Annotated in this window: 50 protein-coding genes (2 of these 50 cut by a window edge); 21 read left to right on the forward strand and 29 right to left on the reverse strand. The window is 72.0% G+C overall.

Annotation, left to right across the window (positions count from 1 at the left end):
• The 12 genes from ACFYYB_RS11070 to ACFYYB_RS11125 form a co-directional block, all read right to left on the reverse strand.
• On the reverse strand, positions 1 to 277 hold the start of the coding sequence (locus ACFYYB_RS11070) for an ATP-grasp domain-containing protein (RefSeq protein WP_389434637.1). The gene continues 2342 nt to the left of window position 1, outside the view; the window shows 277 of its 2619 coding nt (coding positions 1-277); it begins with the start codon at positions 275 to 277; the stop codon falls past the left edge of the window.
• A gap of 76 nt (positions 278 to 353) precedes the next feature.
• The gene (locus tag ACFYYB_RS11075) at positions 354 to 1628 is read right to left on the reverse strand and encodes an acetyl-CoA carboxylase biotin carboxylase subunit family protein (RefSeq protein ID WP_389434639.1); all 1275 of its coding nucleotides are present in this window, start codon (positions 1626 to 1628) and stop codon (positions 354 to 356) included.
• Positions 1625 to 2950: an amidohydrolase gene (locus ACFYYB_RS11080; protein WP_389434641.1), complete on the reverse strand. Its 1326-nt coding sequence runs from the start codon at positions 2948 to 2950 to the stop codon at positions 1625 to 1627. Before ACFYYB_RS11080 ends, ACFYYB_RS11075 begins: the two co-directional genes overlap by 4 nt.
• Positions 2951 to 2960: 10 nt before the next feature.
• Positions 2961 to 4430 carry an MFS transporter gene (locus ACFYYB_RS11085; protein WP_389434642.1) on the reverse strand — a complete coding sequence of 490 codons (1470 nt, stop codon included), beginning with the start codon at positions 4428 to 4430 and terminating at the stop codon, positions 2961 to 2963.
• The gene (locus ACFYYB_RS11090; protein ID WP_389434643.1) at positions 4417 to 5145 is read right to left on the reverse strand and encodes a hypothetical protein; all 729 of its coding nucleotides are present in this window, start codon (positions 5143 to 5145) and stop codon (positions 4417 to 4419) included. The genes ACFYYB_RS11085 and ACFYYB_RS11090 overlap by 14 nt, the downstream gene beginning before the upstream one ends.
• 78 nt (positions 5146 to 5223) lie before the next feature.
• Positions 5224 to 6558 carry a diaminobutyrate--2-oxoglutarate transaminase family protein gene (locus tag ACFYYB_RS11095; protein WP_389434645.1) on the reverse strand — a complete coding sequence of 445 codons (1335 nt, stop codon included), beginning with the start codon at positions 6556 to 6558 and terminating at the stop codon, positions 5224 to 5226.
• The gene (hypF, locus tag ACFYYB_RS11100; protein ID WP_389434646.1) at positions 6555 to 8999 is read right to left on the reverse strand and encodes a carbamoyltransferase HypF; all 2445 of its coding nucleotides are present in this window, start codon (positions 8997 to 8999) and stop codon (positions 6555 to 6557) included. Before hypF ends, ACFYYB_RS11095 begins: the two co-directional genes overlap by 4 nt.
• Positions 9000 to 9021: 22 nt before the next feature.
• Complete coding sequence (hypE, locus tag ACFYYB_RS11105) at positions 9022 to 10047, reverse strand: hydrogenase expression/formation protein HypE (RefSeq protein ID WP_389434647.1); 1026 nt, start codon at positions 10045 to 10047, stop codon at positions 9022 to 9024.
• Between the two features lie 43 nt (positions 10048 to 10090).
• Positions 10091 to 10675: a cysteine hydrolase family protein gene (locus tag ACFYYB_RS11110; RefSeq protein ID WP_389434648.1), complete on the reverse strand. Its 585-nt coding sequence runs from the start codon at positions 10673 to 10675 to the stop codon at positions 10091 to 10093.
• 339 nt (positions 10676 to 11014) lie between these two features.
• Positions 11015 to 11596 (reverse strand): GNAT family N-acetyltransferase, encoded by a 582-nt coding sequence (locus ACFYYB_RS11115; protein ID WP_389434650.1) that lies wholly within the window; start codon positions 11594 to 11596, stop codon positions 11015 to 11017.
• A gap of 231 nt (positions 11597 to 11827) precedes the next feature.
• Positions 11828 to 12631, reverse strand: coding sequence for a hypothetical protein (locus ACFYYB_RS11120; protein ID WP_250739588.1), 804 nt, complete (start codon positions 12629 to 12631; stop codon positions 11828 to 11830).
• Between the two features lies 1 nt (position 12632).
• Entirely contained in the window at positions 12633 to 12824 is a 192-nt protein-coding gene (locus ACFYYB_RS11125; RefSeq protein WP_389434651.1) for a hypothetical protein, read from the reverse strand.
• Positions 12825 to 12939: 115 nt separating this feature from the next.
• Here ACFYYB_RS11125 and ACFYYB_RS11130 point away from each other — a divergent pair, with 115 nt between their 5' ends.
• On the forward strand, positions 12940 to 13908 hold the full coding sequence (locus ACFYYB_RS11130; protein WP_389434652.1) for a LuxR C-terminal-related transcriptional regulator: 969 nt from the start codon (positions 12940 to 12942) through the stop codon (positions 13906 to 13908).
• 26 nt (positions 13909 to 13934) lie between these two features.
• Here the strand turns inward: ACFYYB_RS11130 and ACFYYB_RS11135 are convergent, their stop codons facing one another.
• Positions 13935 to 14882: an EamA family transporter gene (locus ACFYYB_RS11135; protein ID WP_389434653.1), complete on the reverse strand. Its 948-nt coding sequence runs from the start codon at positions 14880 to 14882 to the stop codon at positions 13935 to 13937.
• Between the two features lie 119 nt (positions 14883 to 15001).
• Between ACFYYB_RS11135 and ACFYYB_RS11140 the strand changes: the two genes are divergently transcribed.
• The gene (locus tag ACFYYB_RS11140; RefSeq protein ID WP_389434655.1) at positions 15002 to 15958 is read left to right on the forward strand and encodes a LysR family transcriptional regulator; all 957 of its coding nucleotides are present in this window, start codon (positions 15002 to 15004) and stop codon (positions 15956 to 15958) included.
• A 10-nt stretch (positions 15959 to 15968) separates the two neighbouring features.
• On the forward strand, positions 15969 to 17846 hold the full coding sequence (locus ACFYYB_RS11145; RefSeq protein ID WP_389434657.1) for a glycoside hydrolase family 3 protein: 1878 nt from the start codon (positions 15969 to 15971) through the stop codon (positions 17844 to 17846).
• A 36-nt stretch (positions 17847 to 17882) separates the two neighbouring features.
• On the opposite strand, the gene ACFYYB_RS11150 is transcribed toward ACFYYB_RS11145, so the two are convergent.
• The 3 genes from ACFYYB_RS11150 to ACFYYB_RS11160 all read right to left on the reverse strand — a co-directional run bounded on the left by ACFYYB_RS11150 (position 17883) and on the right by ACFYYB_RS11160 (position 21553).
• On the reverse strand, positions 17883 to 19352 hold the full coding sequence (locus ACFYYB_RS11150) for a S28 family serine protease (protein ID WP_389434659.1): 1470 nt from the start codon (positions 19350 to 19352) through the stop codon (positions 17883 to 17885).
• A gap of 84 nt (positions 19353 to 19436) precedes the next feature.
• Positions 19437 to 19781 (reverse strand): hypothetical protein, encoded by a 345-nt coding sequence (locus ACFYYB_RS11155; protein ID WP_389434661.1) that lies wholly within the window; start codon positions 19779 to 19781, stop codon positions 19437 to 19439.
• Positions 19782 to 19930: 149 nt separating this feature from the next.
• Positions 19931 to 21553, reverse strand: a complete 1623-nt coding sequence (locus tag ACFYYB_RS11160; protein ID WP_389434662.1) for an aldehyde dehydrogenase family protein — start codon at positions 21551 to 21553, stop codon at positions 19931 to 19933.
• A 99-nt stretch (positions 21554 to 21652) separates the two neighbouring features.
• Between ACFYYB_RS11160 and ACFYYB_RS11165 the strand changes: the two genes are divergently transcribed.
• The 4 genes from ACFYYB_RS11165 to ACFYYB_RS11180 all read left to right on the forward strand — a co-directional run bounded on the left by ACFYYB_RS11165 (position 21653) and on the right by ACFYYB_RS11180 (position 23921).
• Positions 21653 to 22207 (forward strand): EF-hand domain-containing protein, encoded by a 555-nt coding sequence (locus tag ACFYYB_RS11165; RefSeq protein WP_389434663.1) that lies wholly within the window; start codon positions 21653 to 21655, stop codon positions 22205 to 22207.
• 128 nt (positions 22208 to 22335) lie between these two features.
• Positions 22336 to 22731: a hypothetical protein gene (locus ACFYYB_RS11170; RefSeq protein WP_389434665.1), complete on the forward strand. Its 396-nt coding sequence runs from the start codon at positions 22336 to 22338 to the stop codon at positions 22729 to 22731.
• 253 nt (positions 22732 to 22984) lie between these two features.
• Positions 22985 to 23419 (forward strand): hypothetical protein, encoded by a 435-nt coding sequence (locus tag ACFYYB_RS11175; protein WP_389434666.1) that lies wholly within the window; start codon positions 22985 to 22987, stop codon positions 23417 to 23419.
• A gap of 67 nt (positions 23420 to 23486) precedes the next feature.
• Positions 23487 to 23921 carry a hypothetical protein gene (locus ACFYYB_RS11180; protein WP_389434668.1) on the forward strand — a complete coding sequence of 145 codons (435 nt, stop codon included), beginning with the start codon at positions 23487 to 23489 and terminating at the stop codon, positions 23919 to 23921.
• A gap of 100 nt (positions 23922 to 24021) precedes the next feature.
• On the opposite strand, the gene ACFYYB_RS11185 is transcribed toward ACFYYB_RS11180, so the two are convergent.
• Positions 24022 to 24780, reverse strand: coding sequence for a hypothetical protein (locus ACFYYB_RS11185; protein WP_389434670.1), 759 nt, complete (start codon positions 24778 to 24780; stop codon positions 24022 to 24024).
• Between the two features lie 332 nt (positions 24781 to 25112).
• On the opposite strand from ACFYYB_RS11185, the gene ACFYYB_RS11190 reads away from it, so the two are divergent.
• Both ACFYYB_RS11190 and ACFYYB_RS11195 read left to right on the forward strand, forming a co-directional pair.
• The gene (locus ACFYYB_RS11190) at positions 25113 to 25547 is read left to right on the forward strand and encodes a hypothetical protein (protein ID WP_389434671.1); all 435 of its coding nucleotides are present in this window, start codon (positions 25113 to 25115) and stop codon (positions 25545 to 25547) included.
• 265 nt (positions 25548 to 25812) lie between these two features.
• Positions 25813 to 26247 (forward strand): hypothetical protein, encoded by a 435-nt coding sequence (locus ACFYYB_RS11195; RefSeq protein WP_389434673.1) that lies wholly within the window; start codon positions 25813 to 25815, stop codon positions 26245 to 26247.
• A 77-nt stretch (positions 26248 to 26324) separates the two neighbouring features.
• Here ACFYYB_RS11195 and ACFYYB_RS11200 read toward each other — a convergent pair whose 3' ends face one another.
• Both ACFYYB_RS11200 and ACFYYB_RS11205 read right to left on the reverse strand, forming a co-directional pair.
• Positions 26325 to 30182: an ABC transporter ATP-binding protein gene (locus ACFYYB_RS11200; protein WP_389434675.1), complete on the reverse strand. Its 3858-nt coding sequence runs from the start codon at positions 30180 to 30182 to the stop codon at positions 26325 to 26327.
• 81 nt (positions 30183 to 30263) lie between these two features.
• The gene (locus tag ACFYYB_RS11205; protein ID WP_389434677.1) at positions 30264 to 31028 is read right to left on the reverse strand and encodes a GntR family transcriptional regulator; all 765 of its coding nucleotides are present in this window, start codon (positions 31026 to 31028) and stop codon (positions 30264 to 30266) included.
• A gap of 165 nt (positions 31029 to 31193) precedes the next feature.
• Here ACFYYB_RS11205 and ACFYYB_RS11210 point away from each other — a divergent pair, with 165 nt between their 5' ends.
• Positions 31194 to 31604, forward strand: a complete 411-nt coding sequence (locus ACFYYB_RS11210) for an ATP-binding protein (protein ID WP_389434679.1) — start codon at positions 31194 to 31196, stop codon at positions 31602 to 31604.
• Here the strand turns inward: ACFYYB_RS11210 and ACFYYB_RS11215 are convergent.
• The 5 genes from ACFYYB_RS11215 to speB form a co-directional block, all read right to left on the reverse strand.
• Entirely contained in the window at positions 31594 to 32289 is a 696-nt protein-coding gene (locus ACFYYB_RS11215) for a hypothetical protein (RefSeq protein WP_389434680.1), read from the reverse strand. The two genes, ACFYYB_RS11210 and ACFYYB_RS11215, sit on opposite strands and share 11 nt — an antisense overlap.
• On the reverse strand, positions 32261 to 34408 hold the full coding sequence (locus tag ACFYYB_RS11220) for a DUF6571 family protein (RefSeq protein ID WP_389434682.1): 2148 nt from the start codon (positions 34406 to 34408) through the stop codon (positions 32261 to 32263). Before ACFYYB_RS11220 ends, ACFYYB_RS11215 begins: the two co-directional genes overlap by 29 nt.
• An 18-nt stretch (positions 34409 to 34426) precedes the next feature.
• A complete protein-coding gene (locus ACFYYB_RS11225; protein WP_389434684.1) occupies positions 34427 to 34801 on the reverse strand; it encodes a hypothetical protein in 375 nt (124 codons plus the stop codon).
• 82 nt (positions 34802 to 34883) lie between these two features.
• Positions 34884 to 36551, reverse strand: coding sequence for a thiamine pyrophosphate-binding protein (locus ACFYYB_RS11230; protein WP_389434685.1), 1668 nt, complete (start codon positions 36549 to 36551; stop codon positions 34884 to 34886).
• A 46-nt stretch (positions 36552 to 36597) separates the two neighbouring features.
• Positions 36598 to 37566, reverse strand: coding sequence for an agmatinase (speB, locus tag ACFYYB_RS11235; RefSeq protein WP_327306617.1), 969 nt, complete (start codon positions 37564 to 37566; stop codon positions 36598 to 36600).
• A 113-nt stretch (positions 37567 to 37679) separates the two neighbouring features.
• Here speB and ACFYYB_RS11240 point away from each other — a divergent pair, with 113 nt between their 5' ends.
• Together ACFYYB_RS11240 and ACFYYB_RS11245 are read left to right on the forward strand one after the other, a co-directional pair.
• Complete coding sequence (locus tag ACFYYB_RS11240; protein WP_389434687.1) at positions 37680 to 39521, forward strand: helix-turn-helix domain-containing protein; 1842 nt, start codon at positions 37680 to 37682, stop codon at positions 39519 to 39521.
• A 130-nt stretch (positions 39522 to 39651) separates the two neighbouring features.
• Positions 39652 to 40860: a hypothetical protein gene (locus ACFYYB_RS11245; protein ID WP_389434689.1), complete on the forward strand. Its 1209-nt coding sequence runs from the start codon at positions 39652 to 39654 to the stop codon at positions 40858 to 40860.
• 89 nt (positions 40861 to 40949) lie between these two features.
• On the opposite strand, the gene ACFYYB_RS11250 is transcribed toward ACFYYB_RS11245, so the two are convergent.
• Complete coding sequence (locus ACFYYB_RS11250; RefSeq protein WP_389434691.1) at positions 40950 to 41822, reverse strand: hypothetical protein; 873 nt, start codon at positions 41820 to 41822, stop codon at positions 40950 to 40952.
• 245 nt (positions 41823 to 42067) lie between these two features.
• On the opposite strand from ACFYYB_RS11250, the gene ACFYYB_RS11255 reads away from it, so the two are divergent.
• The 3 genes from ACFYYB_RS11255 to ACFYYB_RS11265 are packed head-to-tail and all read left to right on the forward strand — an operon-like array spanning position 42068 to position 45112.
• On the forward strand, positions 42068 to 43225 hold the full coding sequence (locus tag ACFYYB_RS11255) for an acyl-CoA dehydrogenase family protein (RefSeq protein WP_389434692.1): 1158 nt from the start codon (positions 42068 to 42070) through the stop codon (positions 43223 to 43225).
• Positions 43226 to 43243: 18 nt separating this feature from the next.
• Positions 43244 to 44125 (forward strand): acyl-CoA thioesterase II, encoded by an 882-nt coding sequence (locus ACFYYB_RS11260; RefSeq protein WP_327306612.1) that lies wholly within the window; start codon positions 43244 to 43246, stop codon positions 44123 to 44125.
• A 24-nt stretch (positions 44126 to 44149) separates the two neighbouring features.
• The gene (locus ACFYYB_RS11265; RefSeq protein ID WP_389434694.1) at positions 44150 to 45112 is read left to right on the forward strand and encodes a cation diffusion facilitator family transporter; all 963 of its coding nucleotides are present in this window, start codon (positions 44150 to 44152) and stop codon (positions 45110 to 45112) included.
• Positions 45113 to 45178: 66 nt separating this feature from the next.
• On the opposite strand, the gene ACFYYB_RS11270 is transcribed toward ACFYYB_RS11265, so the two are convergent.
• The 3 genes from ACFYYB_RS11270 to ACFYYB_RS11280 all read right to left on the reverse strand — a co-directional run bounded on the left by ACFYYB_RS11270 (position 45179) and on the right by ACFYYB_RS11280 (position 47708).
• Complete coding sequence (locus ACFYYB_RS11270; RefSeq protein WP_389434695.1) at positions 45179 to 45598, reverse strand: hypothetical protein; 420 nt, start codon at positions 45596 to 45598, stop codon at positions 45179 to 45181.
• 668 nt (positions 45599 to 46266) lie between these two features.
• The gene (locus tag ACFYYB_RS11275) at positions 46267 to 47073 is read right to left on the reverse strand and encodes a phosphatase (RefSeq protein WP_389434995.1); all 807 of its coding nucleotides are present in this window, start codon (positions 47071 to 47073) and stop codon (positions 46267 to 46269) included.
• Positions 47074 to 47129: 56 nt separating this feature from the next.
• Positions 47130 to 47708, reverse strand: coding sequence for a TetR/AcrR family transcriptional regulator (locus ACFYYB_RS11280; RefSeq protein ID WP_243337072.1), 579 nt, complete (start codon positions 47706 to 47708; stop codon positions 47130 to 47132).
• A 100-nt stretch (positions 47709 to 47808) separates the two neighbouring features.
• On the opposite strand from ACFYYB_RS11280, the gene ACFYYB_RS11285 reads away from it, so the two are divergent.
• From ACFYYB_RS11285 to ACFYYB_RS11310, 6 genes are all read left to right on the forward strand, one after another.
• The gene (locus ACFYYB_RS11285; protein ID WP_389434696.1) at positions 47809 to 49425 is read left to right on the forward strand and encodes a carboxyl transferase domain-containing protein; all 1617 of its coding nucleotides are present in this window, start codon (positions 47809 to 47811) and stop codon (positions 49423 to 49425) included.
• A gap of 16 nt (positions 49426 to 49441) precedes the next feature.
• A complete protein-coding gene (locus tag ACFYYB_RS11290) occupies positions 49442 to 51511 on the forward strand; it encodes an acetyl/propionyl/methylcrotonyl-CoA carboxylase subunit alpha (RefSeq protein ID WP_389434698.1) in 2070 nt (689 codons plus the stop codon).
• The gene (locus ACFYYB_RS11295) at positions 51508 to 52440 is read left to right on the forward strand and encodes a hydroxymethylglutaryl-CoA lyase (protein WP_389434699.1); all 933 of its coding nucleotides are present in this window, start codon (positions 51508 to 51510) and stop codon (positions 52438 to 52440) included. The genes ACFYYB_RS11290 and ACFYYB_RS11295 overlap by 4 nt, the downstream gene beginning before the upstream one ends.
• 8 nt (positions 52441 to 52448) lie before the next feature.
• Positions 52449 to 53609, forward strand: a complete 1161-nt coding sequence (locus ACFYYB_RS11300; protein ID WP_327306605.1) for an acyl-CoA dehydrogenase family protein — start codon at positions 52449 to 52451, stop codon at positions 53607 to 53609.
• 126 nt (positions 53610 to 53735) lie between these two features.
• Entirely contained in the window at positions 53736 to 54776 is a 1041-nt protein-coding gene (locus tag ACFYYB_RS11305; protein ID WP_389434702.1) for an ABC transporter substrate-binding protein, read from the forward strand.
• A gap of 136 nt (positions 54777 to 54912) precedes the next feature.
• Positions 54913 to 55830: a siderophore-interacting protein gene (locus ACFYYB_RS11310; protein WP_389434704.1), complete on the forward strand. Its 918-nt coding sequence runs from the start codon at positions 54913 to 54915 to the stop codon at positions 55828 to 55830.
• A gap of 37 nt (positions 55831 to 55867) precedes the next feature.
• On the opposite strand, the gene ACFYYB_RS11315 is transcribed toward ACFYYB_RS11310, so the two are convergent.
• Positions 55868 to 56226: the 3' end of a beta-N-acetylhexosaminidase gene (locus ACFYYB_RS11315; RefSeq protein ID WP_389434706.1), read on the reverse strand. It continues 1246 nt past the right edge of the window; the window shows 359 of its 1605 coding nt (coding positions 1247-1605); its start codon lies off the right edge, out of view; the stop codon is at positions 55868 to 55870.

Genomic DNA, 56226 nt, shown 5'->3' on the forward strand with positions numbered 1-56226 from the left:
CCGAGGAGACGGCGACCAGCGACCACTCGTCCCAGGTGACGATCGCGGCGTTGGCGACCTCGCCGCGCAGGTCGGCGACCGGGGCGTACAGCTTGGCCGCGTCCGTGGTGTCGGCGATCCGGTGGGTCTCCACGTAACGGGCCTGCCAGGTGGGGGCCTCCGGCGCGACGAGGGTCACCTCGTAGTGCTGGGCGAGGGAGGCCAGGGCGTACTCCCGGTACTGCTGTATGCGGCTGCCTACGAGGATGACGCGCTGGCGTTCGGAGGTGAAGACCACGGTGGATTCCTTTCCGGTACGGGGCGTGGAGCGGGTTCGCCCCGGAGAACAGGGGGTGCGAGACGTATGGGGGGGGTCAGCCCGTCGGGCCGTCGGCGGACGGGGCGCCGACCGGTACGCAGGTCAGCCGGAAGGAGTTCGCGGACTCGGTGATGGCGGCCTCGACCTCCCGGGTGGTGGCGCCGCGGAAGCGGAAGCGGGTGCCGACGTGCTCGTAGCCGCTGATCGCCGGGGCCGTGGAGCCGACCGGGGTGTGTTTGACGGCGTACGGGAGGCGGCCCGGCGCGGGTTCCCGTACCCAGCCGGCCGCTTCGACGCGGCAGGGGGCGGGCACCGGGAGCGGGAGCAGCAGGTAGCCGCCGACCTCGCCGGTCTTGAGGGGCGGCAGGACCGGGGTCAGGCCGAGCTGGATGTCCACGGCGGCGGCCATCAGGTCGACTTCGTGGACGTCGCGCCAGGTGAAGGGGATCTCCCCGCCGCCCACCCGGGCCCCGCACTCCAGGAAGACCAGCGCGGGCCCGCCGCCGGGCGCCGGGGTGACGAAGGCCTCCAGGTGGAAGACCCAGGGCTGCGAGCCGCCGAGGGCGGGGCCGACCGCGGCGGCGAAGGCCTCGACCGCCTCCAGCAGCGCGGGATCGTCCTCCTCCACGGAGCCGAGCCAGGTGCCCTGGGTGAAGTCGGCGCAGGTGCCGCCCACGTAGCGCGAGACGGTCCAGCTGCCGAGCGAATCGCCCTCCCACAGGCCGTCGATGTGCAGGATCGGCCCGTCCACGTAGCTCTGGACGAGGTGCGGTTCGGCGGCCAGGGCGGCGGCCAGGGAGCCGAGTTCCGCCAGTTCGGCGGCGGAGTCGATCTGGACCACGCCCCGGCTGGCGGTGCCGCGGTGCGGCTTGACGACCAGCGGCCAGCCGTGGGCCTCGCCGAAGGCGAGCACGGCGGCCGGGTCCGGCGCGGGGGCGAAGGCGGGCACCGGCAGGCCGGCGGCCTCGGCCGTGCGGCACATGGTCAGCTTGTCGCGGAACACGGCCAGTTCGGCGGTGTGCTGGCCGGGGATCGCGAACTCCTCGCGGATCAGCGCGGCCGCGTCCAGGTCCCCCTCGTTGAGGGCGATCAGCCGCGCAGGGGCGCCGAAGCGGGCCACGAGAGCGGTGACGGCCGCGCGGACGGCGGGCAGGTCGTCGGTCAGGGCGACGGTGGTGACCGCGGCGGCGGCCTCGGGTAACGAGGCGCGGCCGAGCGCCGTGCTGACGTAGGTGACCTGGGCGGAGCCGTGGTCGATGTAGTCGGCGTAGTGCGCGTGGGTGTCCCGCCAGCGGTGCAGGACGATGATGTGCGGCCGGTCGGTGCTCATTCCGTCCCGCTCCCCTCACCCGCGCCGGCGCCCTCGGAGGAGGAGGAGGAGGAGGAGGAGGCAGTGGCGGCAGTGGCGACGGCGAGCCACGGCAGTGCTGCCGTGGCCATCGTGCGGACGCCGACGGACAGCGCGGGTCCGGCGACGGGCGCGAAGGTGGAGGAGTGGTTCTGCGGGAGTTCCTCCAGCTTGCCGGCCGCGAAGGCCTCGCCGAAGGCCTGCGGGTCGAGGCCGCCGTAGAACCAGTACACCGAAGGGACCTGGGCGGCGGTGGCGAGCAGCCCGAAGTCCTCGCTGGCGGTGGTCGGGCCCATCGTCATGACGGCGCCGGCCCCGAAGTGCTCGCGGTGGGCGTCGGCCACCCGCTCGGCGGCCGCGGTGTCGTTGACGGTCATGGGCAGGTGGTAGACGGAGGTGATCTCCGGGTCGGCGGTCGCGCCCGCCGCCGCCGATTCGGCGCGGGCGAGGCGCTCGACGGCCGCGAGGACCTTCTCGCGGACCGGCGCGGAGCTGGTGCGCACGTTGATGCCGAGCTCGGCCGTGTCGGGTATGACCGCGGCGGTGGTTCCGGCGTGCAGCTTTCCGACGGTGACCACCACCGGTTCCTGGGCGGCGATCTCGCGGGAGACCACGGTCTGGAGCCGCAGGACCAGGGAGGCCGCCATCACCACGGGGTCGATCGCGGCCTCGGGCTTCGAGCCGTGGCCGCCGCGCCCGAAGAGCTTGACGGTGATCGAGTCGGTGGCGCCCATGACCACGCCGGGCAGGGTCGCGACGAGCCCGACGGGCCCGGGTCCCACGTGCGAGCCGAGGATCACGGCGGGGCGCGGGAAGCGCTCGAAGAGCCCGTCCTCGACCATCTCGCGGGCTCCGTAGCCGCTCTCCTCGCCCGGCTGGAAGACGGCGACGACCGTGCCCCGCCAGGCCTCGCGGTTACGGGCGAACAGGGCGCAGGATCCGATGAGCGCGGCCACGTGCAGATCGTGGCCGCAGGCGTGCATCACCGGGACCTCGGTGCCCGATTCGTCGGTGGCCGTCTCGGTGCTCGCGTACGGCAGCCCGGTGGCCTCCTTGACGGGCAGCGCGTCCATGTCGGCGCGCAGCATGACCACCGGGCCCTCGCCGTTGGCCAGGACCGCGACCACGCCGGTGCGGCCGACGCCGGTGGTGATCTCCCAGCCGCCCTGGGCGGCGAGGCGCTCGGCGACCAGGGCCGCCGTCCGCTTCTCCTGGAAGGCGAGTTCGGGGTGGGTGTGCAGGTCGCGGTAGTCGGCTTCGAGGGCCGGCAGCAGCGAGTCGAGTCCTTCGAGCAGTGCGGTCATGACGTCCTTCTCAGGCATGAGGGGTTACGGACACGGGGTGTTCGCTACCGGGGTGTTCGCTACCGGGGTGTTCGCTACCGGGGTGTTCGCTACCGGGGTGTTCGCGTACGGCCCATGAGGCGGCCAGCGCCACCGCGGCGGTCAGTGCGGGCCACCACGGCAACCAGGCGTTGTGACCGGCCGACCGCAGGAGCTCCGCGAGCATCGGGAACGTGCCGCCGAAGAGGCTGATCGCGGCCGCGGTGGGCAGGCCCACGGCGACGGCGCGCACGGCCGGCGGGAACAGCTGCCCCGCGAAGACGTTGCTCACCGCGAGCGGGAGGCCCAGCAGGAAGAGCAGCACCACGGTGACCAGTTGGACGGGAACCCGTCCGGAGTTCATGGCCAGCAGCAGCGGTACGGTGCCGAGCGCGAGCCCGGCGAAGCCGAGCCGCAGGACGGGCAGCGCCCCGATCCGGTCGGCGGCCCTGCCGCCGCCGAGCATGGCCGCGAGGAGCGCCACCATGCCGAGGAGCAGCGCGGCGGAGGTCTCCTCCTTGCCGGCGGCCCCGGCGCTCTCGGCGTACGAGGGGAAGTCGACGGTGACGAAGTAGAAGGCGGTGGTGGCCCCGGAGGTGATGGCGAACACCACGGCGAGCCGCCGGAGATGGGCCCGCAGCACCGGCCAGGGGCTCGGCGCCTTCGCCGCCGGAGCAGCCGCCCCGGGAAGGGCCTTCGCCGCCGGTCGCGCCGTCTCCCGGGGCGGGGCCGCTCCCTGCGCGGCCCCGCCCGTGGTGGCGGCGGTGAAGACGGCGCTCTCCGCCGCGCCCCGCCGGATCCACAGGGCGGTCAGCCCGAGCAGTCCGCCGAAGACGAAGCCGAAGCGCCAGGCCCCGTCCTCGACCCCGCTCTCCCCGAACACCCCGAGCAGGAGGTTCATGACGATGAAGGAGAGCGCGCTGCCCAGCACCACGCCCCCGTAGGAGACGGCGCTGTAGAAGTAGCGGCGCCCGGCCGGCGCCGTCTCGGTGACGTACGCGGCCACGCTCGGGTTCTCCGCGCCGACCGACAGGCCCTGGACCAGCCGGGCCCCCACCACCAGGAGCGGAGCCGCCAGGCCGATGGAGGCGTAGCCGGGGACGACGGCCAGGAACAGGGAGCCGGCGGCGATCAGGCCGACCGTGAGGGTCAGTCCGTAGCGCCGGCCCCGGGTGTCGGTGAGGCGGCCGATGAGCACGCTGCCCAGCGGGCGGACCAGGAAGCCGAGGGCGAAGCCGAGGTAGGCGGCGATGAGTTTGGCGGTGGGCGAGGTGCCGGGGAACAGTGCCTCGGCGAAGTAGGGGGCGAGGATGCCGTAGATGGTCCAGTCGTAGGCCTCGACGACCGAGCCGACGGTGGCGGCGGCCAGTTCCCTGCGGGGGCGCCGGGCCGGCGCCGGTGCGGCGGCGGTGGCCGCCGCCGCACCGGCCTCCGGGAGACCGGCTTGGTCAATGCTGGTCATCTGTTACTCCGTAGACCCTGATCAATGAGGTGTCCTGCCCCGGGAAGGGCACGGCGTGCAGCCGGACGCCGGTCGCCGGGAGGGCGTCGAGGCCGGTCAGGCCCGTGAGGGCGGGCAGGTGGGCGGCGGCGAGCGCCGCCGCCACCGGCCCGTTGCCCTCACGGCTGTCGGTCGCCACGAGGAGCGCGCCCTGCCCGGCGAGCAGGTCCACCGCGTCCTCGGTGAGGTACGGGCCGGCCGCGCGGCCGGTCTGTACGACGACGGCGCGGCCCGCGAGGTCGAAGGGCGCCAGCGCCAGCCGGTCGGCGACCGGCGCTCCGGCTCCGAGGAGCCGGACCAGGACCACGGGAAGGTCCACCAGGGCGGCGAGGCCCGGGGCGGCACCGCCCGGGCCCGTCGGCCAGGCGGCCCGGGTGGCGGGGCCGGTCAGGTCCGCCGTGGTGCGGCCGGAGCCCGCCGAGCCGGTGTTCCGGGAGCCCTTGTGGGGCTCCTGGAGCAGTTCCCGGCGGGTGATCTTCGTACTGCCGACCATCAGCAGTCCGAGGTGGCGGACGATCAGTTCGCCCAGGTCCCCGTCGGTGATGTCGTCACCGGGGATGTCCAGGCGGAACCCCTGCATCTGCAGGGCGCCTCCGTTGCTGAAGACGACCTCCGCGTCGAAGTCGACGCGCCACTCGCCGCCGTGCTCACCGCTGTTGTTCGTTCCCGTGGCCATTTCGCATGTCCTTCTCTTCGTGGATCCGTGCTCTGCCGTGCCGAGCCGGCTGTTCCGGCTCGGGCACGGTCGACCGGCTCAGACGCAGTCGATCAGAGCTTTCTCCAGCGCCGCCGCCATCTCGTGGATCTCCTCGTCGGTGATCACCAGTGGCGGGAGCAGCCGGAGCACGGCGCCGTGCCGGCCGCCGCTCTCCAGCAGCAGCCCGTGGTCCAGGCAGGCGCGCTTGACGCGCTTGGCCCGGGCCCCGTCGGCGGGCAGCGAACCGAGGGCGTCGGCCCGGCCGGCGGGGTCGACGATCTCGATGCCCCACATCAGCCCCCGGCCGCGGACCTGGCCGATCTCGGGGTGACCGGCGGCCAGCCGGCCCAGCAGGGAGCCGATCAGCCTGCCCTTGGCCGCGGCCTTTTCGATCAGTCCCTCGGCCTCGGTGACCCGCATGGCGGCGAGTCCCGCGACCAGGGCGATCTGGTTGCCGCGGAAGGTGCCCGCGTGGGCTCCGGGCGTCCAGGCGTCGTACTTGCCGTGGTAGAGCAGCAGCGACAGCGGGAAGCCGCCGCCGGCCGCCTTGGACACGAGGACGGCGTCCGGCTCGATCCCGGACTCCTCGAAGGCCCACATGGTGCCGGTGCGTCCGAAGCCGGCCTGGATCTCGTCCAGGACCAGCGGGATGTCCAGCCGGGCGGTGATCTCCCGCAGCCCGCGCAGCCAGGCGGCCGGCGCCGGGATCACCCCGCCCTCGCCCTGGACCGCTTCGACGAAGACCGCGGCCGGCTTGGTGATGCCGCTCTCCGGGTCGGTGAGCAGCCGCTCGATGTAGGTCAGGCCGGCCCGGACGCCCGCCTCGCCGCCGATGCCGAAGGGGCAGCGGTAGTCGTAGGGATAGGGGAGGTGGTGGACGTCCGGCATGAGGGAGGGCACGGACTCCTTGGCGCCCAGGTTGCCGGTGAGGGCGAGGGCGCCCGCCGTCATCCCGTGGTACGCCCCGTGGAAGGAGATCACCGTCCGGCGGCCGGTGGCGATCTTGAAGAGCTTGATGGCGGCCTCGGTGGCGTCGGTGCCCGCCGGTCCGCAGAACTGGGTCTTGAAGGTGTCCGCCATGGTGCCCGGCAACCGCGCGTAGAGCGCCCGGAGGTACTCGTACTTGGCCGGCGTGGTCAGGTCCAGTGCCTGCTGGACCTGGCCGGAGGCGAGGTACTCCCCCACCGCGGCCAGGACGTCCGGGTGGTTGTGCCCCAGGGCGAGGGTGCCCGCCGCGGCGAGGCAGTCCAGGTACTCCCGGCCGTGCCCGTCGCGGACGCGCGCCCCGTGCCCCTCGGCGAGGAGCTTGCCGAAGGCGTTGGCGTAGGTCCGGGCGCCCGATTCGCGCGCCTCGACGAAGGTGTACATCTCGTCCGGCGTGAGGGTGGTCACGTCGTCGCTCCTCTTCGATTCCGCAGGTGTGAGCGGGCGTCGGCGACCATGACCTGACCGAGGGCGATTCCCCCGTCATTGGTCGGAACGAGCCGGTGGACATAGGTGTCGAAACCGTCGGCGGTCAGCCCGGTCAGACAGTTGAGCAGCAGGAACTCGTTGAGGAACACGCCTCCGGAGAGGGCGACCTGGTTGACCCCGGTCTCCTCCCGCAGGGCCGCGCAGCGCTCGCGGACCATGTCGACGACGGCCGTGTGGAACCGGCGGCTGATCCGCTCCACGGGCAGTCCGGCGGCGATGTCGGCGGCCATGGCCCGGATCACGGGCCGCGGGTCCACCTCGGTCAGTCCGTCCGCCGCGTAGGCCCCGAAGCGGTACGAGGCCTGCGGCTCGCGGGCGGCGTCGCGGTCGAGCAGCCCCTCCAGCTCGATCGGGCCCTGGGCCTCGTACTCGGCCCTGGCGCAGACCCCTGCGAGGGCGGCGGCCCCGTCGAAGAGCCGGCCCATGCTGGAGGTGGGTGGGGAGTTGATCCCGCGGGCCGCCATCGTCGCGAAGACCTGGCGGCGCTGCGCGTCGAGGGCGGCGAGGGCGGGGAAGCCCGCGAGGGCCCGGTCCGGGTCCCCGTCGAAGGCGTCCAGGGCGAGTGCGTACCCGGTGCGGATGGGTTCGCGCACCGCCTGGTCCCCGCCGATCAGCGGCAGCCCGCGCATCCGGCCGACCCGGCGGAAGGCGGCGTAGTCCCCGAGGAGGAACTCCCCTCCCCACACCGTGCCGTCCTCGCCGTAGCCGAAGCCGTCGAAGATCACGCCGAGGGTGGTGCCGCGCACGTGGTTCTCCGCCATGCAGGAGGCCATGTGGGCGTGGTGGTGCTGGACTTCCACGGTGGGCAGCGCCGGCCCGGTGCCGTCGTCGTCCAGGGCCGCCCGGGTGGAGCGGAACTGCGGGTGCATGTCGTGCGCGGTGGCCTCCGGCTTGAGCGCGTACAGCTGCGCCAGGTGCCGGGCGGTGCGGTGGTGCGCGGCGAAGGTCTCGTCGTTCTTGAGGTCGCCGATGTGCTGGCTGAGGAAGACCTGGGAGCCGTTGGTGAGGGCGACGGTCGTCTTCAGTTCGGCGCCGAGGGCGACCACGGGGGCCACCTCGCGGCCGACGTCCACGGGGTAGGGGGCGTAACCGCGGGCCCGGCGGATGAACTGGAGCAGCGGCTCGTCGAGTTCGGGGTGGTCGGAGAGGCGGACCACCGAGTCGTCGACGCGGATCTCGATGTCGCGGTCGTGGTAGAGGATCACGTCCGCGATCTCGAAGAGCTGCTCCAGGGCCTCTTCGTTGCGGTAGGCGATGGGGTAGCCGGAGATGTTGCCGCTGGTGGCGACGAGCGCTTCCAGGCCGGGCTCGTCCAGCAGCAGGTGGTGGTGGGGTGCCGAGGGCAGCATGATCCCCAGGTTGGGGTTGCGCGGGGCCACGGACTCCGGGAGGGAGCCCGGGCGCTTGCGGGCCAGCAGGATGGGCCGGGCCGGCGAGCGCAGGACGTCGATCTCCGCCTCGGAGAGCTCCACCAGCTCCTGCGCCGTGGTGAGATCGCGGACCATCACCGCGAACGGCTTGGAGTCGCGGCGCTTGCGGCCGCGCAGCAGGGCCACGGCCTCCGCGTTCGTCGCGTCCACCACGAGGTGGAAGCCGCCGACGCTCTTCATGGCGGCGATCCCGCCGTCGGCCAGCACCCGGGCGGCCCGCAGGAGGGCCTCGTCCCCTTCGGCCGTGCCCCCCTCGCGGTCCCGGAGCAGCAGCCGGGGGCCGCAGTCCGGGCACGCGTTGGGCTGCGCGTGGTAGCGCCGGTCCATCGGGTCCTCGTACTCGGCCTTGCAGTCCGGGCACATGGTGAAGGCGGCCATGGTGGTCATCGGCCGGTCGTACGGCAGGTCCTGGATGATGGAGTACCGGGGCCCGCAGTTGGTGCAGTTGATGAAGGGGTAGCGGTGCCGGCGGTCCTTCGGATCGCGAAGTTCCGCCTGGCAGTCGCCGCATACGTGGGTGTCCGCCGGGAGCAGCGCGGACCGGGCTCCGGTGTGCTCGCTGTGCACGATGGTGAACGGGCCGGCGGGCACGGTGCCCGTGGCCAGTCCCCGGGTCGGCCGGACCTCGTCCACCCGGGCGAGCTCCGGGGCGCGGCCGCTGAGGCCCGCCGCGAACTCCTCCAGGGCGGCGACCGGTCCGGACGCCTCCACCAGCACGCCTTCGGGGTCATTGCGAACCCAGCCGGAGAGGCCGAGTTCACGGGCCAGCTTGTAGACGAACGGCCGGTAGCCGACGCCCTGGACCACGCCGGTGACGCGGATGCGCCACTCGTCGAAGGCGCTGTGGGCGCTGACGGCGCTGTGGGCGCTGACGGTGCCGACCGTCCCCTCGGGCCGCTCCGTGACGGTCTGCTGCTCGGTGCTGCTCATGGCGGTCTCCTCGGTCCCGTTCTCAGCAGAGCCGGGGGAGTTCGGCGCCGAGGAGTTCCTCCAGCTGGGTCTCGCGGCCGTCCTTGTCGCGCAGCAGCACCAGGCCCTCGGTGTCCTCGGAGATCTCGCCGATGGTGACCGCGTGCTTGCCGTAGGGCAGCGAGCGCAGGGCGGCCAGTACGTCGGCCTCCGCCTCCGGGGCCACGAAGACCGCGAGGCAGCCCTCGTTGGCGCAGTGCAGCGGGTTGATGCCGAGCATGTCGGCGGCCATCGCCGTCTCGTGCTGGATGGGCAGGTCGTCCTGGGCGACGCGGATGGTGCGGCCGAGCTTGTGGGCGTACTCGTGGAGCACGGCGGTCAGGCCGCCGCGGGTGACGTCGCGCATCGAGCGGACGGCACCGGCCTCGACGTTCGACAGGACGGTGTCGACCAGGCCGTTGAGCGGGGCGCAGTCGCTGTCCACGCGCTGCTCGAAGCCGAGGCCCTCGCGGATGGAGAGCAGGTGCACCGTGTGGTTGCCGATGGGGCCGCTGAGGATCACCTTGTCGCCGGGGCGCACGTCGGTCATGGTGAGCGGCTCGCGCTCGAAGACCCCGACGCCCGCGGTGTTCAGGTAGATCTGGTCGGCCTCGCCCTTGCGGACCACCTTGGTGTCCCCGCCGACGATCTGTACGCCGGCCTCGCGGGCGGTGTCGCGGATCGACTCCAGGACCTGGACCAGCTTGGGGATGGGGAGCCCGGTCTCCAGGATCATGCCGAGGGTGAGGTACTTGGGCCGGGCGCCGGCCACGGCCAGGTCGTTGACGGTGCCGCAGACCGCGATCTTCCCGATGTCCCCGTTGCCGAAGAACGGCGGGTCGATCACGAAGGAGTCGGTGGTCATCGCGATGCGGTCGCCCTCGATCTTGAGGACCGCGCTGTCCTCCATGATGCCGACGTACACGTCGCCGAGGGTCGCCGCGATCAGCTGGACCAGGTCCTGGCTGAGCTTCGCGCCGGTGCCGTGGTCGAGGACGATGAATTCGGTGGGGTCCACGCTCGTGGTCATGCCTGTTCCTTTCTGGAACGGGGAGGTGTGGGGAGGGGCGTGGTCACGGGGTCTTGATGTTCTTGCGGGGCAGGCCGCCCTCGGCGTCGAGGACCTTGATGACCTCGGTGGAGTCGGTCACCGTGGCGCAGTAGCCCTCCAGCCAGTCCAGGGCGCGCTGCTTGTCGTCGAGGCGGGCCGAGACGACGCAGTCGGAGGGGACCCAGATGTTGTAGCCGCGGAAGAAGGCGTCGGCGGCGGTGGTCTGGACGCATATCTGCGTCTGCATGCCGGTGATCAGCACGGTGTCCACGCCGAGGGCCTGGAGGCGGTCGTGCAGGTCGGTCTCGTAGAAGCCGGAGTCCTTGCTCTTCTCCATGACGACGTCCTCGGGGGCCAGGAAGGCCTCGATGATGTCGGCGCCGTGGGTGCCGCGCTGGACCGGGAGGTAGCCGTCGTAGCGCTCGGCGTTCGGGTCGTCCGGGTCGTTGACGAGCTGCAGGTGGAAGATGTGGTGGCCGCGGCTGCGCATCTCGTCGAGGAAGCCGGTGAAGTGCGGGGTCGCGGCCTCGACGGCGGCGACGCGCTCCGGGTTCTTCTCGACCAGTTCGTACTGGAGGTCGTTGGTCAGGACGGCGATCTTGGACATGGCTGTGCCCTTCGGTGGAGTGGTGTGGTTCCGGAGCCCGTCCGGCGCACGTCGGCGTGCGCCCCGGCGGGCGGTGGGTGAGGTGAGGGAGCTGCGCACCGGCCGGTCGGCCGCGAGGGGCCGTGTCGCACGGGCGGATCGGCCCGGGGCGGTGTACGGCGTGCTCGGTGCGGGGCCTGCGCGGCCCCGGCGGGCGGGCGGCGCGGCGGTGGGGAGGGGTGCGGGTGCGGGTGCTTGGGAGGGGGGACTTACGGGTGTGCGCGTACGGCGTCGGGCGCGATGTGCGTCAGGCGCGGTGTGTGTCCGACCCGGCGTGCGTACGGCCTGCCGGTACGGAGGTCAGCTCGCCACCGCGACGCGGTCGGATTCCAGCTCGTGCAGCCAGGTGCCGGTGGCCTCGAAGTGGTCCGTGATGTCGGCGAGTCGGGCGTGCATGTAGAAGCCGGTGACGGGACGGCCGTCGGCGCGGGCGTAGTCGGGCAGCCGGCCGTACTCGCGGAAGCCCAGTCGCTGCCAGAGCACCGAGGGGCCGTCGTCGCGGACTTCGAGGGTGATGACGTCGCAGCCCATCTCGCCGACCTTGCGCAGGGCCTCGGCCCAGCCTTCGAGCAGGAACTGCCCGCGGTAGTCGGGGGCCACGACGCAGCGGCGCATCTCGACGATGTGGCGCCGGGCGGGCAGCGGGGCCCGGGCGAGCGTCACCATGCCGACGATGCGGCCTTCGTCGTTGCGCACGTGGAGCAGGTCGACGGCGCCCTTCCGCAGGTCGGCCTCGAAGGCCCGCATCAGGGGCAGGCCCTTCTCCAGGCCCACCGGTTCGTAGAAGCCGAGGGTCATCTCCTTGACCGCCACGGCGTCCATCAGCTCGATCATTTCGCGCATGTCCTGTTCGGACAGTTCGCGCGGCCATGAATAGTGCATCGTCTTCCTTGGTGAGTAGACGGTGGAGCAGCCGGACCCCGGACATCGCGGCGCTGCCCCCGTGGGGGCGGCGCGGCACATCTGGAACGCAATGCCCGGGATCGCCGGACTGCGGGGGTGTCGGCCCTACGGCCCTTCAGAGCTACGGCCCTTCAGAGCTTCGGCCCTGGAGCTTCGGCCCTTCGGAACTTCGGCCCTTCAGCGCGTCGCCGGCAGGTGTGGGCCGGTCGGTCAGACCGAAGCGGTGGCCTTCGTCTGCAGGTTGGTCTGTACGGCGGCGGCCGGTGCGGCCTGGGTCAGCAGCGAGGCGTCCGCGCCGGCACCGAGCACGGTGGCCGCGTAGACCTCGACGAAGTAGGACACGAACAGCGAGTTGATCTTGATGAGGTGCTCGACGAAGCGCTCCTCGTCGGCCTCGTCCTTGATGATGCGCATGATCAGGTTCCAGACCATGTCGACGTGGTCGTCGTCGTCGTCGAGGGCCAGGTGCGCGCGGGCGCCCTTGGTCTTGTCGGCGCCGACGTGCTGCTCCATGATGTCGAGCCAGTCGGGCTGGGTCTTGCCCGCGATGTACTCCAGGTAGAACCCGCTGATCATCGCGGCCAGCGGACCCTCCGTGGCCATCGTGTAGTAGAAGTAGCCGTTGAGCAGCTCGGTGGCGAAGGTCGGACGGATCGCGTAGATCTCCTCGTCCGTCATGCCGACCTTGTGCAGGTCGCCGGCGAACATGCGGTCGTGGCGGCCCTCTTCCGCGCCGTACAGGCCCCACTCCTTGCAGAGCTGCGGGTCCCGGGTGGCCCAGTAGTTGGCGATGAGCGGGTCGACGGCACGCTTGAGGCCGATCCGGATCATCGTCTCGACGTTGTGCCGCTTGTACAGCTCGAGGTCGAACTTCTCCTTGTCGAGCATCCCGTCGGCGCCCGCGCTGCGCTCGTAGAAGTCCCGCTCGAACTTCAGCAGGAGCTCGTCGACGCGCTTGCGGAACTCAGGGCGCTGCAGGTTGGAGTACGTGTTGTACGACTTACTACGAGGCATCTCATCCCCAGCCGAGATCGTTGACTACCTGACCCGGACCAGTGGCGGCGGCGATGTTCGCCGCACCACTCGTCGTCGGGGCGAGGAAGCCGGTCACGGCGAAAGTTGCCGCAATGGCGATGAGGAAACTCGCTATACGTGGCATGCTTGCCTGCCCCTCAAGATGTCTTGCGGTCCGGATCAGCTTCGGCATCATCCTGTCCGTTCGGCCACATCCGGAGCCATCCCTTTCTGGGATCATGTTGCCGCTGGCGAAAACATGACAGGGGGATGAATTGAACTCAATCAGACAAGTCCATCCTTTTACAGTGCCCCGGCTCACCCACGCCGGGGACCGTCTCTACCGGTTCGTCACCCGAACACCGGGTACAACGCGCGAAACAGCGGCCCTGGCCCTGGACATGAGCGCCGCCGAGGTGCAGGAGGCGGCGGACGCGCTCGACGATCTGGGGCTGCTGAGCGTGTGTCCCGCGACGGGCGTCTACACCCCGTACCCCGTGGAGCACGCGCGCATCAAGGTCCTCCACCCGGCGCAGCACAGCCTGAACGAGACCCAGTCCTTCCTCGACCAACTACGCGGAGAGTTGGATGAGTTGACGGTCAAGACGGCCGATATCCAGGACGACACCTCACTGGAGGTCGTGCCGGGCCTGGGCGACGTGCGCAAACTCATCGCCGGACTCGCGGACGGCAGCCGCACCGAGGTGCTCACCTCCCAGCCCGGCGGCGCCCGGGACGAAGAGGTCCTCGCCGAGAGCCTGGAGCGGACCGAACGCCTGCTGGGGCGGGGGGTGCGCATGCGGACCCTCTACCAGCACACGGCCCGGTTCAGCCCGGCCACGGCGTCCTTCGTGGGGCGGGTGACACCGCTCGGGGCGGAAGTGTGCACGCTCGCCGGCGGTTTTCCCCGCTGCATCATCTTCGACAAGGAAGTGGCGATCATCCCGCTCGCGGACGGATCGCACGGGGCGGCGGTATCGAGAAATAGCCACCTTGTCTCATTCCTATCGGAGGCCTTCGAGCGGGCCTGGAGCGCGGCCGAGAAATTCACCTCGGAAAACGATCAATCGGCGCGCGCCGCGATAACCTCCGACATTCAGCAGACCATCGTTTCGCTACTCATTCAGGGCGAATCGGACAACAGAATAGCCCACGTGGTCGGTATTTCATTGCGCAATTGTCAACGCCACATTGCGAACATCATGAAGAGCATCGGTGCCCGCAACCGGCTCCACGCCGGATACCTGCTGGCGAAGGAGCCCTTCAACGGCGTCTGACCCGCCGGGAGCCGGAGCGGGCTGGCCTAGCGGCCGCCCGCCGCCGGAAGCGGAACCTCCAGTGAGGCCACCACCGCGGGCTCCGGCCCCTCCGCCGGCCGCGGCGTCGCGGCCCGGGGCTTCGAGGGGACCAGGGAGGTCACCGCCACCCCGCCGACCAGCAGGACGGCCGCCACCCAGCGCAGCCCGCTCACGTCCTCGCCGAGCACCAGCGCCGCCGAGCTCATCCCGAAGACCGGGACCAGCAGCGAGAAGGGCGCCACCGAGGAGGCGGGGTAGGTGCGCAGCAGGAACCCCCACGCACCGAAGCCGAACACCGTGGTGATCCAGGCGAGGTACACGATGACCCCGACCCCGCTCCAGTCGAGCCCGCGCAGCGCCGCCAGGTCCCGCTCGGGGCCCTCGATCAGCAGCGACAGTCCCGCCAGCGGCAGCACCGGCACCACGCTCACCCACACCATGAAGTTCAGCGCGTCGGGCGGGGAGGCCTTGCGGGTCAGCACGTTGGACACGCCCCAGCACGCGGCGGCCGCGATCACCATCGTGAAGCCCAGCACCGGCCCGGAGGCGCCCTCGTCCACGGCGGCCACGGCGATGCCCGCGAAGGCCACGGTCATGCCCGCGATCCGCAGCCGGCCCGGCCGCTCCTTGAGCACGACGGCCGCGAACACGGCGGTGAACACCGCCTGCGCCTGGAGCACCAGCGAGGACAGCCCGGCCGGCATCCCGTTGGCCATCCCGGTGAACAGCAGCCCGAACTTCGCGATGCCGAGGATCACGCCGACCGCGACGATCCACTTCCAGGCCACCTTGGGGCGCCCGACGAAGAACACCGCCGGCAGGGCCGCGACCAGGAAGCGCAGGGCGGACAGCAGCAGTGGCGGGAAGGATCCGAGCCCGAACTCGATGACGACGAAGTTGAAACCCCAGACCGCGGCCACGAGGACCGCCAGGGCGATGTGAATGGGTCGCATGCTCCGAGCATCCGCTCATCAACCATTTAGCACCAGCGCGGATGTCTTCAGGGTCGGATGTAGCGTTGCTTCATCCAACCTCCGTCCAACTGCCCGGCCCGCGCCCTAAGCTGCCTGGCATGCTCGACCTCTCCCGGCTCCGCGCCCTGCACGCCGTCTCCGTCCACGGCTCGGTCGGCGCCGCCGCGGCCGCCCTCGGGTACACCCCCTCCGCCGTCTCCCAGCAGATCGCCAAGCTGGAGCGGGAGACCCGCACCACCCTGCTCGAACGCCACGGCCGCGGGGTGGCCCTCACCGAGGAGGCCAAACTGCTGGCCGCCACGGCCCAGCAGCTGATGGACATCTCGGAGCGGGCGGAGACCGCGCTGGAGGAGTCCCGCGGCCAGCCGGTGGGCCGGCTGCGCGTCGCCGCCTTCGCCTCGGCCGCCCGCGGCCTGCTCCCCGGGGTCCTCGCGGACCTGGCCCACCGTCACCCGGCCCTGGAAGTACGGCTCACCGAGATCAACCCGCACCTGTCGATGGACCTCGTCTCGCGCGGGGTCACCGACCTGGCCGTGACCCACGACTGGGACATCGCCCCGCTGCCCGCCCCCGAGGGCGTGGAGCAGGCGGTGATCGGGGACGACCGCTGCGACCTGGTGGTGCCCGCCGGGCACCCCTTCACCTCGCGCGAGGTGATCCACCGCTCGGATCTGGGCGGGCAGCGCTGGGTGTGCCAGCCGCCCGGCCGGGTCTGCCACGACTGGCTGGTGCGGACCCTGCGCACGGCCGGGTTCGAGCCCGACATCACGCACGTCGCCGAGGAGAACCACACCATCGTCTCGCTGGTCGCCGCCGGGCTCGGGGTGGCCGTCGTACCGCGGCTGGGCACCGGGACGCTGCCGCCCGGCGCGGTGGCCGTACCGCTGGATCCGGGCCCCGTACGCCGGTTGTACGCCCTGTGGCGGACCGGGGCGGCCCGCCGGCCGGCGATCACCGAGGCCGTACGGACCCTGCGCGAGCACTGGCCGCTGGTCGCCCCCCGTCCGGGGGACTCCGCGAGTGTCCCCCGCTCCGGAGACCCCGTACCGCAGTAGGGTCCGGCGCGTGCCGAACCACGCCTCCCGCCGGACCCTGCTCACCGTGGCCGCCGTGGCCGCCGTCACCGCCGCGGGGGCCGCCTCCGCCGCGGTGGGCCCCGCCCGCGGCCCCGGCGGCCCGGCCCCCGACGACTCCCGGCCGGGCGACCGCGCGCCGGGGCGCTCCCCCGCCCGTCACACGTCGGGGGCCGCGCCGCGCGAGGCGATGGCGCGGATGAGCCCGGCCGAACTGGTCGGGCAGCTCTTCGTATCGCGGGCGTACGGGCACTCGGCGACCGAGCCCGACCCCGAGGACGCCGCCCTCAACCAGCAGGCGTTCGGGGTGCGGACCCCCGCCGAGCTGGTCGCCCGCTACCACCTCGGCGGAATCGTCTACTTCGGCTGGGCGCACAACACCCGCTCCCCGCGCCAGATCGCCGAGCTGTCGGCCGGGCTCCAGCGGGCGGCGGCGGGCTCGGGCGAGGGCGTCCCGCTGCTGCTCTCCATCGACCAGGAGCACGGCGCCGTCGCCCGCGTGGGCCGGCCCGCGACCCTGCTCCCGGGCGCCATGGCACTGGCCGCCCTGGCCCTGGGCAGCGGCGGTTCCACCGCGGAGGCCCGCCGGGCCGCGCGCGTCGCGGGCGCCGAGCTGGCCGCCATGGGCATCCGGCACAACTACGCCCCGGTCGCCGACGTGAACGTCGATCCCGCCAACCCGGTCATCGGCGTACGGTCCTTCGGCGCCGACCCGCACGCCGTGGCGGCCCTGGTCTCCGCGCAGGTCCGCGGCTACCAGGGCGCCGGAGTGGCCGCCACGGCGAAGCACTTCCCGGGGCACGGGGACACCGGCACCGACAGCCACGTCGGGCTGCCGCTGATGAAGCACACCCGGGCCCAGTGGGAGGAGCTGGACGAGCCGCCGTTCCGGGCGGCCGTGGAGGCGGGCGTGGACGTGGTGATGACGGCGCACATCGTGTTCCCCGCGCTCGACCCCTCGGGGGATCCGGCGACCCTCTCGCGGCCCATCGTCACCGGGATCCTGCGCGAACGCCTGGGGTTCCGCGGGGTGGTGGTCACCGACGCCCTCGACATGGCCGGGGTCCGCCAGAAGTACGGGGACGACCGGGTGCCGGTGCTGGCCCTGAAGGCCGGCTGCGACCAGCTGCTGAACCCGCCGGACCTGGGGCTGGCCGTCCGCAGCGTGCTGGCGGCCCTGGAGTCGGGGGAGCTGACCCGGGCCCGGATCGAGGAGTCGGTGCTGCGCATCCTGGAACTGAAGGCCCGACGGGGTCTGTTCGACGCGCCGGCCCGGGACGCGGCGCAGGACGCCGCGCGGGTGATGGACGCGGTGGACGCCACCGTCGGCACCCCCGCCCATCTGGCGGCCGCCGGGGAGATCGCGGACCGTACGACGACCCTGCTGGCCAATCCGGTGGGGCTGCTGCCGCTGGATCCGGCGGACCGGCCGCGGCTCCTGGTCACCGGGACCGACCCCGTCTCCCCCACGGGTACGACGGGACCCCCCACCGCGGTACTGGCCCGGGAGCTGTCCGCGCTGGGCTGCCGGGCCACGGCCCTGCCGCCCGCCCGCGCGGTGGCGGCCGCCCCGGGCAACGCGGCCGTGCTCGTGTGCACGTACAACGTCCCCGAGGGCGCGAGCCCGCAGCGGGAGCTGGTCACCGAACTGCTGGCCACCGGCGTGCCAGTGATCCTGGTGGCGACCCGCAACCCCTACGACCCGGCCCGTCTGCCGGCCTGCGCGGCCGAGCTGGCCACGTACACCTGGACGGACGTGGAGCTGCGGGCGGCGGCCCGGGTGCTCACCGGGACCGTGCGGCCGGCCGGCCGCCTGCCGGTCCCGGTGCCGGGCCGCTACCCGCTGGGCCACGGGCTGGCGTACGGGTAAGCCCCCGCATCCCTCCCGCGGCCCACCGCCGAGCCGTTACGGGCGCAGCATCGGCTCGCGCTCGATGTCGCGCTGGTCGAGCTGCGCGTCGGGCTTCGCCAGCGGCGCCGCCTTCGCCGCACCGGTGGGCGCGGTGGCCGGGGCCACTCCGGCCCACTTCAGGATCTTCTCGGTGGCCAGCGCCTTCTCGGCCTCCATGAGCTTGGAGACGTTGGCCCCGTGGTTGGCGCCCGGAGCGATCATCACGTAGCTGTCGCGGGCCCCGTAGCCGAGGTGGAACGGTTCGGCACCCCACGGGTCGTTCTGCCCGTAGACGAAGAGCATCTGGTGGGCGTTGTTCTTCACCCAGGTGTCCACGTCCCGCATCGCCGCGGGCTGGAAGGTCATCGGGATGTCGCGGGGCACGAAGTTGCGCGGCGGCTGGTAGCCGTAGCGGCTCAGGTTGCCCAGGTGGGGCTGCTTGATGTCGGGGGATCCGAGCTGGGTGCCCGCCTGGTAGTAGTACGGGGTGTACGTCTCCAGGCCCTGGTCGGCGTAGGCCGAGAAGCCGGAGATCGCGTCGATCGTGTCCCAGATCTCCTGGTCGGTCGCGGTGGCGGCGGCCGGGATCGTGGCGCAGTCGGCGAGCAGGCTGTACTGCCAGAAGGCCCACACGTAGTCGAGCACGACGGCCTCGTAGGCCTTGTCGAGGTTGCCGACGGTGGTGAAGGTCCAGCCGTTCTCGGCGGCGGCGACCGCGTACTTGGCCTCCAGCGGCTCGCGGCGCACGAGCGCCTCGCGCTGCACCGCGTTCAGCTTGTCGCGGCACTCCTTGGTGCCGACCTTGGCGAAGAACCGGTCGTAGGCCGAGTCCTCCTTGTTCACCACGTCGTTGGGGGCGACGTACGCGACGACGCCGTCCATGTCGCGCGGGTAGAAGCGCTCGAAGTAGGTGGCCGTCATGCCGCCCTTACTGCCGCCCGTGGCCAGCCAGTTCTTCTTGTAGACCTTCTTCAGGGCGGTGAAGATCCGGTGCTGGTCACTGGCCGCCTGCCAGATGTCGAGGTTCGACCAGTTCGCCGGATCGGGGCGGGACGGGGTGAAGAATCGGTACTCCAGCGACACCTGGTTGCCGTCGACTATGGTCGTCGGCTCGCTGCGGCGCGGGTTGGTGTTGACGTTGTAGCCGGAGGTGAAGAACACCGTGGGCCGCGTGACGTCCTTGTGCAGCAGGGTCAGGCGCTGCTTGAAGGTGCCCTTCCACGGAGCGCGGTGGTCGACCGGCTGCTCGTAGTTCAGGACGAAGAAGCGGTAGCCGGGGTACGGCTTCTCCTCGATCAGGCTCATCCCGGGGATCGCGAGGATCCGGTCCTTGATGTCTTCCGTGGCGGCCTTGGCATCCGTGGCGGTGGCATCCGTGACGGCGGACGGTTCCGCGGCGGTGGCCGCTTGCGCCGTGGTGCCGGCCGTACCCACGGTGCCGATCAGCACCGCGAGCGACAGCAGCCATCCGAGCTTCTTGCGCATTCACACTCCCCATGAGTTCACATCGGTCGCCGTGAACCTAGCTGGGGGAACACGCGGCTGAACAGACCTAGTTGGGCCGCTCCATCAGCAAAGGATCCAGCCGGAATCGACGGATCCGGCTCCCACGCTCCCCTTTACATACACGCAGCGGCTGATCGCGTGGACGCTGACGGGTCCGGCGTACCGGGTGAATCGCCCCGCATCGCGCACCGGGAAGCCGCCGCGCGGCTGGATGCTCACCGACATCTCCCGCCGCTGGCCGGGCGTCCGGGCGACCGTCATGGCGCAGGCCCGGTCGCGGGTCTTGTAGACGCGCACCTCCCCCGTGGAGAAGGGCAGCGTCCGCACCAGGCTCCCGGCGCACCCGCCGGACGCCGCGTACGCGGGCTGCGCCGCCAGCAGTCCGGCCGCTCCCAGCGAGAGCGTCACGGTGAACACCCCGGCGCGGGCGGCCCATCGCCTCCGCGGGTTCCGCGGGTCGCGCGCCTTCAACACCCTGTCTCCCATCCGTCGTACGTACAACGTGCGTACGTTCGTACGACGCCGGGCCGCCCCGCATGGTTGCTCGGGACAAGAACTCAGCCCAGGCAACCCGCCGAACCCGTCGGGGCCTCCCCGCACGCCGCCGCGTGGTCGAAGACCGATTCCCGCGGCCGGACCAGCGTGGCGACGGCGATCGACTGGAGGTGCGTGGTGCGCACGGCGGGCATGTTGGCCTCGCCGAACACCCCGCCCGTCGCTCCCGTGCCGCCGTTGTACGGGAGCAGGGGCAGGCAGCCGATGTGCGAGTCGTTGACCTTGAGCATGCCGCCGTTGACCACCTCCTCACAGAACCGCTCGACGACCCGCTCGTCCCGGCTCCACAGGGAGTTGCGCAGGCCGTAGCGGTTGGCGTTGAGGAAGCCGATGGCCTCCTCCAGCCGGACCGGCGCCTCGGGCACGACCACGCAGAGCAGCGGGAAGAAGGTCTCCTCGCGGAAGGCGCGCAGCCGGGCGGCCCGGTCCAGCCCGTCCACCCGGACGACCGCCGGGCGGATGAACGGCCCCGCCGCCGAGGGCTCGTCGTCCACGTCGACGAACTCCCCGCCGCACAGCAGCTCCCCGCCGGCCTCCAGCACCTCACCGAGGAACTCGGTGAACTCCGCCCGCTTGACCACCGGGCTCAGTACGGTGCGCGGGTCCTCCGGCGGCCCGGGCCGGATCTCCCGCACCTGCTCCATCAGCTCCTTGAGCAGCCGGTCGGCGACCTCCGGATGCACGATGGCGAACTTCGGGGTCATGCAGATCTGCCCGGAGCCGTAGTACCGCTCGCACAGGGCCCGCGCGGCGAGATCGGCCTCGGCGTCGTGCCACACCAGCACCCCGTCGTTGCCCGACAGCTCGAGCACGGGCTTCTTCCCCGCGGCCACGCACTCCCGCTCCAGCTTGAGGCCCTGCTCGGAGCCGCCGAAGAAGACGAGGTCGTCGCAGTCGGGGCTGTCCAGCCACTGGCGCACCGCGGCGCGGGCGTGCGTGCAGAGCACGTTCAGGGTGCCGGGCGGGGCGCCGAGCCGCTCCAGGAGCGGGGCCACGATCTCCCGGTAGACGAAGGAGACGCCCAGCGGGGCGGTGGGCGGCGCGTTGACGACCAGGCTGTTGCCGGCGGCGAGCGCCAGCGCCCCGTAGAAGGAGTTGGAGGTCGGGGCGTTGCGCGGCGGGCTCAGGCACACCACCCCGTCGGGCTTGCGCACCATGCGGGTCCGGCGTCCGGCCGCGGTCCGCTCGGGCTCCCGCAGCCGCCCGGCGAAGTCGGCGACGGAGTCCGGGTGGAAGGAGGCGGTCACGGAGTCCAGCTCCCAGGCGGCCAGCCGTACGGGGTGGCCCTCGGCGACCAGCAGCCCGGTCAGCTCCTCGCGCCGCTCGGCCACGGCCCGGTGGACTCCGTACAGCAGCTCCAGCCGGTCCGCGAGCGGGATCCCCGCCCATCCCGGCTGGGCGGCGCGGGCGGCGGTCAGGGCGCGCAGCCCCTGCTCGGGGGTGGACATGGCGACGCGGCCGGCCAGCAGCCGGTCGTCGTACGGCAGGTCCTCGCCGCGCTCCAGCCTGGCCTTGAGCCCGAGCACCGCGAAGGGCTCGCGAAGCAGCTGCCCCACCCGGGGCGAGTACACCCAACGGGTGCCGGGCTCCTCGACGCCGTTGACCCATACCTCGTAAGAGTGCATCGACAACTTCCTAGCGGGATAACGGGAGTTCGTGATCACGCAGGAGATTACGCTACGTGAACGGGGAACCCCGTACCGTAGCCGTGAAAGGCACTTGAAATGACGAACGACCTTCTCGACCGCAAGCTGGACCGCGCCTTCGCCCATCTGGACGTCAACGATGACCAGGTGATCGACGAGCACGACATCATCGGGCTCGGCTCCCGCCTGCTGTCGGCCCTCGGCGAGCCGGCGACCTCTCCCAAGGCGACCCAGGTGATGGGCGGGCTGGTCGATTTCTGGCAGGAGCTCTTCACCGAGCTGGACATGGACCGGGACGGGAAGGTCACGCCGGAGGAGTACAGGCAGGGCATGACCCGCCTCTTCCAGGACGACCGCGCGGCCTACGACAAGTCGTTCCGGCCGATGGCGCACGCGATGCTCCTGGTCGCCGACAAGGACGACGACGGGCGGATCAGCCCCGAGGAGTTCCACGCGGCCCAGCTCGCCTTCGACACCAAGCTGAACCGCGAGGACACCGACGCGCTCTTCACCCGCATCGACGCGGACCACGACGGATTCCTGTCCGTGGACGAGCTCCTCGGTGCGGTACGGGAGTACTACACCGGCACCGAGGAGGACGCCCCCGGCAACCTGCTCTTCGGTGAGCTCTAGCCCCGAAGGGGACCTAACCGGGGATCCGCGCTCCGTCAAGCCGCGAGATCTCGGGGCGTGACTCCGCACGGTCGGCGGGGCGTACTGGGACGAACCCCATCCGCCTCGCCCACCAGAGGAGAACAGTCATGAACCACGTTTCCAGGAAGCCGCGCCTCGTCCTGTTCGCCGCTTCGGCCGCCATCGTCGCGGGCGGCGTCCTCGCGCCGGCGGCCGCGTTCGCCGCCACCCCCGCGAGTGCGCACGCGGTCAGGGCCGACGACACCGGCAACGAGTCCACCCTCCTGCTGCGCACCGACTCCGACGAGGGCCGGATCCGCACGGACCAGCCCGCCGAGGACAGCCCGGGCAAGTGGGGCAAGGCAAAGCACAAGCGCCCCGGCAAGCATTCTCCCGAGAGCCCCGTCATCAATGTTCCCGACAAGCCGGAGTACCAGTGCGTAGCCGCCCCCTGCGGGCCGCCCGAGAACATCGACGACGCGACCTTGGGATACACGACCGTCCCCAACGACGCGAGGACGTGAGGTCGACGCAGGAGCACACCGGAGCCCCGGGTCCGCACGACGGACCCGGGGCTCCGCTGCGTGTCCGAGGCGACTCGAACCGCGCTTTTACGCGCATCAGCTCTCCGCGTCAAGCCCCGAATCCGAGTGGCGTGACGCGGATCCCGCCATCGGGTTTATTTGAAGTACGCCCTCACCGGGAAACACCGGAAGGAATAGAGGGCAGGAAATCGCCCCTCATTCCCTCTCTTTCTTTTCCGAATGGAGAACCATCATGTTCAAGATCCTGTCGACCCGCCGCATCGTCCTCGCCTCCGCCTCCGTCGCCCTCCTGGGTGGTGGCATCGCCCTCCCCGCCACGGCGATGGCCGCTCCTTCGGTCGCCCCGCAGCACACGGTCACCGTCCTCCAGGACGACAGCGCCGACGGCATCGGCACTGGTGGCGACGCCACGGCCGACAACACCACCGTCGGCGGCACCTCGCAGGGCGGCAACGCCAACAGCGGCGTCGGCAACTGCAAGGGCAAGTGCACGATCACCACCGGAAACGCCACCGGCGGCGACTCCAGCGCCGACGCCATCAACACCGGAGACGCCACCGCGGTCGGCGGGGACGGTACCGGTCAGGGCGGAGTCGTGAAGAAGGTCAACAAGCAGACCGTCAAGAACCAGGTCAAGAAGGACCTGAAGGCCAAGCTCGGCAACTAATCACCACCCCCGATCCTTTCCCCGGAAGATTCCCGAATCCCCCTTTCTTTTCGAATGGAGAACCATCATGTTCAAGATCCTCTCGACCCGCCGCATCGTCCTCGCCTCCGCCTCCGTCGCCCTCCTGGGTGGTGGCATCGCCCTCCCCGCCACCGCCATGGCCGCCCCCACGACCGCCCCGCACCACGCGGTGTCCCTCGTCCAGGACGACAGCGCCGACGGCATCGGCACCGGCGGCGACGCCAGCGCCGACAACACCACCGTCGGCGGTGAATCCCGCGGTGGCGACGCCAACAGCGGCGTCGGCAACTGCAAGGGCAAGTGCACCATCGACACCGGCGACGCCCGTGGCGGCGACTCCAGCGCCGACGCCATCAACACCGGAGACGCCACCGCCGTCGGCGGCGACGGCACCGGCACAGGCGGAGTCGTGAAGAAGGTCGACAAGCAGACCGTCAAGAACCAGGTCAAGAAGGACCTCAAGGCGAAGCTCGGCCACTGAGCCGGCACACCGGTCCATCCACCACCCAGCAGAACGGCGCCCCCGGGATTCCCGGGGGCGCCGTCGTGCGTTCCGAACCGTCGGGCGTTCGCCCTCGGTATCAGGCGTTGCCGCCGGTGGCGGTCGCGTCTCCGCTCACCGCGCTCGCGTTCCCGGTGTTGAGCGCGTCGGCACTCGCGTTGCCGCTCGTCGCGTTCCCGGTGGTGATCGTGCACCTGCCGATACAGGTACCCACACCGGAGGTGGCGTCGCCCGAGACGGCCGTGCCGCCGGTGGTGGTGTTGGTGGCGGTGGCGGAGCCGCTGACGGCGCTGGCATCGCCACCCCTGCGGTCGCCCCCGCCACCGTCCCCGCCGCGCATGGACCTTCCGGTCGAGCTCGCCGCCGTGTGGCTGCTACGGCTCAGCACGTCGGCGGTCACGGCCGTGTTGACGCTGTCGAAGCAGAGGCCGTTGCACCGGTTGGAGGCGCCGTCACCCACAGCGGTGTTGGTGCTGGTGCCGCAGAGGCCCGTGCACTCGTTGAACGCACCCGTCCCGACCGCGGTGGTGGTGCTGTCGCCGCACAGGCCCGTGCACAGGCCGGAGGCGCGGTCACCGACGGCGGTGTTGGTGCTGTCGCGGCACAGGCCCGTACAGCTGCCGGAGGCGCCTTCACCCGCGGCGATGTTGTTGCTCCCCTGGCAGAACCCTTCGCAGGCCCCGGGGGAAGCGCCGCCCACCAGGGCGCTGATGCTGCTGTCGCCGTAGTGCGGGGACGCCGGTGCGGCCATCGCGGTCGCGGGCAGGGCGATGCCGCCGGCCAGTGCCACGGAAGCCGTGGCCAGCACGATGCGACGGGTCCAGGAACGCTCGTTCATCGGAAATTCTCCGGGATTCGTGTGCGGAGTAATTCGACTGTGGCCAAGCGTGCGCGCGCTGGGTTTTGTTCGGGGCGACGCTATCGCGCGGATCCCGCCACCGTACGGATGCGTCCGCACACGGCGTGTTGTCACATCCCCGATGCCGTACCCCGCCACTCCGGGCCCCCGGGGTGCGACGCACCGCAATTATCAAGATCGACCCTCCACGTCAAGCCCCGAATGCGAGTGGCGTGACGCGATTCCCGCCATCGGGTTTATTTGAAGTACGCCCTCCCCGGAAAACACTCCGGGAATCAGAGCCCCCTTTCCTTTCCGAATGGAGAACGGCCATGTTCAAGATCCTGTCGCCCCGTCGCATCGTCCTCGCCTCCGCTTCCGTCGCCCTCCTGGGTGGTGGCATCGCCCTCCCCGCCACGGCGATGGCCGCCCCTTCGGTCGCCCCGCAGCACGCGGTCTCCGTCCTCCATGGCGACAGCGCCGACGGCATCGGCACTGGTGGCGACGCCAGCGCCGACAACACCACCGTCGGCGGTGAATCCCGCGGTGGCGACGCCAACAGCGGCGTCGGTAATTGCAAGGGCAAGTGCACGATCACCACCGGAAACGCCACGGGCGGCGACTCCAGCGCCGACGCCATCAACAGCGGCGATGCCACCGCGGTCGGCGGCGACGGCACCGGCCAGGGCGGAGTCGTGAAGAAGGTCAACAAGCAGACCGTCAAGAACCAGGTCAAGCAGAACCTCAAGGCCAAGCTCGGCAACTGAGCCGGCAAGCCACCCCCGCACGACCCACAGAACGGCGCCCCCGGGATTCCCGGGGGCGCCGTTTCGCGTGCCGCGGACATTCCCGACCACCGACGGGAATTACCAAGATCGGCCATCTGCGTCAAGCCCCGAATGCGAGTGGCGTGACGCGGATCCCGCCATCGGGTTTATTTGAAGTACGCCCTCACCGGGAAACGCCGGAAGGAACAGAGGGCAGGAAATCGCCCCTCATTTCCTCTCTTGCTTTTCCGAATGGAGAACCATCATGTTCAAGATCCTGTCGACCCGCCGCATCGTCCTCGCCTCCGCCTCCGTCGCCCTCCTGGGTGGTGGCATAGCCCTCCCCGCCACCGCGATGGCCGCCCCCTCGGTCGCCCCGCAGCACACGGTCACCGTCCTCCAGGACGACAGCGCCGACGGCATCGGCACCGGCGGCGACGCCACCGCCAGCAACACCACCGTCGGCGGGACCTCGCAGGGCGGCAACGCCAACAGCGGCGTCGGCAACTGCAAGGGCAAGTGCACGATCACCACCGGAAACGCCACCGGCGGCGACTCCAGCGCCGACGCCATCAATACCGGAGACGCCACCGCCGTCGGCGGCGACGGCACCGGCACCGGCGGAGTCGTGAAGAAGGTCAACAAGCAGACCGTCAAGAACCAGGTCAAGCAGAACCTCAAGGCCAAGCTCGGCAACTGAGCCGGCAAGCCACCCCCGCACCAACCACGAACGGCGCCCCCGGGAATCCCGGAGGCGCCGTTTCGCGTGCCGCGGTCCTACGCCGCCGCGGCCGGCTCGTCCTCGCCCGCGAAGGTGCGCCACAGCTCGGCGTACCGGCCGCCGCGGGCCAGCAGCTCGGCGTGGGTGCCGTCCTCCGCGACCCGGCCGCGGTCCATGACGACGACCCGGTCGGCGCGCGCGGCCGTGGTCAGCCGGTGCGCCACGACCAGGGTGGTGCGCTTGCCCGCGAGCCGGTCGGTGGCCTGGTTGACCAGGGCCTCGGTGGCCAGGTCGAGCGCGGCGGTGGCCTCGTCGAGCAGCAGCACGTCGGGGTCGACGAGCTCGGCGCGGGCCAGCGCGATCAGCTGGCGCTGGCCGGCGGAGAGGTTGCGGCCGCGCTCGGTGACGGTGTGCAGGTAGCCGCCGTCCAGGGTGGCGATCATGGCGTGGGCGCCGACCGCGTGCGCCGCGGCCTCCACCTCGGAGTCGCTCGCCTCGGGCCGCCCGTAGGCGATGGCGTCGCGGACCGTTCCCGGGAAGAGGTACGGCTCCTGGGGGACGACGCCGAGGCGGTGGCGGTAGCCCGTCAGGTCCAGCTCGCGCAGGTCCACCCCGTCGGCGGTGACCCGGCCGGCGGTCGGATCGTAGAACCGGGCCACCATCTTGACCAGCGTGGACTTGCCGGCTCCGGTCTCGCCGACGAAGGCGACGGTCTGCCCGGCGGGGATGCGCAGGCTGATGCCGGTGAGCGCCGGTTCCTTCGCCCCGCGCTCCTCGGCCGTGCCGTACGAGAAGTGGACCCCCTCGAAGGCGATCTCGCCGCGCAGCTCGGGGACCGGGCGGGGGTCGGCCGGGCGCGGGGTGCTGGTGGGCTCGCGCAGCAGGCCCTGGATCCGGCCGAGGGAGACGGTGGCCTGCTGGTAGCCGTCGAAGACCTGCGAGAGCTGCTGCACGGGGGCGAAGAACAGGTCGATGTAGAGCAGGTAGGCGACCAGCGCGCCGGTGGTGAGCGTGCCGGCCTCCACCCGCCCGGCGCCGACGATCAGCACGGCGGCCGCGGCCCCGGAGGACAGCAGCTGCACGAAGGGGAAGTAGACGGAGATCAGCCACTGGCCGCGGACCCGGGCCTCGCGGTACGAGTCGCTGCGCTCGGCGAACCGGATCGCGCCGGCGCGCTGGCGGCGGAAGGCCTGGACGATGCGCAGTCCCGCCACGGACTCCTGGAGGTCGGCGTTGACCAGTCCGACCCGGTCGCGGGCGAGCTCGTAGGCGGCCACGGACTTCCTGCGGAAGAAGACGGTGCCGATGATCAGCAGGGGCAGCGTGGCGAAGACGATCAGCGCCAGCTCCACGTCCAGCACGAGCAGGGCGACCAGGATGCCGAGGAAGGTCAGGACGGAGACGACGGCGGTGACGAGCCCGGTCTGCAGGAAGCTGGACAGGGCGTCCACGTCGGTGGTCATCCGGGTCATGATCTTGCCGGTGAGCTCGCGCTCGTAGTAGTCGAGGCCGAGGCGCTGGAGCTGGGCGAAGATCTTGACGCGCAGGGCGTAGAGCACGCGCTCGCCGGTGCGGCCGGTCATCCGGGTCTCGGCGAACTGTGCGGCCCACTGGGCCAGGACCACGCCGAGCGCGAGGAGGGACGCCGCCCAGACGGCGCCGAGGGCGGCCGCTTCGACGCCCTGGTCGATGCCGTGCCGGATCAGGATGGGCAGGAGCAGCCCGGAGCCGGCGTCGAGGGCGACGAGGCCGAGGGATATCGCGAGCGGGGCCCAGAAGCCGCGCAGCAGGCGGCCCAGGTTGTAGCTGTCCTCGGCCGACGCCGCGCGGGTCTCGTCCACGTCGGGGGTGTCGTCGGCGGGCGGCAGCGCGGCCACCTGCGCGAGCAGCTCGGGAGTGGCGGACATCCCCGCGGCGGCGGTGGCCTTCTCCTCCGCCTCCTCCTGGCGCTGCCAGAGCTCGGGGGTGATCCCGCCGGCCACCCGGCGCTTGGCGTTGACCGGCTCGGAGTCGATCTCTGCCTCGAGCTCGATGTCCCGCTCGATGTCCCGCTCGAACTCCTCCATGCCGGGCGCCTCGGGCGTCCGCGGGGAGCCGGCGCCCAGCGCGTCCGGGTCGGTGAGCAGCCGCCGGTACAGGGCGGAGCGGCGCTCCAGCTCCTCGTGCGTACCGACGTCGGAGAGCCGCCCGTGGTCCAGTACGGCGATCCGGTCGGCGAGCGCGAGCGTGGAGCGGCGGTGGGCGATGAGCAGGGTGGTGCGGCCGGCCATGACGGCGCGCAGCGCCTCGTGGATCTCGTGCTCGACGCGGGCGTCGACGGCGGAGGTGGCGTCGTCGAGGAGCAGCAGGCGGGGGTCGGTGAGGATGGCGCGCGCGAGCGCGATGCGCTGGCGCTGGCCGCCGGAGAGGGTCAGGCCCTGCTCGCCGACCGTGGTGTCGTAGCCGGCGGGGAGCGCCTCGATGAAGCCCTCGGCCTGGGCGGCGCGGGCGGCGGCCCGGATCTGCTCCTCGGTGGCGCCGGGGTGCCCGTAGGCGATGTTGGCGCGGATGGTGTCGGAGAAGAGGAAGGAGTCCTCCGGCACGAGCCCGATGGCATCGCGCAGGGAGTCGTAGGTCAGCTCGCGCACGTCGTGCCCGCCGACGCGGACGGCGCCGCGGTCGGCGTCGTAGAAGCGCGGCAGCAGCAGGGAAACGGTGGACTTCCCGCTGCCCGAGGACCCGACGAGGGCGACGGTCTCCCCCTCGGCGATCGACAGGCGGAACCCGTCGAGCACGGGCCGCTCGGGGTCGTACCCGAACCGCACGTCGTCGAACTCGACGGTCGCGGGTGCGTCGGCGGGCAGCTCCTTGCTCCCCTCCTGGATCACCGGCTCGGTGTCGATGAGCTCGAAGACCCGCTCGACGCCGGCGCGGGCCTGCTGGCCGACGGTCAGCACCATGGCGAGCATCCGGACGGGGCCGACGAGCTGGGCGAGGTAGGTGGAGAAGGCGACGAAGGTACCGAGGGTGACCTGCCCCTTGGTGGCCATCCAGCCGCCCAGCGCCAGCATGGCGACCTGGCCGAGGGCCGGTACGGCCTGCAGCGCCGGGGTGTAGCGCGAGTTCATCCGGATCCCGCGCATCCGCCCGGCGAACAGCCGGCGGCCGGCCTCGCGGAGCTTGCCGGTCTCCTGCTCCTCCTGGCCGAAGCCCTTGACGACGCGGACGCCGGTGACGGCCCCGTCGACGACGGTGGCGACGGCAGCGGCCTGGCTCTGGGCGTACCAGGTGGCGGGGAAGAGCTTCTTGCGGCTGCGCTTGGCGATGAACCAGAGCGCGGGGGCCATGAGCAGCGCCACGACGGTCAGCAGCGGCGAGAGCCACAGCATGATCCCGAGGGATATCCCGAAGAGCAGGAAGTTGCCGATGGTCATGGGCAGCATGAAGAGCAGCCCTTGGATCAGCTGGAGGTCGGTCGTCGCCCGTCCCACGACCTGCCCGGTGGACAGCTCGTCCTGGCGGCGGCCGTCGAGCCGGGCGATGGTGGCGTACATGTCGGTGCGCAGGTCGTGCTGCACGTCGAGGGCGAGCCGCCCGCCGTAGTACCTGCGGATGTAGGTCATCACGTACACGAGGACCGCGGCGCCTATGAGCATCAGGGCCCAGGGCGTCATGGGCTTGCTCTGGTCGCCTATGACGTCGTCGAGGATCACCTTGGTGACGAGCGGCACGAGCGCCATGACGGCCATGCCGCCGAGCGAGGACCCGAGGGCCAGTAGCACATTGGCCTTGTACCGCCAGGTGTAGGCGGCGAGCCGCCTCCCCCACCCCTGTTTGCTGCCAGCCGCCGTTTCCGCCGTCGCCGTAGCCACGTACTGCCTCCCCGTTCGTCCTGCCCTACCGGAAGCCCCAACGCTCCGACCGGCGGATTTCATCCCGCCGCAACAATTCGAACGTGTACTCCGGGCGCCTCCGGCGCACCCGGGGAGCGCCGGGAGGGTGGCGGGGCGCCCGGGTCAGGGGGCGTCGAAGTCGTACTCCAGGACATAGGCGGAGGCGTCGAGGACCATCTCGTTGACCTCGACCACCCGCCCGTCGGAGTCGAAGGCCGTACGGACGACCAGCACGACGGGCGTCCCGGCGGCCAGCCCGAGGCTCGCGGCCTCCTCGGCATTCGGCATCCGCGACCGGACCTCCTCCCGGAACCGCGCGGGCTCGTGCCCCAGCTCGGCGAGCCGGGCGTAGATCCCGCCGGGGCCGCTGTCGGGCTCGGCGACGGGCGTGCCCGCGACGAGGGCGGCGTCGAGGTAGGAGGTCGCGAACATGACGGGCTTCCCGTCGAGCAGGAACCTGCGCCGCCTGACGCACGCGGGCGCACCCGCGGTGAGCCCGAGCACGGCGGCGACGGCCTCGGTCGGGGGTTCCTCGGTGACCCCGACGAACTCCACGACGGGGTCGCGCCCCTTGCCGTCCGCCGCCCAGATGGAGCCACCGGCGCCCCACACCTCGACGGCCAGCCGCTGGATGCCGCGCCGCCGGATTCCGACGCGGAACTCACGTACGTAGACCCCGGCACCCTTGCGCGCTTCGGTCAGCCCCTCGGCCTGGAGGACGGCGAACGCCTGCCGTGCCGTCATCCGGGCCACGCCGTACGTGGCCATGAGATCGCTCTCACCGGGCAGCCGGTCACCGGGCCCGTACTCGCCGGAGGCGATGGCGTCCTTCAGCGCGGCGGCGATGCGCAGGTACTTGGGCTGCCGTGCGGCGCCGTCGTTCGGCATGCGGTCCTCCCCGATCATCCGTCGACAGCCTAGGGGCGCATCAGCGCACCGGAGGCCGTGCGCCCGCGCAACACCCGTCGGCATCGAACATATCTAGATACCTCTTGACGGCCGATCGGGCGACTCGCTTCACTGGATCTCAGGTATCTAGATAGGTGAGGTCTCATGACACTGCCCTGTGCTGCCCACGAGAACTACTGGCTCGTACCCCGCACCCCCCGCGCCCCCGGCCGGGCCCGCGCGCTGCTGCGCGAGCAGGCCACCGCGTGGGGCATCGGGACGCAGGCCGCCGAGGCGGCGGAGTTGCTGCTCTCCGAGCTGGTCACCAACGCCGTACGGCACGCGCGCGCACCGCAGGGCCGGGACCTCGGCATCCGGCTCGCCCGCTACGACGGGCTGCTGCGCGTGGAGGTGGCCGACGCCGGCCCCGCCGTGAAGCTCACGCCACAGGTGGTGGAGGACACCGACGAGCGGGGCCGGGGGCTCGCGATCGTCGCGGCCCTGGCCGAGCGGTGGGGCTGCTGCCCCCGGCTCCACGGCATCGGCAAGGCCGTCTGGGCCGAGGTCAAGGTGTAGGCAGCGGCTTCACCACGGGCGCCTGCTCCAGCGGCTTGTTCTCGCAGCCGAGGGCTTCGGTGATCCGGCGGGCCATCAGGTAGGTGAGGGCGGTCTGCCGATCGCGGGCCGCTTGGTCGACGGCTGCCGGGGTCGAGCTGGTGCTGTGCTCAGCCTTCGCGTGGAACCAAGCCGACTTCGAAGGCCCGCCGAGCGCACCGGGCATGTCGCAACCGACGTACAAGTTCGTGTCGGTGTCGTTGGCCTGGCCGAAGACACCGCCGTCCATCTCGAACGGAATGCCATTGGCCAGGACGAAATCCAGCTTCTCGGCGGCACGGGAGACCCACCCGAATCGGAAGGTCACGCTACCGCCCACTCCGTCGGCCCCCGATAGGACGCACCGGGTCTTCACGGGGATCCGGTGCTCCGGGCTCACCTCCGGCAGCGCGGATCGCAGCGTCGCCACCAGCTCGCTCGTGCTGTTGTAAACGAAATCCTCGAAGGCGTCCGCAGCGATGACGTCCCTCAAGAGGACGCCCTCCTCCGATGAAGGGCCGACCCCACACGGCGGCTTCTCGTTCTTGGCGTGTGCCTCCGGCTCGCCCGAAGTGCACGACACGAGCATCAATCCGCTGACGAGCACAGCCGTCGCGCGGCCGAGAGCCTTGACCACATCACGGCCTGAGGTGTGCACGAGCAGCATCCCGTCCCGAGGTGTAGCCCTCGCCCGCCTCGTTCTTGGCGTGGTCGAATGCATTGTCCTCACGGATCTTCCGATCGTCTCCCCAGCCGTCCAACATCCTGTTGGTTCCCCCCACACCCGCTCCGAAATTGCTACTGGAGTCCTTCTTGCTCTGATCCTCGGCCTCGCCCTTGACGTCCTCGACCCACTCGTATTTGAGCGAGTCCATCAGTGAGCCGCCGACCGTCCCCACGACCGGGATCTCACCGATCAGCCCGTTCGCGACGGCAGAACTGTGTTCGGACGTACCTTCCGCCCAGGTGACCCGGTCGTCTTCCTTGTCCTTGTAGACATCGGCCCCGATGCCGTTGAGGGCGCCGTTGGCCGCACCGATGTCGTGGGCACGGTTGTCCCAGTCCGCGCTCACACCGTGCAGGTCACCTTTGTACGGTGCAGCGGCCTCTAGCTGCCCCGCCCCGTAGGCCCGCTCGGCCTCGACCATCAAGGCGAATGCCGGGCCGTCGTCCGCGATGCCCCGCATCACTCGGATCAGGCTGCCCTGGCCGACCGCGATCTGGGCCTTGTCCCCCGAGCCGTGGATCGAGTCGTTGCCGTTGATCATGCCCAGGTCGGAGTTCTTGCCGCCCAGGATCTCGTGCGTGTCCGCGACGTAGTCGACCAGCGCCTTGGCCATCGGCTGCCGCAAGCCCTCGCGGTCCTCCGGGAACTCGTCGCCGCCCATGTCGTCGTCCAAGAGGCGGATCGCGTCGTGCATCACCCGGGCCTGGCCCTCCGTGTGCGGGCCGGGCGGGCCGAGCTTCTCTCCGTCGACGTGGCCCGTGGCCGCCGCCTGGAGGGCTGCGCCCAGGCCGGCCGTCTTGTCTCCGTGCATCTCGATCGGCTGGCCCACGCCCGTCGAGATCCAGGGGTCCGGCATGTCGCGGTCGGAGAGGAGGTACTTCAGGTGCTCGTTCTTGTTGCCCGGGGCTTGCGGGTCCAGGAAGTGCGTCGCCGCGTCCGGGTCCTTGGCCATGATGCCCAGGAGGCCGTCCAGGGGGTCCGTGACCAGGTTCGGGCGCTGGGAGTCGTACGCGTGGTCGTACATGTGGGGCTTCGACTTCTCGGCCTCGATCATGCCGTCGCCGAGGTCGTTCAGGAACTGCTTGCCGTAGCCGTCGCCGCGCTGCAGCACGGTGACGAGGGACTGGTAGCCGTACGTCGGGCGCAGGCCGTCGGCGACCAGGGCCGGGCCCTGTTCCTTCAGGCCCGCCATGAAGGGCTTGTAGGCGTAGCTCTCCGGGTCCTTCGTGCCCGAGGCGATGGTTCCCGCCAGGCCAGTACTGATCGACTCGTAGAGCTTCTTGTCGGCCGCCGAGGCCCCGCGTTCGCTGGACGCCAGGACCAGCTGGTCGGCCAGGTGGACCGTGTCCTTCGCGCCCAGCGAGTGCAGGTACGCCTCGCTGAAGTGGCTGTCCTTCGCGTTCTGGCGGAGCAGGTCGTCGTAGTGCTTGAGCTCGTCCGGGGAGGCGTCGCCCGACTGGATCTTGTGGGTGAGGGCCAGGGCCTCCACCGCCTCCACGTCGCCCACGGCCTGGGAGTTGAAGCCGAAGAGGGACGTGCCGTCGGCTCCGGACGCGTTGAGGAGGGCGATGCGTACGTCCTCGTCGAACTCCGTGACCGCCTTGACGGTGTCCGCGATGCGCTGCGTCCAGGACCGCTCGATCTCCGGGAGGTCGGGGTCGTGGCGGATCGCGTTCACGGAGGCGGGGTCGGCCTTGCCGAAGTCGTAGCTCGCGACGCCCGCGTCCGAGACCTTCATGCCGGCCTTCACCGCGTCCGCGACAGCGGAGGTCACCCGTCCCTTGAGGTCCGTGAAGCGGGCGTGCGCGTCGCGGAGCAGGGACTCCATGGCCAGCGCCTGGGTCTGCGCCGCGTCGAACTCCCGGCGGGTGATGGCGGCGTTGTTGCTCGCCGTCTGCGCGCTGCTGCCCATCCAGCCGTTTCCACTGGAAACGCTCTGGACTTCCTTCTCGTAGACGTCTTCCATCGTCTTGAACTGAGTCGCCATCGACTTCCAGCCGTCGGCGGCCGTGACGAGAGCCCCGAGGTCGGTGGTGACGATCTCCTGGTACGTCGGCATCGCGTCCTCCCCCTGCCCCTACAGGCCTGCGAGCTTGGACGTGACCGGCTGGAAGCCCTGGCCCGTCAGCTGGTCGTTGCCGGTGAAGAGGTTCGAGGCGCCGCGCAGGGCCGTCTTCTCCGAGCTCAGGCGTCCCATCAGGCGCTTGACCTGGTCGTCCCAGTGCGTGTGGGCCTTCGTCAGGCCGGTCGCCGTCTCCCAGCCCGCGAAGGCCTTGACCGCTGTGGCCGTCGGCTCGTCGGCGGCGTCCGCCGCCTTCGTCGTACCGGGCTGGAGGACGTTCTCGATGGTGTCGGCCGCCTTCTTCTTCTCGGGCGGGGCCGTTCCCAGGACTCCGGTGCCCGGCGCGGGCGTGGACTGCCTCTGCTGGGCCCATTGCTGCTCGAACGACACCGCTCCCCCAAGGATTTGCGACCGGGACCGGCCCGGGCCGACCGGAATGACCGGTACCAACCTAACCCGGGCCGCGGATCACTCAGACGTGGGTGGGTGCGAACATCTTCGGCTTGGCCGGAAGTAGCAGGAGCGAAGGGCCGGGCGTCTTGAGGGACTTGGCCAGGTCCTCGCGGAGGGATTCCGGGGTGGTCGTGGTCGCCGGGACGTCGAAGGCGGCTGCCAGCGCCACGAAGTCGGGGCGGGTCAGGGCCGTGCCCGTCTCGCAGCCGTACTCGCGCAGGATGCCGTAGCCGCCGTCGTCCACGATCAGCCAGGTGACGTCGAGGTCGTGCTGGCGGGCGGTGGCCAGGTCGGCGATCGAGTACATCGCGCCGCCGTCGCCGGAGACCGCGAGCACCGGGGTGCCCGGCTCCGCCACGGCCGCGCCGAGCGCCGCCGGGAAGGCGTAGCCGAGGCCGCCCGCGCCCTGCGCCGAGTGCATGGTGTTGGGGTGCTTGGCGTCGAAGGCCGACCAGGCCCAGTAGGCCAGGATCGTCATGTCCCAGAAGGACGGGGAGCGAGGCGGGAGGGCCTGCCGGATCGAGGTGAGGAGCTGCTGCTCCAGCGTCAGGTCCTGGGAGGCCAGTCGGTCCGCGATGTCGGCGAGGAGCAGGCGGACGCGCTCCGGGGCCTGCGGGTCGGGGCGTTCGGCCACCGTTTCGAGGAGGGCCTGCAGGGCGAGGCGGGCGTCCGCGTGGATGCCGAGGCCCGTGTGGTTGGACTCCAGCTTGCCGAGGTCCGCCTCGATCTGGACGACCCGGCCCTCCGGGAAGAACGTGTGGTAGTTCGAGGACAGTTCGCCCAGGCCCGAGCCGACCACCAGCAGGACGTCCGCGTCCTCCAGGAAGTCCGTCATGTGGCGGTCCTCCAGCCAGGACTGGAGGGAGAGCGGGTGGGTCCAGGGGAAGGCGCCCTTGCCGCCGAAGGTGGTGACGACGGGGGCGTTCAGCCGTTCCGCGAGCTGCTTCAGCTTGCCCGCCGCGTCCGAGCGGATCACCCCGCCGCCCGCGATGATCACCGGGCGCTCGGCGTTCTCCAGCCAGTGCGCGGCCAGCGCGGTCAGCTCCGGGCGCGGCGCCAGTTCGTGCGGGGTCGCGTCCATGCCGGTGACCTGCGGGACGAAGGTCTCCGCGCGCAGGACGTCTTCCGGGATCTCCACCCACACCGGGCCGTGCGGGGCGGTCAGCGCCGATTCCCAGGCCTCGGCGATCACGGACGGGATCTGGGAGGGGGTCCGGGCGGTGTGCACGGACTTGACCACGTCCCGGAACGAGGCCGACTGGTCGCGCAGCTCGTGCAGGTGGCCGCGTCGGCCGCCGCCCAGGCCCGGGGTCGGGACCTGCGAGGAGATCGCCAGGACGGGTGCGGAGGCCGCCGCCGCCTCGGCCAGGGCCGGGAGCGCCATGAGCGCGCCCGGGCCCGTGGACAGCAGGAGGGGGGCCGCCTCGCCGGTCATCCGGCCGTACGCGTCGGCGGCGAACCCGGCGTTGTTCTCCGTACGCAGGCCCACCAGGCGCAGGTCCGAGCGGCCGACGGCGTCGAAGAGGCCGAGCGCGTGCTGGCCGGGCAGGCCGAAGACGGTGGTCGCGCCGAGGGAGCGCAGCGTCTCCACGACCAGGTCCCCGCCCGTGCGCCCCGGCGGGGGCGCGAGCGCCGCCGCCTTCTGGGCTTCGGTGGGACGGAGTACCAGGTCGTGGTCGTGCGTCACGTGCGCTTACTCGCCCTTCGGGTTCGCCTTCGCCTGCGCGCTGTGCCTACTTGGCGCCGCGTGCCGCAGAGATCTGGCGGCTCATGATCGTGGTCAGCTCGTACGCGGTGTGCGAGGCCGCGACCGAGGTGATCTCCGCGTGATCGTACGCCGGGGCGACCTCGACGACGTCCGCCGAGACCAGGTTGCAGGAGGAAAGCCCGCGGATGATCTCCAGCAGCTCGCGGGAGGTCATGCCGCCCGCCTCCGGGGTGCCCGTACCGGGCGCGTGCGCGGGGTCCAGCACGTCGATGTCGATGGAGATGTACAGCGGGCGGTCGCCGATGCGCTGGCGGAGCTGGTCCGCGACCTCGTCGGCGCCGCGGCGGTAGACGTCGGCCGAGGTGACGATGCCGAAGCCCATCTTGGCGTCGTCGTCCAGGTCCTGCTTGCCGTACAGCGGGCCGCGCGTGCCGACGTGCGACAGGGCCTCGGTGTCGAGGATGCCCTCCTCGACGGCGCGGCGGAACGGGGTGCCGTGCGTGTACTCGGCGCCGAAGTACGTGTCCCAGGTGTCCAGGTGGGCGTCGAAGTGCAGCAGCGCGACCGGGCCGTGCTTCTTCGCCACCGAGCGCAGCAGGGGCAGCGCGATGGTGTGGTCGCCGCCGAGGGTCATCAGGCGGGAGCCGTTGCCGATCAGCTCGTCGGCGGCGGCCTCGATCGTGTCGACGGCCTCGTTGATGTTGAACGGGTTCGCCGCGATGTCGCCGGCGTCGGCGACCTGCGCGAGCGCGAACGGGGAGGCGTCCTGCGCGGGGTTGTACGGGCGCAGCAGGCGGGAGGCCTCGCGGATCGCGTTGCCGCCGAAGCGGGCGCCGGGGCGGTACGAGACACCGGAGTCGAACGGCACGCCGACGACGGCCACGTCGGCCTTGCCGCCGACCTCGTCCAGGCGGGGCAGCCGGGCGAAGGTCGCGGGGCCCGCGTAGCGCGGGATGCGGGAGGAGTCGACGGGGCCGCGCGGCTGCGTGCTCATGGGGGGCCTTCCGGGGAGGTGTGCGGTGCGGTCCTTCGAGCGTAAACGGACACCCCGGGTGGGCGAAGTGTACGTTTCATCCATCCGGCCCCACCGATGTGTACGGAGTATCCATGGAAGCCCCGCCCACCCCGCCGGTCGCGCTCGCCCGGCTGCTCGCCGACCACGAGCTGGGGCTGCGGCAGCTGGCCGGACCCGCCGAAGCGGAACTCCACGGGGTCCACGCCTCCGAGATGACGGACCCGTCTCCGTACCTCCTGGGCGGCGAGCTCCTGCTGACGGCGGGCGAGGGCCTCGCGGTGGCCCGGCCGGCCGGGGGGCCGGAATCCGGTGCGGGCGGCCGCACGGAGCCGCCCTCGGCCGCGGACGGCGGTCCGGCGGGAGGCGGGCCCGCAGGGGGCGAACCGATCGACGCCGGACCGTACGTCGCGCGGCTGGTCCGGGCCGGGGTCGGGGCCATCGGGTTCGGGGTGACCCCGGTGCACGAGACCGTCCCCGGGGCCCTGATCGAAGCGTGCGACCACCACGTCCTGCCCCTGGTCGAGGTGCCGCCCGGGACCCCCTTCACCGCGGTCGGCCGGAGCGTCTGGCGGCTGATGGCGCGGGCCCGGACCGCCGAGCTCCGCCGGGTGACCGAGGCCCAGCAGTCCCTGGCGGCGGCGGCCGCCCGCCCGGACCCGGTGCCGGCCGTCCTGCGCCGCCTGGCGGCGGCCCTGGGCGGCTGGGCTGGGCTGCTCCCCACACCCCCGCCGGACACGCCGGTGACCACCGCGGCAGCGACGGGCGGGGCAGCGGGATCCGGGGCGGGTGCCGCCGGACCGGAACCCGAGCCGGCACCCGCGGGCCGGGCGGTGACGGCAGGCCCGGCAGAGACGGCCGGCCCGTCAGAGACGGCGAAGGCAGCGGGGACGGCAGACCCCGCAGGCCCGGCGGGGCCGACCGCCGGGGCGGCCGGTGCGGGTGGCCCGGCACGGCCGGCCGGGCCCGCGGCCCCCGGGGCGGTCGGCACGGGTGCCCCGGCACGGCCGGCAGGGCCCGCGGCATCCGCCGGGCCGGTGCCCGGCCCCGGCGTGCTCGACGTGCTGCGCACCCTCGCCCGGCGGGTCGCACCCGGCTCCGCCGTCACCGCGACGGCCGCGCACGACGGGCTCCACCTCAGCGTCCACGCCCTCGGCGACGGGTGGGTCCTCGCCGTCGCGGCCCCGGCGCGGGCTCCCGGGGACCACACCGTCGCCTCGGTCGCGGCCGTCCTGCTGACCCTGCTCACCGCGCGCCGCCCGGCCGGGGCGGAGGCCGCCCTGACCCGGCTGCTGCTCGACGGGGAGCCGGCCGGGGCGCTGGGCCCCGGGCCCTGGTACGCCGTACACGCCCGCGGCGCCGGGGACCCGCGGGCCCTGGCCGCCGCGCTGGGCACCGCACTGCTGGACCCGCGCGGGGACTCCGCGGGCGAGGACTCCCCTCGCACGGGCACCGCACGCGCGGGCCTGCCCCGCACGGATTCCGTGCGGCTGCTCACCGACCGCGAGCCCACCCCGCAGCCCGGATGGCGGCTCGGGGTCAGCGCCCCGGCCCCGGCCGAGGGCCTGCCCGGCGCCGACGCGCAGGCCGGGCGGGCCCTGGAGCGCGCCGAGGCGGCCCGTGCCCCGCTGGCCCGCCACACCGATCCGGGCCTCGCGGGCCTGGTCGGCGCGGCCGAGGCCCGGGCCCACGCCGAGGCCCTGCTCGGCCCCCTCTCCCCCGCGCTCCGGGACACCCTGCGCGGCTGGCTGGCCCACCACGGCAGCTGGGACCGCAGCGCGGCCGCGCTCGGGATCCACCGCAACACCGTCCGCCAGCGCATCGCGCGCACGGCCGCGCTCCTGGGCGGGGCCGACCTGGACGACCCGGACACCCGGATGGAGCTGTGGTTCGCGCTGCGGTGCTCCCCCGCTCCGCCCGACGCGCTCCTCGGCTGACGCCGGGCGCGGCCGGCCGCGCTCCTCGCCCCCACCGATGTCCGGATCCGATCTGTCCGCGCCTGTCCATTACGGCAAGGATGTCCCCCGACCAGCAGTCGGCTTTCGCACTGTCGATCCGGGGGGATCCATGGGAAACAGAACGACGCGGGGCGGCCTCAGGGCGGCGGGGACCGTGCTCGCCGCGCTCGCACTGGCGGCTCCCGTACAGACCGCCGCCGCACGAGCGGCTTCGGCTCCGGCCCCGGAAGGGGCCGCCGCACGCTGCACGCCGTCCGTTCAGGTCCTGGAGAAGCTGCCCGGTGCGGAGGACCCGCACCCGAGCCCGTGGGTGCGCCGGACCGAGGTCACCGCCATCGCGCCCGGGCCCGCGCGGCTGGCCGTCGGCATGAGCGGGTACGCCCCCGCCTACTGGGTCGGGACGAAGGTGTTCGCCGTACCGCTGCCCGCCGGATCGAACGGCGCGGGCCGGGTGCTGGGCGTCAACCGGCACGGCCTCATGGTCGGGGAGCTGATCATCACGGGCGAAGGCTCACGGGCGTTCAGCTACCGGGCGGGCGCGGCGGCCGTCACGCTGCTGCCGGGCGGGGACTCCGCCGTCGGCGTCAACGACCGGGGCGTCATCGTCGGCAGGTTCCGGGACGAGACCCGGCTGCGGACCGTCGCCGTGAGGTGGTCGGGCGACGGCCGGATCCGCCGCGAGCTGCCGGCGCCCGCCGGATCCACCTTCACCCTCATGGCCGCCGTCAACAACGCCGGACAGATCGCCGGGAACGCCTACGTGCCCCACGAAGGCTTCAACTACGGCCGGGGGGCCCTGTGGCCCGCCGACCCGGCCGCCGCCCCCGCGCTGCTCGCCACCGGCGGCGTCCCGACGGACCGCTACACCGTCCTGGCGCTGGACGAGTCCGGGCGGGCCGTCGGCCGCCACCGGCCCGGCGGTGACGGCCTGGAACACGGGGTCGTGTGGCGCACCCCCGACGGGCCTCCCGCCGACGCACCGCTGGCCTCCGGTTCCGTGGGCAGCAGCTTCGAGGACGTCAGCCCGGCCACCGGGGTCACGGTCGGCGTGGCCGACTTCTCCTACCCCTACCCGGGCCATCCGGACCTGCCGGGGGCCATGGCGGAGTACTGGACGGGCAGCGGGCCGATGCGCGTCCTGCCCGGGATCGGCGGCGCGGGGAACTACAGCACCGCGTACGCCGTGGCGGACGACGACCGGGTCGGCGGCGCCGCCCAGGACGCCTTGGGCGCCGTCCATCCGGTGATCTGGACGTGCGCCTCCCGGCAGGCGCACGTGCTGCCCGGTGATCCCGGGCCCCGGCCGGACCCGCTTTAGGCGCCCGCGGCGGGGCCGGCCGGGGCCGGTGCCGACCGCGGCCGGTGTCGACCGGGGACGTGTTGCCGATCAGACCGGTCGGCAACCCGTCACGGGTTCGCGGTCACCTCGAAGCCGGCGCCGAAGACGTCGGCGGGGTCCGCCGCGTCACGGGCGCGCAGGTCGGCCACGATGTTCGCCGAGCTCGTGTACGCGTACATCGGGAACCCGAGAATGATCGCCTTGGTGATGCCGGCCCAGGGTCCCTGGGCCTGGCCGCCGTTGGCCTCCGAGGGGTAGGCCGACCCCGGCACGTGCCAGATCGTGGGCCCGCCGGAGTCACCGGCCTTGTGCTGGGGGTGCGCCTGGTAGACGCCCCGGTCGTTGTTGGTGATCCGGCCGTACCAGACGCCGAGCTGGCCGGAGACGACCAGTTCGTTGTTGTTGAACCAGGCCGCGCCGATCAGCCGTTCGTTGTTCAGGGTGGGGGTGAGCGCGTTGGGACTGGGGATCCCGCCCGGCACCTCCATCACGCCGGTCTGCTTCAGGTGCGGGCCCTGGGACGAGAGGGTCACGCCCGCGACCAGCTCGATGACCATGTAGTCCTTGGTGAGGTGTCCCGTCGAGGAGCCCTCCGGGTCCTTGAACCAGCGGACGTACCCGATGGGCCCGTAGCCGATGTCCTGGCGGTGGTAGACCGGGATGATGTCCTCTCGGATCTCGCGGTCGGCGTAGGCGGGGCCGGAGATGCAGTGCCCGGCCGAGATCGCGATCTTCCGCCCGTAGTCGTCGTTGCCGACGGCCCCGATGGTGCAGAAGGCATCGGGGCGGGCAGGGTCGAAGGCGATCTGCATCGCGTTGAACACGCGCTTCTCCTGCCGGGGCGCCTCCGCCTGCTGCCGCTCCGCGGCGCCTGCCGTGCCCGCGCCGAGGACCACGGTGGCCGTGAGGGCCGCCGTAAGGCTCAAAAGCCTCCTGAACATGTCGTTTCCTGTTCTGTCGGGGGCGAGCTCTGGAGACACGAGTCAAGCCGCGGGGCAGTGACGGCAGAAGGGGGTATCCGGCCAGTCGCCCTTGGCCACATCCCTCGGCCGGGGCCCGGCTCGCGGAAGGGTTCGGAGTCACACCGCCCTGCCCTGGACAGCCCGAGTGACCGCCGGGTAACTTAGCTATGAGCAAGCGCTTAGCTATAAAAGCGGCGGACCGCCGCGACCGAAGGGAGCCGGCCGTGCGCCGTACCGTTTTCAACGAGGACCACGAGGCGTTCCGCGAGACCATCCGCGCCTTCATCGAGGCCGAGGTCGTCCCGGTCTACGACGAGTGGTTCGCGGCCGGTCAGGCCCCGCGCGAGTTCTACTACAAGCTCGGCGAGCTGGGCATCTTCGGGATCAACGTCCCCGAGGAGTTCGGCGGCGCCGGCCTGGACACCCACAAGTTCGAGGCCGTCCTCTACGAAGAGACCTCCCGTGCGGGCGTCAACTTCGGCGGCTCCGGCGTGCACGTGCTGCTCGCCCTCCCCTACATCAAGATGCTGGCGGGCGACGAGCAGAAGAAGCGCTTCCTGCCGAAGTTCGTCTCCGGCGAGGAGATGTGGGCCCTGGCGATGACCGAGCCGGGCACCGGCTCCGACGTCGCGGGCATGAAGACCACCGCGAAGCTCTCCGAGGACGGCACGCACTACGTCCTCAACGGCTCCAAGACCTTCATCACCGGCGGCGTGCACGCCGACCGCGTGATCGTCTGCGCCCGCACCTCCGCCCCCAGCGAGGACGACCGCCGCTTCGGCATCTCCCTCTTCGCCGTGGACACCAAGTCCGAGGGCTACTCCATCGGCCGCAAGCTCGACAAGCTCGGCCTGCGCACCTCCGACACCGCCGAGCTGGCGTTCGTCGACGTCAAGGTCCCGGTCGAGGACCTGCTCGGCGAGGAGAACAAGGGCTTCTACTACCTCGGCGCCAACCTGCCGTCCGAGCGCTGGGGCATCGCCTTCGGCGCGTACGCGCAGTCCAAGGCCGCCGTCCGGTTCGCCCAGCAGTACGTGACCGACCGCACCGTCTTCGGCAAGCCGGTCGCGCACTTCCAGAACACGAAGTTCGAACTGGCCGCCTGCCAGGCCGAGGTGGACGCCGCCGAGGCCGTCGCCGACCGCGCCCTGGAAGCCCTGGACGCCGGCGAGCTCACCGCCGCCGAGGCCGCTTCCGCGAAGCTGTTCTGCACCGAGGTCGCGCACCGCGTCATCGACAAGTGCCTCCAGCTGCACGGCGGCTACGGCTACATGAACGAGTACCCGATCGCCCGCCTGTACGCCGACAACCGCGTGAACCGCATCTACGGCGGCACCAGCGAGGTCATGAAGTCCATCATCGCCAAGTCGATGGGCCTGTAAGGCATCTAGCCTTCCCCCATGAACGAGGCCCTCACGACTCTCCTCGACCTGCTCGACCTCGAGCAGATCGAGGAGAACATCTTCCGCGGTACCAGTCGTTCCGCGCTGGTACCGCGGGTCTTCGGCGGTCAGGTCGCGGCCCAGGCACTGGTGGCCGCGGGCCGGACCGTCCCCGAGGACCGCACCGCGCACTCGCTGCACTCGTACTTCCTGCGCGCCGGTGACCCCGGTGCGCCCATCGTCTACTCGGTGGACCGGATCCGCGACGGACGCTCCTTCACCACGCGCCGCGTCGTCGCCGTCCAGCACGGCCAGCCGATCTTCCACCTCTCCGCGTCCTTCCAGACGTACGAGGAGGGACTCGACCACCAGGCCGCGATGCCCGACGCCCCCGATCCGGAGACCCTCCCGACGGCCGCGGAATCGCTCCCCCTCTACCGCGAGGTCTTCCGCGACCCGGGCACCGTGGAACGCCTGATCGAGGCGCGCGGCGCGGTCGACCTGCGCTACGCGACGGTCCCGCCCTGGGGCAGCGTCGGCGAACCGGTCGAACCGCGCTCGCAGGTGTGGTTCCGTACCGCCGACAAGCTGGAGAGCGACGACGCGCTCCTGCACACCTGCCTGGCCACGTACGTCTCCGACATGACCCTGCTCGACTCCGTGCTGCTCGCGCACGGGAAGGGCGGCTGGGCGGTGGGCGACGTGGTCGGCGCGTCACTCGATCACGCGATGTGGTTCCACCGGCCGTTCCGCGCCGACGAATGGCTGCTCTACGACCAGGAGTCGCCCTCGGCGGCAGCCGGCCGGGGCCTCGGCCAGGCCAGGATCTGGACCCAGGACGGCAGGCTGGCCGTGACGGTCATTCAGGAGGGCGTGGTGCGCGTCCCGCGCGCGCGGTAGGACCGTCCGACGTAACGTCACACCATGACCAGCAGCGATGCGATGGTGAACGGAACCGGAACCGACGGCCAGGGCGAGAACGAGAGCGTCGGCACGGTCATCGTCGCCGTGGTCACCAACCTCGGCATCGCCGCGGCCAAGGCCGTGGGCGGCATCCTCAGCGGATCGAGCGCCATGCTCTCCGAGGCGGCGCACTCGGTGGCCGACACGGTGACCGAGGTGATGCTGCTGACCGCGCTGAAGCGGAGCGCGAAGCCGGCGGACGAGGCGCACCCCCTGGGGTACGGGCCGGAGCGCTACATCTGGGCGCTCCTCGCATCGGTCGCCACCTTCGTCGGCGGCGCGGTCTTCGCCGTCTACGACGGCATCCACACCCTCCTCCACGGCGAGGACCCCGGAAACCCGACCCTCTCCTACATCATCCTGGCCGTCGCCGCCGTCCTGGAGGGCTACTCCCTCCTGGTCGCCTGGCGGCAGGTCAAGAGCGAGGCCGCGCGGATGCGGGCGCCGCTGGGGCTGTACGTGAAACACACCCCGGACACGGCGGTGAAGGCCGTCCTCCTGGAGAACGTGGCCGCGCTGATCGGTCTGGCACTGGCGGCGGGCGGCCTGCTGGGAGCACAGCTCACGGGGTCCGGCGTGTACGACGGGGTCGCCTCGCTCCTCATCGGACTGCTGCTGGTGTGGGTGGCGTGGGAGCTGGGGCGCTCGAACGCCCAGTACCTGATCGGGCGACCGCTGCCGGAGGGGATGCGGGCGGAGGTACGGGAGGAGCTCCTGTCGGTGCTGCACATCGAGGCCGTACTGGAGCTGACCACGCTGGTGCAGGGGCCGTCGGAGGTGCTGATCGCCGCGAAGATCGACTTCCACGACCTGGCGTCCGCCGCGCAGGTGGAGGCGGCGTGCGAGACGGCCGAGGCGCAGCTCCGCGACCGCTTCCCGGCGATCCGCCGCGTCTACTTGGACCCCACCCCCAGTCCTTCCTGACGCCGAGCGCGGCCCCACCACGCGACGGCGCCCCGGGGTTTCCCGGGGCGCCGTTTCGCGGAGTGGCTAGTGGATCTTGGCCTTCAGGTCCTTCTTGACCTGGTTCTTGACGGTCTGCTTGTTGACCTTCTTCACGACTCCGCCCTGACCGGTGCCGTCCCCGCCGACCGCGGTGGCGTCTCCGGTGTTGATGGCGTCGGCGCTGGAGTCGCCGCCGGTGGCGTTTCCGGTGGTGATCGTGCACTTGCCCTTGCAGCTCCCGACGCCGCTGTCGGCATTGCCGCCCTGCGAGGTCCCGCCGACGGTGGTGTTGTCGGCACTGGCGTCGCCACCCGTGCCGATGCCGTCGGCGCTGTCGCCCTGGACGAAGGAAACCGCGTGCTGCGGGGCGGCCATCGCCGTGGCGGGGAGGGCTATGCCACCACCCAGCAGGGCGACGGAAGCGGAGGCGAGGACGATGCGGCGGGTCGACAGGATCTTGAACATGATGGTTCTCCATTCGGAAAAGCAAGAGAGGAAATGAGGGGCGATTTCCTGCCCTCTGTTCCTTCCGGAGTTTCCCGGTGAGGGCGTACTCCAAATAAACCCTCCGCCGGGATCCGCGTCACGCCACTCGCATTCGGGGCTTGACGCGAATGCCCGATCTTGGTAATTTCCGCGCCTTCCCGGCGCACGGATGCGACTGGGTGGGCCCTGCGGGGCTGGGTCCCCTACCCGCCCTTCCACCGTTCCCCGGGCGCTGCCCGGACCCCGGTCCTCAAACGCCGGACCGGCTGGAAGGGGTCCCGGGCTGCGCCCGGACCCCCTGGGGCTCCGCCCCAGACCCCGGCCCTCAAACGCCGGACGGCTGAAAGGGCACGGGCGGACCGGAAAACCCACCCCGACCAACTGAAAGCAGCCCGGCCGAGGCTGAATATCCCCCAGCCGGGGTCGGAAAGGCGCCGGGTCGGGGACGGGGGCGGGGTGGGGTGTTGGCCTGGACGTAAAACGTGATTTGTGGCGCTAGAACACGCCGGGCCCTGTCGAAGCGGAAGACAGGGCGCCTAAATCATGCAGTCCAGGCCAACACCCCACCCCGCCCCCGGCACCGACCCCCACCCACAGCCAACCAAGCCCAGGCCCCGCCGGCGATCAAGCGCAACGCCACCGCAGGGCTAAAGCAGCCCCGCCGCCGCCAGCAGATAAGCGACCATCGGGTCATAGAAGCGCGGGTTCCGGACGTGGTCGTCCAGCGGCACCGCCACCTGGAGCGTGCCTTCGGCCTCCGCCAGGAACAGCGCCGGGTCGTTGCAGTCGGCGTAGCCCACCGCGTCCAGCCCGCGCTGCGCCGCGCAGCCCGCCCAGCCGTGGTCGGCGACGACCAGGTCGGGCTGGGGGCGGCCATGGGCCGCCAGCGCGTCCAGGATGGCCGCCATCGGCGCCGGGGAGTGGGTGTGCCACAGCGTCGCCCCCCGCTCCATGACCGCGATGTCCGCGAACTGCCACACCGACCCCTCGTCGGCGACCAGCCCCGCCGGGATCACCACGATCTCGCAGCCCGCGGAGCGCAACGCGTCGGCCGTGGCCCGGTGCACGTCCAGCAGCCCGCCCGGGTGCCCCGTGGCCAGCAGCACGCTCTGCCGGTCCAGCGCGGCCTTGCGCAGCCGCGCCGCCATCCGGTCGAGGGCGGCCACGGTGAGTTCGGGGTCGATGGTGTCCTGGCCGACACGGTGCCCGGGGTCGTCCACGACACCACAGCGCTCGGCCATCACCGCGAGGACGTCCTGCTCGTCCGTCCAGCGGTCGCCCAGCTCCAGACCCAGCCAGTAGTGCCGGTCGCCGTTGGCGAGCTTGCGGTAGTGGGAGAGGTTGTTGTCGCGCGGAGTGGCGACGTCCCCCGCGATCCGCGTCCTGACCAGGTGGTCGATGAGTTCGGCTCGGCTGGGCACTCGCGTCTCTATCGGCTTCGGCATGCGGCCCATTCTGCCGCCGAGCACCCGGAGCCGTCCCGTCCATCCCGACCTGCGGACGCGCCCGGTCATCCCGACAGCGCTCCGAAGGCCCCGTTCGCGAGCCGTCGCAGCAGCGACTCCGTCGCGTCCCGGCCGAGCGCCGCGAGGTGCGGGGTGGAGTTCAGCAGACCGAAGACCGCGTGCACGGAGACGCGCACCTCCGCCTCGCCCACCTCGGGGTGCAGCTCCCGTACGACGTCGACCCACAGCTCGACGTACTTGCGCTGCAGCTGCCGCACGAGCTTGCGGTCGGCCTCGCGCAGCCGGTCCAGCTCCCGGTCGTGGAGGGTGATCAGCGCCCGGTCGTCGAGCGCGAAGTCGATGTGGCCGTCGATGAGGGAGGCCAGTACGCCGGACGGGTCACCGGCCGCCTCCTCCACCCGCCGGCGCCCACCCGTCAGCAGCCGTTCGCTGATGCCGACGAGCAGCTCGGCGAGCATCGCGTCCTTGCCCGCGAAATGCCGGTACAGGCCGGGGCCGCTGATGCCCACCGCGGCCCCTATCTCGTCCACGCCCACGCCGTGGAAACCACGCTCGGCGAAGAGGCGCGCAGCCTCGCCGAGGATCTGCTCGCGCCTGGTCGGGGCGGCCGCTCTGGTGCTCATGGGAATCCATTCTAGACAGGGCCGTTAGCGGTCGTTAACCTAAGGCCCACATGCGTTAACGCTCACTAACACGAGCGCACCGAGCAAGGGAGCTCGACCGATGCAGCAGGCACCAGTGCTGACGAGCGCCGCCGATCCGGCGTCCGACGCCTGGCGGGCCAACGAGGCCGCCCACCGAGAGCTCTCCGAGGGCCTGCGGGCCCGTCTTGAGGCGGCCCGGCTCGGCGGCGGCGAGAAGGCCCGCGCCCGCCACACCGCCCGCGGGAAGCTGCTGCCGCGCGACCGCGTGGACGCCCTCCTCGACCCGGGGTCCCCCTTCCTGGAGCTGGCCCCGCTGGCCGCCGAGGGGATGTACGGGGGCGCGGCCCCGGCCGCCGGGGTCATCGCGGGCATCGGCAGGGTCAGCGGCCGCGAGTGCGTGATCGTCGCGAACGACGCCACCGTCAAGGGCGGCACGTACTACCCGATGACCGTGAAGAAGCACCTGCGCGCCCAGGAGGTGGCCCTGGAGAATCGTCTCCCCTGCCTCTACCTGGTCGACTCCGGCGGCGCCTTCCTCCCCATGCAGGACGAGGTCTTCCCCGACCGGGACCACTTCGGCCGCATCTTCTACAACCAGGCCCGCATGTCGGGGGCCGGCATCCCGCAGATCGCCGCCGTCCTCGGCTCCTGCACGGCGGGCGGCGCGTACGTCCCGGCCATGAGCGACGAGGCCGTCATCGTCCGCGGCCAGGGCACGATCTTCCTGGGCGGTCCGCCGCTGGTGAAGGCCGCCACCGGCGAGGTGGTCACGGCCGAGGAGCTGGGCGGCGGCGAGGTCCACTCCCGGGTCTCCGGCGTCACCGACCACCTCGCGGAGGACGACGCCCACGCGCTGCGGATCGTACGGAACATCGTGGCGACCCTGCCCGACCGCGGGGCCCTGCCCTGGTCGGTCGAGGCGCCCGAGGAGCCCAAGGTCGACCCGTACGGGCTGTACGGCGCGGTGCCGGTCGACTCCCGCACCCCCTACGACGCCCGCGAGATCATCGGGCGGATCGTCGACGGCTCCCGCTTCCAGGAGTTCAAGGCGGAGTACGGGCAGACGCTCGTCACCGGCTTCGCGCGGATCCACGGGCACCCGGTCGGGATCGTCGCCAACAACGGCATCCTGTTCTCCGAATCGGCCCAGAAGGGCGCGCACTTCATCGAGCTGTGCGACCAGCGCGGCATCCCGCTGCTCTTCCTCCAGAACATCTCCGGCTTCATGGTCGGCCGGGACTACGAGGCGGGCGGCATCGCCAAGCACGGCGCCAAGATGGTCACGGCCGTGGCCTGCACCCGGGTCCCCAAGCTCACGGTGGTGGTCGGCGGCTCGTACGGCGCGGGCAACTACTCGATGTGCGGGCGGGCGTACAGCCCCCGCTTCCTGTGGATGTGGCCCAACGCCAAGATCTCCGTGATGGGCGGCGAGCAGGCGGCCTCGGTCCTGGCGACCGTCAAGCGCGACCAGATCGAGGGCGCGGGCCAGGAGTGGCCCGCCGAGGACGAGGAGGCCTTCAAGGCTCCGGTCCGGGCGCAGTACGAGGAACAGGGCAACGCCTACTACGCCACGGCGCGGCTGTGGGACGACGGCGTCATCGACCCGATGGAGACCCGGCAGGTGCTGGGACTGGCCCTGACCGCGTGCGCGAACGCCCCGCTGGGCGACTCGGGCTTCGGCATCTTCCGTATGTGACGTGAGGACCTCACTGATGTTCAGCACTGTTCTGGTCGCCAACCGGGGCGAGATCGCGGTCCGCGTCATCCGCACCCTGCGGGAGCTCGGCATCCGTTCCGTGGCCGTCTTCAGCGACGCCGACGCGGACGCCCGGCACGTACGGGAGGCCGACACGGCCGTCCGCATCGGCCCGGCGGCGGCCTCGATGAGCTACCTGTCGGTGGAGCGGCTGCTCGACGCGGCGCGCCGCACGGGCGCCGAGGCCGTCCACCCCGGGTACGGCTTCCTCGCGGAGAACGCCGCCTTCGCCGCCGCCTGCGCGGACGCGGGCCTGGCCTTCATCGGGCCTCCGGCCTCCGCGATCTCCCTGATGGGCGACAAGATCCGCGCCAAGGAGACCGTCAAGGCGGCGGGCGTGCCCGTGGTGCCCGGTTCCTCGGGCAGCGGGCTGTCCGACGCCGCACTGGTGGCCGCCGCCGAGGAGATCGGCATGCCGGTCCTGCTGAAGCCCTCGGCGGGCGGCGGCGGCAAGGGCATGCGGCTCGTACGGGACTCCGCGCTGCTCGGCGAGGAGATCGCGGCGGCCCGGCGCGAGGCGAAGTCCTCCTTCGGCGACGACACCCTGCTCGTGGAGCGCTGGGTGGACCGGCCCCGGCACATCGAGATCCAGGTCCTGGCCGACGCGCACGGGAACGTGGTCCACCTCGGGGAGCGCGAGTGCTCGCTCCAGCGGCGCCACCAGAAGGTGATCGAGGAGGCCCCGTCGGTGCTGCTGACGCCGGAGCTGCGGGCCTCGATGGGCGCGGCGGCCGTGGAGGCGGCGCGGTCCTGCGGGTACGTCGGCGCGGGCACGGTGGAGTTCATCGTCCCGGGCGGGGACCCCTCCTCGTACTTCTTCATGGAGATGAACACCCGGCTCCAGGTGGAGCACCCGGTCACCGAGCTCGTCACCGGACTGGACCTGGTGGAGCAGCAGCTCCGGGTCGCGGCGGGCGCGGAGCTCGGCTTCGGCCAGTCGGAGGTCACCCTGACCGGCCACGCCATCGAGGCCCGCGTCTGCGCGGAGGACCCGGCGCGGGGCTTCCTGCCCTCCGGCGGCATGGTGCTGGCCCTGTCGGAGCCGTCCGGCGGCTCCGTCCGTACCGACTCCGGCCTCGCGGCGGGGGTCGACACCGGGTCGACGTACGACCCGATGCTGTCGAAGGTCATCGCCTACGGTCCCGACCGGGCGGCGGCCCTGCGTGTACTGCGGGGCGCCCTGGCCGACACCGTGATCTTGGGCGTCCAGACCAACGCGGGCTTCCTGCGGAGGCTGCTCGCGCATCCGGATGTGGTGTCGGGCGACCTGGACACCGGGCTGGTGGAACGTGACCTGTCCCAGCTCCTCCCGGAGGGCGTTCCGGACGAGGTGTACGCGGCCGCGGCCCTGCTCTCCGTCCCCCGCCCCGCCCCTTCCCGCAACCCTGCCGGGGGCTGGATCGACCCCTTCGACTCCGCCAACGGCTGGCGCCTCGGCGGCACCCCCGCCTGGACGGTCCACCACTTCCGCCTCCCGGGCCAGGACCCGGTAACGGTCCGCACCCGGCCGAGTTCAGCCTCGCCGGCGTTTGAGGCGCGGGGTCTGGGGCAGGGCCCCAGCACCTCCGGCCCGCACACAGAACTCTTCCTCGGCGACGCGGAGGGCACCCCGGCCCTGGGCCGGATCGTGGACCGCACCCCCGACCACCTCATGGTCGAACTGGACGGCGTCACCCACCGGTTCTCCTACGCCGCCTCCCCGGAGGGGACCTGGCTGGGTCGCGACGCGGACAGCTGGCACGTCCAGACCCACGACCCCGTCGCAGCCCGAGGCGCGACCGGCGCAGGCGCGGACACCCTCGCCGCCCCCATGCCCGGCACCGTCACCGTCGTCAAGGTGGCCGTCGGGGAGAAGGTGGCCGCCGGTCAGAGCCTGCTCGTCGTCGAGGCCATGAAGATGGAGCACGTCATCTCCGCCCCGCACGCCGGCACCGTCACCGAACTCGACGTCACCCCCGGCACCACGGTCGCCATGGACCAGGTCCTGGCCGTGGTCACGCCCGACGAGGAGGAGAAGGCCGAATGAACGGGCTTCCGATGAGCTTCCCGGACGAGGGCCTCCCGGCCCGGGTCCGCATCCACGAGGTCGGCGCGCGCGACGGGCTGCAGAACGAGAAGACGGCCGTCCCGACCCACGTGAAGGCCGAGTTCGTGCACCGGCTGGCCGCCGCAGGGCTCACCACCATCGAGGCCACCAGCTTCGTGCACCCCAAGTGGGTTCCCCAGCTGGCCGACGCCGAGGAGCTGTTCCCCCTCCTCGCCGACGTGGAGGCCGCGCTGCCGGTCCTCGTCCCCAACGACCGCGGCCTCGACCGCGCGCTCGCGCTCGGGGCCACCCGGATCGCCGTGTTCGGCTCCGCCACCGAGACCTTCGCCTCCCGCAACCTCAACCGCACGGTCGCCGGGTCCCTCGAGATGTTCGAGCCCGTCGTGGCCCGCGCCAAGGAGCACAAGGCGCACGTCCGCGGCTACCTCTCCATGTGCTTCGGCGACCCCTGGGAGGGGCCGGTCCCGGTCCACCAGGTGGTCGGCGTCGCCAAGGCCCTCCTGGACCTCGGCTGTGACGAGCTGAGCCTCGGCGACACCATCGGTGTCGCCACCCCGGGTCACGTGCGGGCCCTGCTCTCCGCGCTCAACGAGGAGGGCGTGGGCACCGACCGGATCGGCGTGCACTTCCACGACACCTACGGCCAGGCCCTGTCCAACACCCTCGCCGCGCTCCGGCACGGCGTGACCACCGTCGACGCGTCCGCGGGCGGCCTCGGCGGATGCCCGTACGCCAAGAGCGCCACCGGCAATCTCGCGACCGAGGACCTCGTCTGGATGCTCGACGGCCTCGGCATCGAGACCGGGGTCGACCTGGCCGCCCTCACCGCCACGAGCGTGTGGATGGCCGAGCGGTTGGGGCGACCCAGCCCCTCCCGTACCGTCCGCGCCCTCTCCCACAAGGAGTAACGAAGACCATGGCCCTCGACCACCGGCTCACCCCCGAGCACGAGGAACTCCGCCGCACCGTAGAGGCGTTCGCGCACGATGTGGTGGCGCCCAAGATCGGCGATCTGTACGAGCGGCACGAGTTCCCGTACGAGATCGTCCGCGAGATGGGACGCATGGGCCTGTTCGGCCTGCCCTTCCCGGAGGAGTACGGCGGCATGGGCGGCGACTACCTCGCCCTCGGCATCGCCCTGGAGGAGCTGGCCCGCGTCGACTCCTCGGTCGCCATCACCCTGGAGGCCGGAGTCTCGCTCGGCGCGATGCCCCTGTACCTCTTCGGTACGGAGGAACAGAAGCGGGAGTGGCTGCCGCGGATGTGCTCCGGCGAGATCCTCGGCGCCTTCGGCCTGACCGAGCCCGGCGCGGGCAGCGACGCGGGCGGCACCCGCACGACCGCCGTCCGGGACGGCGACGAGTGGGTGATCAACGGCTCCAAGTGCTTCATCACCAACTCCGGTACGGACATCACCGGTCTGGTCACCGTCACCGCCGTGACGGGCCGCAAGGCGGACGGCCGCCCGGAGATCTCCTCGATCATCGTCCCGTCCGGCACCCCGGGCTTCACGGTGGCCGCCCCCTACTCCAAGGTCGGCTGGAACTCCTCGGACACCCGTGAGCTGTCCTTCGACGGCGTACGGGTCCCCCTCGCCAACCTGGTCGGCCAGGAAGGCCGCGGCTACGCCCAGTTCCTGCGGATCCTCGACGAGGGCCGCGTGGCCATCTCGGCGCTCGCGACGGGCCTGGCGCAGGGCTGCGTGGACGAGTCGGTGAAGTACGCCAAGGAGCGGCACGCCTTCGGCAAGGCGATCGGCGACAACCAGGCCATCCAGTTCAAGCTGGCGGACATGGAGATGCGCGCCCACATGGCCCGGATCGGCTGGCGCGACGCGGCCTCCCGGCTGGTGGCCGGGGAGCCGTTCAAGAAGGAGGCGGCCATCGCGAAGCTGTACTCCTCGACGGTGGCGGTCGACAACGCGCGCGACGCCACGCAGATCCACGGCGGCTACGGGTTCATGAACGAGTACCCGGTGGCCCGCATGTGGCGCGACTCCAAGATCCTGGAGATCGGCGAGGGCACGAGCGAGGTGCAGCGCATGCTGATCGCCCGTGAGCTGGGGCTTTCCTCCTAGCGGCAGTCGGCGGTGCGATGAAGGGCCCTCCAGGCGGAGGGCCCTTTATCGTTTCCAGCAAAGGTTAGGCTAACCTTCCTATCGAACGCCCGAGCCACCCAAGTACGCACGAAAGTGGACATCCCCATGCCCAAGTCCCGCTCCTCCCTCCTCACCCGCCGCGGCCTCATCGCGGCAGGCGGCGCCCTCGGCCTCGTGGCCGCGCTCACCGCCTGCGGTGGCAGCGACTCCGCGAAGGACGGTTCGGGCGACAAGGGCGCGGGCGCCGCGGCCTCGGGGCCCTGGAGCTTCAAGGACGACATGGGCAAGGACGTCACCACCAAGTCCACGCCGAAGAACATCGTCGCCTTCACCGGCACCGCCGCCGCGCTCCACGACTACGGGGTCGAGGTCAAGGGCGTGTTCGGCCCGACGAAGACCGCCGACGGCAAGGCCGACGTACAGGCCGGCTCGATGGACATCTCCAAGGTCGAGATCCTCGGCAACGTCTACGACGAGTTCAACGTCGAGAAGTACGCGGCCCTCCAGCCCGACCTCCTGGTGACCAACACCTGGGAGCCCGGCAGCTACTGGTACCTGCCGGAAGCCTCCAAGGACAAGATCCTGAAGCTGGCCCCGGCCGCCGCGATCGGCGTGGGCGGCGACGTCACGATGGACAAGGCCCTGGCCCGCACCGCGGACCTCGCGAAGTCCCTCGGCGCCGACCTGAACGCCAAGAAGACCGTCGACGCCAAGGCCCGCTTCGAGGCCGCCTCCGCGAAGCTCCGCGAGGCCACGAAGGCGAACCCCGGCATCAAGGTGCTCGTCGGTTCCGGCGCCGCCGACCTGTTCTACGCCTCCACCCCGGCCACCTCCGCCGACCTGAAGTACTTCCAGTCGCTCGGCGTCGAGTTCATCGTCCCGGACAAGGTCGAGGGCGGCTTCTTCGAGAGCCTCAGCTGGGAGAACGCCGGCAAGTACAAGGCCGACGTCGTCCTCCTCGACAACCGCACCGGCACCCTCCAGCCGCAGGAGCTGAAGGCGAAGCCGACCTGGGCCGAGATGCCGGCCGTCAAGGCCGGTCAGATCACCCCCCGCGTGACCGAGCCGATCTACTCCTACGAGAAGTGCGCGCAGATCGTCGAAGAGCTCACCAAGGCCATCCAGGGCGCCAAGAAGGTCAGCTGACCCCTGACCGTCAGGCCCCGGCGCCCCACCCGGGCGCCGGGGCCTTCTGCCGCGTCCCGCGCACCAACGGGCCGCGGCGCCCCGCTGCCGTACCGGCCACCCGGCCCGCCACCGACCCGACTCCCAGGGGGACCGCATGACCGCCACCGCCCCGGACGCCGTACCCGAAGCCGCCGATGAGACCCCCCACTTCCGGTTCTTCGCGCTGGAAGTGCTCCGCACGCGCCGCCTCGGCCGCTCCTTCCTGCGGATCACCTTCGGCGGCGAGTCCCTCAGCGGGTTCCGCTCGGGCGGCCACGACCAGAGCCTCTCCCTCTTCCTGCCGCCCGCCGGCCGGGAGCACACGGCGCTGCCGTCCACGGACGAGGACACCTGGTTCGCGGACTGGCGCGGGATGCCGGACGAGGAACGCCCGGTGATGCGCTCGTACACGGTCCGCGAACAGCGCCGGACCGCCGACGGCGTGGACGAGGTGGACATCGACTTCGTCCTGCACGGAAGTTCCTCCCCCGCCTCGTCCTGGGCGGGCCGCGCGGTGACCGGCCGCCGGATCCTGGCCATCGGCCCGGCCGTCGCGGAGAACAAGTCCGTCCGCTTCCAGCCGCCGGCCGGCACCGACGCGTTCCTCCTCTACGCGGACGAGACCGCCCTGCCCGCGGCCGCCGCGATCCTGGACCGCCTCCCGGCCGGGATCCCGGTCCGGGCCTGGTTCGAGATCCCGCACGAGGACGACCGCCTGTACCTCCGGACTCCCGCCGGCGCGGACGTCACCTGGGTCGTGCGGGACCCCGGCGCCGGCCGCGAACGCACCGACCGGGTCCTGGACGCCCTGCGCACCGCCGAACGGCCCGCCGCCGGAGCCCCGTACGCCTGGATCGCGGGCGAGTCCGCGACGGTCCGGGCGGTGCGCAGGCACTTCGTCCAGGACTGCGGCATCGACCGCCGGGCGGTCCGCTTCACCGGCTACTGGCGCCTGGGCGCCACCGAGGAACAACTCCTCGCGGAGGCCTACGCGGGCCGGGCCCCGAACGAGGACCCGACCGCGGAGCTCTAGCGGTGCGCCGCCGGCCCCGGACCGCCCGGCCCCGGCCCTACTGCCACGGCACCTCCGGTGTCCGGAGGTAGGTGATGTCCTGGGCGTCCAGGCGGGGGCCCTGCGCGGCCAGTCGCCCGCGGTACGAGGTCCAGTCGTGGGTGGCGGCCGGGGACCAGCCCAGCTCCGCGAGGCCCAGGACGCGCGGGAAGGCCATCAGCTCCCAGTCGCCCCGCGTCGCGATCGTCTCCGTCCACAGCGGGGCCTCCACCCCGAGGACCGCGGACTCCGGGAGGCCCGGCAGATAGGCCCCCGGGTCCCAGTCGTAGGCGCGGCGGACCGGCACGTACCCGGCCCAGGCCAGCCCCGGCTTCGTGTCCTTGTCGTACTTCATGTCCAGGTAGAGCCGGTCCGCCG

It is taken from the genome of Streptomyces sp. NPDC002886, assembly GCF_042888445.1.
In the GTDB taxonomy this organism is placed as follows: Bacteria; Actinomycetota; Actinomycetes; order Streptomycetales; family Streptomycetaceae; genus Streptomyces.

Coding starts and splice junctions, on each gene's coding strand:
- ACFYYB_RS11250 (WP_389434691.1), bottom strand. CDS start 41,822: ATGTTCAGGAGGCTTTTGAGCCTTACGGCGGCCCTCACGGCCACCGTG.
- ACFYYB_RS11080 (WP_389434641.1), bottom strand. CDS start 2,950: ATGACCGCACTGCTCGAAGGACTCGACTCGCTGCTGCCGGCCCTCGAA.
- ACFYYB_RS11215 (WP_389434680.1), bottom strand. CDS start 32,289: ATGCTGCTCGTGCACACCTCAGGCCGTGATGTGGTCAAGGCTCTCGGC.
- hypE (WP_389434647.1), bottom strand. CDS start 10,047: ATGACCACGAGCGTGGACCCCACCGAATTCATCGTCCTCGACCACGGC.
- ACFYYB_RS11285 (WP_389434696.1), top strand. CDS start 47,809: ATGCAGCAGGCACCAGTGCTGACGAGCGCCGCCGATCCGGCGTCCGAC.
- ACFYYB_RS11280 (WP_243337072.1), bottom strand. CDS start 47,708: ATGAGCACCAGAGCGGCCGCCCCGACCAGGCGCGAGCAGATCCTCGGC.
- ACFYYB_RS11200 (WP_389434675.1), bottom strand. CDS start 30,182: ATGAAATCCGCCGGTCGGAGCGTTGGGGCTTCCGGTAGGGCAGGACGA.
- ACFYYB_RS11305 (WP_389434702.1), top strand. CDS start 53,736: ATGCCCAAGTCCCGCTCCTCCCTCCTCACCCGCCGCGGCCTCATCGCG.
- ACFYYB_RS11195 (WP_389434673.1), top strand. CDS start 25,813: ATGTTCAAGATCCTGTCGACCCGCCGCATCGTCCTCGCCTCCGCCTCC.
- ACFYYB_RS11090 (WP_389434643.1), bottom strand. CDS start 5,145: ATGGCCACGGGAACGAACAACAGCGGTGAGCACGGCGGCGAGTGGCGC.
- ACFYYB_RS11185 (WP_389434670.1), bottom strand. CDS start 24,780: ATGAACGAGCGTTCCTGGACCCGTCGCATCGTGCTGGCCACGGCTTCC.
- ACFYYB_RS11125 (WP_389434651.1), bottom strand. CDS start 12,824: ATGCCGAAGCTGATCCGGACCGCAAGACATCTTGAGGGGCAGGCAAGC.
- ACFYYB_RS11210 (WP_389434679.1), top strand. CDS start 31,194: ATGACACTGCCCTGTGCTGCCCACGAGAACTACTGGCTCGTACCCCGC.
- ACFYYB_RS11165 (WP_389434663.1), top strand. CDS start 21,653: ATGACGAACGACCTTCTCGACCGCAAGCTGGACCGCGCCTTCGCCCAT.
- ACFYYB_RS11220 (WP_389434682.1), bottom strand. CDS start 34,408: ATGCCGACGTACCAGGAGATCGTCACCACCGACCTCGGGGCTCTCGTC.
- ACFYYB_RS11135 (WP_389434653.1), bottom strand. CDS start 14,882: ATGCGACCCATTCACATCGCCCTGGCGGTCCTCGTGGCCGCGGTCTGG.
- ACFYYB_RS11295 (WP_389434699.1), top strand. CDS start 51,508: ATGAACGGGCTTCCGATGAGCTTCCCGGACGAGGGCCTCCCGGCCCGG.
- ACFYYB_RS11310 (WP_389434704.1), top strand. CDS start 54,913: ATGACCGCCACCGCCCCGGACGCCGTACCCGAAGCCGCCGATGAGACC.
- ACFYYB_RS11290 (WP_389434698.1), top strand. CDS start 49,442: ATGTTCAGCACTGTTCTGGTCGCCAACCGGGGCGAGATCGCGGTCCGC.
- ACFYYB_RS11245 (WP_389434689.1), top strand. CDS start 39,652: ATGGGAAACAGAACGACGCGGGGCGGCCTCAGGGCGGCGGGGACCGTG.
- ACFYYB_RS11275 (WP_389434995.1), bottom strand. CDS start 47,073: ATGGGCCGCATGCCGAAGCCGATAGAGACGCGAGTGCCCAGCCGAGCC.
- ACFYYB_RS11170 (WP_389434665.1), top strand. CDS start 22,336: ATGAACCACGTTTCCAGGAAGCCGCGCCTCGTCCTGTTCGCCGCTTCG.
- ACFYYB_RS11085 (WP_389434642.1), bottom strand. CDS start 4,430: ATGACCAGCATTGACCAAGCCGGTCTCCCGGAGGCCGGTGCGGCGGCG.
- ACFYYB_RS11160 (WP_389434662.1), bottom strand. CDS start 21,553: ATGCACTCTTACGAGGTATGGGTCAACGGCGTCGAGGAGCCCGGCACC.
- speB (WP_327306617.1), bottom strand. CDS start 37,566: ATGAGCACGCAGCCGCGCGGCCCCGTCGACTCCTCCCGCATCCCGCGC.
- ACFYYB_RS11270 (WP_389434695.1), bottom strand. CDS start 45,598: ATGTTCAAGATCCTGTCGACCCGCCGCATCGTCCTCGCCTCCGCTTCC.
- ACFYYB_RS11240 (WP_389434687.1), top strand. CDS start 37,680: ATGGAAGCCCCGCCCACCCCGCCGGTCGCGCTCGCCCGGCTGCTCGCC.
- ACFYYB_RS11260 (WP_327306612.1), top strand. CDS start 43,244: ATGAACGAGGCCCTCACGACTCTCCTCGACCTGCTCGACCTCGAGCAG.
- ACFYYB_RS11110 (WP_389434648.1), bottom strand. CDS start 10,675: ATGTCCAAGATCGCCGTCCTGACCAACGACCTCCAGTACGAACTGGTC.
- ACFYYB_RS11175 (WP_389434666.1), top strand. CDS start 22,985: ATGTTCAAGATCCTGTCGACCCGCCGCATCGTCCTCGCCTCCGCCTCC.
- ACFYYB_RS11150 (WP_389434659.1), bottom strand. CDS start 19,352: ATGCGCAAGAAGCTCGGATGGCTGCTGTCGCTCGCGGTGCTGATCGGC.
- ACFYYB_RS11140 (WP_389434655.1), top strand. CDS start 15,002: ATGCTCGACCTCTCCCGGCTCCGCGCCCTGCACGCCGTCTCCGTCCAC.
- ACFYYB_RS11190 (WP_389434671.1), top strand. CDS start 25,113: ATGTTCAAGATCCTGTCGCCCCGTCGCATCGTCCTCGCCTCCGCTTCC.
- ACFYYB_RS11300 (WP_327306605.1), top strand. CDS start 52,449: ATGGCCCTCGACCACCGGCTCACCCCCGAGCACGAGGAACTCCGCCGC.
- ACFYYB_RS11180 (WP_389434668.1), top strand. CDS start 23,487: ATGTTCAAGATCCTCTCGACCCGCCGCATCGTCCTCGCCTCCGCCTCC.
- ACFYYB_RS11120 (WP_250739588.1), bottom strand. CDS start 12,631: ATGCCTCGTAGTAAGTCGTACAACACGTACTCCAACCTGCAGCGCCCT.
- ACFYYB_RS11265 (WP_389434694.1), top strand. CDS start 44,150: ATGACCAGCAGCGATGCGATGGTGAACGGAACCGGAACCGACGGCCAG.
- ACFYYB_RS11075 (WP_389434639.1), bottom strand. CDS start 1,628: ATGAGCACCGACCGGCCGCACATCATCGTCCTGCACCGCTGGCGGGAC.
- ACFYYB_RS11205 (WP_389434677.1), bottom strand. CDS start 31,028: ATGCCGAACGACGGCGCCGCACGGCAGCCCAAGTACCTGCGCATCGCC.
- hypF (WP_389434646.1), bottom strand. CDS start 8,999: ATGAGCAGCACCGAGCAGCAGACCGTCACGGAGCGGCCCGAGGGGACG.
- ACFYYB_RS11115 (WP_389434650.1), bottom strand. CDS start 11,596: ATGCACTATTCATGGCCGCGCGAACTGTCCGAACAGGACATGCGCGAA.